Here is a 57,671-nt window from a genome sequence, read left to right as displayed (position 1 = left end):
CGTTCATGAGAAAAATGAAGACATGTATTTCTTAAACGCTGATAAAGTGGATCTTGTGGAATTTGTAATGCGCCCGTACATCATTCAGAAAACAGGAAAATTCCTGATTGACGACAGCTTCGAACTGGGATTTACAAAAGACGACCTGAAGGAAGCTTTGGACTATGTGGCTAAATTATACACAGAAGGAGTTGTCCTCCCTGCATCAGAAGGAAATACGTTCTTAAACGCTGTATGGACCAATCCGGACTGGATTAACGGCAACCTGACATCTGAATTATCCTGGACCTCTTTAATGGCAGGAGCAATTTCCGATTCTCAGGATACCTATGTGACAACCACTCTTCCTGTAAGGGAAGGCGCTGCGGACACATCCATCGTGGTGAAACCGTCTCAGCTGTATGCGGTTGTGAAAACCAGCGAACATCCGGCGGAAGCAGCTGATTTCCTGAACTTCCTCTTAACGGACGAAGAAGCCGGCAAAGTGCTGGGCGACTGCCGTGGAGTGCCGCCTTACAAGGCTGTACAGGACATCTGCATGAGCGAAGGAATTTTGGATGAAAATATCATCATCGCAACACAGTATGCTCAGGAAAATGCCGGTTTATATGAGAATACGGCTTCTACCAATGCGGAAATCACAGCCGTGCTTCAGGATGCCGTGGAAACGGTTTCCTATGATGCGTCCAAAGTAGACCAGGCTACAGATCAGGCGATGCTTTTGATCGAGGATATTTTATCAACCTTAAAATAATGGAATGGATGAAAAGAGCCGTTTGTATGCGGCTCTTTTCGCTTTTCAACACGGAATGCAAATGTATGAAACGGAGGTAAATTTAAATATGAAATATGCATGGTATAAAAAAGGAACGGAACTGTTAAACGATTTAAAAGAAACAGTGGTGCCGGAACACATGATGGCATTCTGGTATATCGGGCAGATGGGAATGGCGGTGAAAGGGGCGGGAATTACCCTTTGCTTTGATCCCGTGTTAAATGATCTCTGCAGCCCGGACGGAACCAGCCGGAGAAATTATGAGCCGCCTTTTAGCGGGGAGGAATGGACGGGATTGGATTATGTGATCTGCTCTCATAATCATGCGGATCACATTAATCTAAAGACCCTTCTGCCGCTGCAGCAGGCCAATCCGTCGCTTCAGTTCATCGTTCCTGCGCCGGAAAAAGAGGTTTTGACTGACGGTGGAATCAGGCCGGAAGCGGTGATTGGAGCCAAAGCGGGGGAAGTGATTTTCCTTAAAAACGGTGTCTCTGTTCATCCGGTGGCAGCAGCCCATGAAACTTATGTGACGGACGAAAATGGAGATCAAAAGAATCTGGGTTATGTGCTGGAGGCGGACGGGATCACCATGTATCATGCGGGGGACACCATGGTTACGGATCGGCTGATCCGCGATCTGGAACCATTTTCCCGGATTGATTTGGCCTGCATTCCGGTGAATGGAGTGGATACGGAACGCCATGGGCGGGGGATTATTGGCAACATGGACTGCCGGGATGCGGCTTATTTTGCATGGAGGATCGGAGCGGATCTGACGGTGCCCATGCATTACGATATGGTTGTGGGGAACGGAGAAGATCCTCTGATATTTGCACGGTATATGCAGGAGATGTATACGGGGAAGAAGTACAGGATTATGCAGCTGGGGGAGATGGGATTAGTCCGGGCCCGCCTTCTATGAAAGATGCATTAATTACTGGTGATTTCACGGACAGAAATTGTGAAATGTTTTTGCCGGTAAAAGGACTGGACACAGCTTTTCAGGCTTTTTCAGTGTAATATTTTGTGTTTACAGATAAACAATTCAGGGGAAAACGTTTCGTTGAAATGCGGATGAAACTAAAAAGATGAGATTTTGTTTCATAAAATGAAACGTTATCTATTTCGCTTAAAAATATAAAGTCAGTTTGTAAAAACCGCCGATTGCATTTCCGGATTCTGCAATCTATAATCAGGACATGAGATGAAGCTTGGGGTTGCCGGACGGCGGTTTCGGGCCTCATCATGGAAACTAAACAACCAGTTATTCGAACGATTGAAAGGAAGAGGTATTAAAATGAAAGTTGGATTTATCGGTTTAGGAATCATGGGCAAACCTATGAGCAAAAATTTAATTAAAGCAGGATATGATTTAGTAGTATGTGATTTTAATAAAGACGCAGTTGCAGACGTAGTTGCATGTGGAGCAGCATCCGCAGAGAATGGTAAAGAAGTTGCAGAGCAGTGTGATGTAGTTATCACTATGGTTCCAAACTCCCCACACGTTAGAGCAGCAGTTTTAGGCGAGAACGGCGTAGCTGACGGAGCAAAACCTGGCACAGTAGTTATCGATATGAGCTCAATCGACCCAACCGAAAGCAAAGCAATCGGCGCTGAATTAGCTAAAAAAGGCATTGAAATGATGGACGCTCCTGTATCAGGCGGAGAGCCAAAGGCAATCGACGGAACTTTATCCGTTATGGTTGGCGGTAAGAAAGAATTATTTGACAAATACTATGATTTATTAATGGTTATGGCTGGTTCCGTAGTTTATGTTGGTGAATTAGGTTCCGGTAACGTAGCTAAATTGGCAAACCAGATCGTAGTTGCTGTTAACATCGCAGCTGTATCTGAAGCATTAACATTTGCTAAAAAAGCCGGCACAGACCCGGAATTAGTATATCAGGCAATCAGAGGCGGTTTAGCAGGATCTACAGTTATGGATGCAAAAGCTCCTATGATGTTAAGCAGAAACTTCAAACCTGGATTCCGTATCGAACTTCATATTAAAGATCTTAACAACGCATTAAATGCAGCTCATGCGATCAGCTCTCCAGTGCCGTTAACAGGACAGTTAATGGAAATCATGCAGGGATTAAAGGCTGACGGTTATGAGAAAGAAGATCATTCCAGCATCGTTAAATATTACGAGAAGATCGCTAATACAACCGTTGAATCATAATTGATTTAAATGCCGCTAAGGCGGCGGAATGAGAGGAAAAGGGAAAGAAAAAAAGCTTCTTTCCCCCAGAGTTTGAGCATCTGCTTAAACTCCCTTTCATATTTAAGTGCCGCTAAAGCGGCGGAATGAGAGGAAGATATGAATACAGATTTCATAAAGGGTGTTGTCGTTCCGATTCTTACTCCAATTGATGAGAACGAAATGATCGATGAAGTGAAGTTAAGAGAACAGGTTGACTATGTAATCGAGGGCGGTGTGCTGGGAATTCTGGCATTTGGCAGCAATGGTGAGTTCTATGTGATCGAGGACGACGAGATGGAACGCGGCCTGAAGATCATGGTGGACCAGGCGGCTGGAAGAGTTCCGGTATACTTCGGTATCGGCGCCATCAGCACAAAGAAATGCTGCCGTCTTGCCAAGATGGCCGTTGCCAACGGTGCAGCAGGCATTTCCGTATTGCAGCCAATGTTCCTGAAACCAACGGAAAAAGAATTATATGAGCATTTTAAGACAATTGCTGAAGCAGTTCCGGAAACACCGATGCTGTTATACAATAACCCTGGAAGAGTTAACTATACATTGTCCGGAAACCTGGTTGAGCGCCTTGCTCATGAAGTGCCTAATATTGTGGGAATGAAGGATACCAGCGGCGATATTACTCAGACATCTGAATTTATCCGCAGAACCAGAGACGTTGGATTTAAGGTATTTGGCGGCAAGGATACACTGTTATACGCTTCTATGTGCCATGGCGCAGTGGGCGGTGTATGTACAGCGGCTAACTTTATGCCTGAACTGATTACAGATGTATATAACAAATACGTTGCAGGAGATCTGGAAGGATCTTTGGAAGCACAGTTTAAACTGAATCCGGTAAGACTTTCCATGGACCCGGCAAGTTTCCCTGTTGCAGCAAAAGATATGGCTAATTTAAGAGGAAGGGATATCGGAGTTCCGTACAGACCAAACCTGGCGACTCCGGAAGGTCCTGTGCTTGAAAATATCAAAACAGCCATGAAAAATGCAGGATTGATCTAATTTTATAAAACAAGCTGAAATACATAACAGACCGGTGACCTTGATTTTGCAGTTGCCGGTCTATTGTTTTAAAGCAGGCGAGGCATTGGTAACCGTTCAGCCTTCCGATACCTGCGCCTGCTCCGACAGTTTCCATGGCCGTTCCTATTCCGGTTTCGGGCATAAGCGATACTAAATGTGCAGGATTTTTCTAAAAACCAAGGAAAATGTCCAAACTCGTTTCACTCAAACATGTGGACATTTTCCTTGAACGAAAAATTCTGCGCATTAAGAATCGCTAATACCCTGCAAAGTCATAGGAACAGCCATGGAAACTGCCGGAGCAGGCGCAGGTATCAGAAGGCTGAACGGTTACCGGCTTTGCCACAGAATGCAAAACCCGGTTGAATAATTGGGTCCGCAGGGCTATAATCTCAATAAGACAAAAAAACGGAGGGTCTCAGGTATGAAGTTTTTATTTGCATCAGATTCATTTAAGGGTACATTATCTTCAGAAAGAATAATTGATTTGCTGACACAGTCTGCAGAAAAGGTCTTTCCGGGCTGCGAAACATTTGGCGTGCCCATCGCAGACGGCGGAGAGGGAACTGTGGATGCGGTTATATCCGTGACAAAAGGCGAGATGGTTACTGTAAACGTGAAGGGACCGTTATGGGAAGATGCAAAGGCTTCTTACGGTGTATTTAATGGAGATTCCGCTATTATTGAGATGGCGGCGGCATCCGGACTTCCGATGGTTCCGACTGAAAAGAGAAATCCTCTGAATACCACGACCTATGGAACGGGCCAGATGATCAAAGACGCGCTGGACAAAGGCTACCGCAAACTGTCTATCGCTATCGGCGGAAGCGCTACCAATGACGGCGGAATGGGAGCGATGAAGGCCCTTGGAGTGCGCTTTTTAGACGCAGACGGCAAAGAACTTTCCGGCATCGGCGCTGATCTTGGCAAAGTGGCTGATATTGATATCAGCGGCATTCATCCGGCTGTGGCTGAGTCCACATTTACCGTAATGTGTGATGTGAACAATCCTCTGACAGGTCCTGACGGGGCGACTTATACATTTGGCAAGCAAAAGGGCGGTACGCCTGAGATTCTGGATCAGATGGAAGGATATATGAAACAGTATGCCAAAGTAATTGAGGACAAACTGGGCATGGATGTGGATAAGATTCCCGGCGCAGGAGCGGCCGGTGGATTGGGAGCGGCACTCTGTGTATTTTTGCATGCGACGTTGAAATCAGGGATTGAAACCGTGCTGGATCTGATCGAATTTGATGAACTTTTAAATGGTGTGGATGTGGTTGTAACCGGAGAAGGCCGTATTGACTGGCAGTCCGCATTCGGCAAAGTTCCAAGCGGCGTGGGAATGCGCTGTAAAGCCAAAGGAGTTCCGGCTGTCGCTTTAGTCGGCGGTATGGGTGACGGAGCTGAAAAGATCTTTGAGCATGGCGTTGACAGCATCATCCCTACAATCAACGGGGCCATGGATATTGAGGAAGCATTAGACCGGGCGGAAGAATTGTATGCAGGAGCTGCGGACAGAATGTTCCGCATGTTAAAGGTTGGCATGTCCATAAAGAATTAAGCCGTTTCAGGGACGAAGAAGGAGGCGCAGGCTTCCTGCCATGATACAATTTGCTGTAAAGGGTGTTTATGTGTGAAGTTAAGATTCCTTCAATGCGCAGAATTATAAAATGATTTTGCGTATTGGAGGAATTTTTTGTATCATAGGAAAGTACTCCTATGATACAAAAAGCCCTCCGGGCAGGATCGCACTGCGGCGGTGAGGTATAATGTCGCTGAAGCGACCCGCCGCAGGCGGAGAATCCCGCTTGCGGGATTCTTTCTTACAAAATTGAACGATTCTTAAATTGCGGTAATCAACCGCATTCTGAAAGCCATATCGGCGGAAATTCCCTTTTTATTAAAATAGCTGCGGCGGATATTCATACCGGAAGCAGAGACGGTCTCTTATACTGGTTTTGATGTTAGAAGCTGGATGATGGTAAAATATTCCAAAACTAGAAATATTTAGATAACTAATAAATGTTGCGTTAAATATTGCGTAAAAAACGGCTAGTTGCGTAAAAATGTGCGCAATTCATTGTTGCGTGGCGCGAGATCGTTATGATATGCTTTGATTAAATCAAGAAAAAATATTTAGTCAGAGGTGAGTCGGATGCCAACCATAGATGATATTGCTGAAATTGCCAAGGTGAGTAAATCAACCGTTTCCAGGGCGCTGAAGGACAGCTATCAGATCAGCGAAGCCAAGAAGAAGGAGATCAAGGAAATTGCCTTCAAAATCGGGTATACGGACAAAAAGGCGGCGAAGTACCAAAAGAAACGTAAAAATAAGACGGTGGGACTAATTGCCCCTACCTTTGACCGATGCAACTATTACAGGAATATTATCGGTTCCGTGGAGCGGAATTCTAAAAAGGCCGGATATGCCCTGATGGTTGCGCAGACGAATTACTGTTATGAAGACGAAATCTATTTTCTCAAGCTTTTTTCGGACAAGCAGATTGACGGTATGCTGGTATGTCTCTATAACAAGGACCAGTATAAAGCGCATTATGACATCATTAAGAAAATGATCAGTAAGCCGATCATATATATCGACACATCGTTAGACCTTATAGATAAAAGCATGGTTTCCATCGATTACAGCTTAGGCGTTGATCTGGCAATCGGCTATCTGCACCAGCTAAAACACGAGAAAATTATCTATCTGGGGCAGTATATTGCAGATCAGTATAAACTGGATAATTTTAAGAATTCCATGAAGAAATTTGGAATCAGTTATGATGACAACTGCATCTACACGGGCGAAGAAAATTTGGAATACGGCGGTTATGTACGGATGAAGGAGGTGCTGAAGGACCACAAGCCGCCATTTGCCATGTTTGTCTCTCACGACACCATGGCCTGTGGAGCGATGAAAGCCATATTTGAAGAGGGCTATTCCATTCCACGGGATATTTCCATGGTCAGCTATGGCAATAACAGAGAAAGCGAGTACTTCCCGGTTCCCCTGACCACGATTTCACATCCGGTAGAGGAGATGGGACAGATTGCAGTCAATCTTTTGGTGAACGAGATTGAAAATCCACTGGGTAACAGCAAGCAGCATATTTTATTAAAACCTACAATCATCATCAGAGATTCCGCCACGGAATGTAGGGATCAAATCAATTATGATAAGGAAGACCAGGAGGAAAAAGATCAATGAAAAAAACAAGAACGATGGAGAAAACATTAAAGAAGATGCTGGCTGCGGCAGTTTCTGCGGCCATGATGATTTCTGCAGCCGGCTGTCAGACTGCACCGGCCGAAAAGGAAACGTCCGAAACAACAGGGGAAGCGGCAAAAACTGAGACACCGTCGGCAGACGGGGGAGCTGAAAAAACATATACATTTGGTTATATCGCTTTCGATATGAAGGATTTGTGGAACAGCTACAGCGCCAAGGCATTTGAATATGCGGGGGAAAAGCTGGGAGTGGAGACTATCATCCAGGACCCGGGCGGAGATCTGGAAAAATCCATTGCGGCCATGGAGGATTTAATTGCTAAGAAGGTGGACGGCATTTCTCTGTATCCCATCAGTGTGGATCAGGCCAAAACGCTGATCGCCATGGCTAATGACGCCGGAATTCCAATTACCGTGGAGAATATGGCTCCTGATGAAAGCTGGGGAGATATTATCTCCGCCTGCGGCAACCTTTACTATCAGAAAGGTTACGATTTCATCGAGTGGATCGGAAAGAATATGCCTGACGCAAAGACCTATTACTGTGCGGGCTCTCAGGGAATGGGCATCACGGAGGAATACATAAAGGGCATTGAAGAGGCCCAGAAGACTTATAAGGTTAATATCGTCGCCCAGGAATACGGTAATTTCAAGGCAGAACCGGCGATGAACGTCACTCAGAACCTGATTCAGAGAGGGCAGGAGTTTGACCTGGTCATTGCGCAGAACGGGCAGATGGCAAAAGGTGTCCATAACGCGCTGGTGGAAGCCGGAATGGAAGTTCCCATCCTTTCCACAGGCGGCAGCCCCTCTGATATCGAACTTCTTGAATCAGGAGGCATTCATGCGCTGTTCAGCAACTCGGTTGCCATGCAGGGACTGCAGACGTTTAAAAACCTTTACGACTACTGTGTAAAAGGGCAGAAGGATTTTCCGGAGTATACGCCAAACCAGACGATTATTGTTACAAAAGATGAGATCGATCAGCTGGTGCCCTGGGATGCGCCTGAAAAAGCGGCCGAAGTCATGGGCTGGGAGGATCTGATAAAGGCCAGATAATGTGATTAAGGAGGAGGAAAATGTTTGATTATACGGATAAACGTCCGGTAATAGAGATGAAAGACATACGAAAAACATTTTCGGGAGTGGCCGCTTTAAGTCATATCAGTTTTGATTTGTATGAGGGGGAGATTCACTGTCTGGTGGGAGAAAACGGAGCGGGAAAATCGACGCTCATGAAGGTTTTATCCGGAGCCTATGTTCCTGACAGCGGTGAAATAGTGATCGGGGGGAATCATTTTCACGCGCTTTCCCCCCGGCTTTCAGAAGAAAAACGGATTGTAATTATTCCGCAGGAAAATTTTCTGGTAAACTGCATGAGCGTCGCAGAAAATATTTTTGTGGGGCATGAGGTGGTGGGAAGATACGGATTTATCGACAGAACGAAAATGTATGAGCGGGTAGAGGAACTTTTAAGCACATTCAATGTCTCTTTAGATCCGAAAAGAATTGTGGAGACACTGTCCGTATCGGAAAAACAGTATGTAAAGATATTAAAGGCGCTGGCGGTTTCTCCTAAAATCCTCATTATGGACGAACCCACTTCGATGTTTAACAAAAAAGATTCAGGAAAGGTGTTAGAGCTTGTGCGGGAAATCGCCCAAAAGGGAATCAGCGTCATCTATATCTCACATTATCTGGATGAAGTGGTTTCCATCGCGGACCGGATCACGGTGATCAGGGACGGGATGGTTGTAAACAGCTATTATAACGGAAACAGGGATACGAAGCTGGACATTATAACCAAGGATATGGTGGGCAGGCCGGTGGAACAGTTTTTTACCAGGGAACCTGCCGAGATAGGGGATATTGTGCTGGAAGTCAGGGATTTGAAGCTGAAACCGGCTTCTCCGGCGGTCAGCTTTTACCTCAGAAAAGGGGAGATTCTGGGCCTTGCCGGCATGGTGGGATCAGGCAGAACCGAGGTAATCCGGGCGGTTGCCGGTGTAGATCGGTATTCCGGCGGGGAAGTGATCCTAAACGGTGAGAAAACAGTTTTTAAAAATCCTGGTGAGAGCATTGACAAGGGGATTGCCCATATTACGGAGGACCGGCAGCACCAGGGACTGATGCTGGATCACAGTGTGGTGGAAAATGCAGTGATTGTGGGATTCAGGAATAAGATCAGATCCTTTTTTGTACGGCCCAGCCAGTTCCCGCCTATGGTTAAGGATATTTTAGATAACCTGAAAGTGAAAATGAGCGGGTATGACCAGGAGGTTAAATACCTTTCCGGGGGCAATCAGCAAAAGGTGGTTCTGGCTAAGTGGATTTTCTCAGAGGCGTCCCTGTATATTTTTGACGAACCGACCAGAGGGATTGATATCAATGCAAAGGCGCAGTTTTACAGGATTATGAACAATCTGGTGAAGCAGGGAAAGAGCATTATCATGATTTCATCGGAAATGCCGGAATTGATCTCCATGAGCGACCGGGTCCTGGTTATGAGGGAAGGTCAGATGATACAGGAATTTTGCGGAGAGGATATTACCGAAGAAAAAATCGTGAAAGCAGCTTTAGGGGTGGGATAAATGACTGAAAAAATAAATAAAGTAAACTGGACGAATCACAAACTTTTATTGGTATTTGCAATCCTTTTGCTCACGGTCTGTGTGACGGCAATCAATCCCGCATTTATTGCCGTCAATAATCTGATTACGATTATCCAGCAGGTGACGGTGCTGGGGATCATCACGATGGGAGCTGTTTTCGTTATTCTTACGGGCTGCGTGGACCTGTCGCTGGGCAATATGATGGCATTCTGTGCCGCAGTTATGGCCCGGCTGATCCAAGGAGGTCATGGAGTGGTGGCGGCTGTCGCCGCAGGAGCTGCCATAGCTTTAACCTGCGGGCTTCTGAACGGGTTTATCGTCAGCAAGAGCAAGTGTATTCCGATGATCATCACGCTGGGACTGTCCCAGGTCTATTTCGGCATGGCACTCATCCTCACGGAAGGAAGTTATATCGGACTGCAGGGCTCCTTTACCGTGCTAAGCAGGACGAGGATTTTCGGGATTATACCGATCATGGTATTTGTGCTGCTGATTATGATTATATTGGCATCGGTTCTTTTAAACAGAACCAGAATCGGAAGAAAGATTGTAGCGGTGGGCGGAAATGAGTACAATGCCTTTTTATCAGGAATCAACGTGGACCGGGTTAAGATTTTTGCTTATACGTTTGCCAGTTTTGCAGTGTTTATAAGCGCTATCGTTTTCGCGGCCAGGCTGGACACCGTATCGGCGACGGCCGGAAGCGATTATTCGTTAAATGCCATGACGGCGGCGATTTTGGGTGGAATCACACTTTCCGGCGGAAAGGGCAGTGTTGGCGGAGCGATCCTGGGCGTCATATTCCTTGGTATGATCAATAACGCCATGAATATTTTGAATGTGTGGTCCTATGCGCAGACTGCAATTTCCGGGGTGATTATCGTTGCCGCAATTATATTAAGCGATTCGGAAAAAAGAAGGAAAAGCTGATGAATGATAAATTTGGTTTTTATACATCCTGTTTTTCTGATTTGACATTGATTGAAAAGATCAGGCTGGCGGGCGAGGAAGGGTTCGGCTATATAGAGATCGGGGCGTGGCCGGCGGGAGACGAGACCAGGAATTTTGCCGTTCATGACATCGATTTTCTTCAGCTGGACCGACAGGTTTTGGAGATCAGAAAGGCATTGAAGGAAAATGGTGTAAAGATTTCAGCCATCGGATATTATGAAAATACTTTGGATGAGAACCCGGAGCGGAGAAAAAAGGTATTGGATCATCTGTTTCGATGTGTGGACGCCGCTCAAAAACTGGACTGCCCGTTGGTATCCACGTTTATCGGACGGGATATTAACAAAAATGTGGGGGAGAATTTTGAAGAGCTGAAAACAGCATTTTCCCCCATTTTAAATTATGCAGGAGAAAAAGGGGTAAAAATAGCATTTGAGAATTGTGTGATGGAAGGGTGGCAGATACAGGGAGTTCCCGGCACTTTATGCTATCAGCCGGAGCTTTGGGAAGCGATTTTTAAGGTGCTTCCCCAGGACAATTTCGGCATCAATTTTGATCCGTCACATCTGGTAAAACAGATGATCGATTATGAATCCGTTTTAAAAAAATTCAGAGACAGGATTTTTCATTTCCATATCAAGGATACGGTGATCTTCAGCCGCCTCTTAAACTGGTACGGAATCTATAACCGCCAGTTTTCCAATGCCCACAAGGACGGGTTCTGGAATAGTGCGATTGCGGGAAACGGTGTGATTGACTGGAAAAAGATTATGACTGTTCTGGATGAAATCGGGTATGACGGCGTTCTGAGCATCGAAAATGAGGACCCCGCTTTTCAGGGAAGCACAGAACAGACCAAAAGAGGGATTGTCATGTCGAGGGAATACATCAGGGGAATTCAGAATTCTTTAAAACAAGGGGAACAGGCATGGGAAAAGAAGAATTGCGCGCAGGGATCATCGGCTGTGGAGACATAGCATTTCAAAAGCATATGAGCGGTTTAAAGAAAACCGGAAAGGTTCAAATAGCAGGCTTCTGCGATTTTGATGAAAACCGGGCGGAACTTGCCAGAACACAGTTTGGAACCGGGGACAGCAAAATCTATAAGGATTACCGGGACCTTTTAGAGGATCCGGCGATCGATATGGTACATATCTGCACGACGCATAAAACGCATGCGGAGATCACCATAGCGGCTCTTTTGGCGGGAAAGCATGTGATCTGTGAAAAACCCATTTCCTCTGATTTAGAATCTGCCGGACGGGTTATGGAAGTTTACGAAAAGTCGGGGAAAAAGCTGACCTATGGCCTTCAGCACCGATTTAAAAATGAATGCGTCAGGCTGAAAGAACTTTGTGAGGCAGGGTATTTGGGAGAAATTTATATGGCAAAGGCGCATGCTGTCAGGCGGAGAAGGGCGCCTACCACTGGAGTATTTCTGCAGAAAGAAAAGAGCGGCGGCGGATGCCTTTTGGATTACGGAAGTCATGTGCTGGACCAGACCTTATGGCTGATGGATAATTTCAAACCTCATAGTGTGACCGGAAGTGTATTTTACAAATTAGGTAAGAATAAAAATAGCTACAATGGCGAATTTGCACCATGGAATCCGGAGACATTTACTGTGGAGGACAGCGCCTTCGCTTATATCGTCATGGAAAATGGAGCTGCCATCTACCTGGAAACCAGCTATGCGGTCAATATGCCGAAAGATAATTATGCAAAATCCACTCTCTGCGGAACGCTTGGAGGGGCGGATATGGAGGACGGACTGCGGATAAACTGTGAGTCCATCGGCTGTCTGCAAAGCTATCAGATGGATGTGGGCAGTATTTACGGGGATACCAAAGAAAATTATGCGCTGGCCCGGTACCGGCAGATTGAACAGTGGGTGGATTGTGTTCTGAATGATACGGCTCCGTTAGTGCTGCCGCAGGAGGCATTTGTGTCGATGCAGATTCTGGATGCGGTTTACCGTTCGGCGGAAACGGGAAAGACTGTTTATTTTTGAAGATTTTAATGAAACGTCAAGGCTTTTTCGGAAATGACTTGAAGATTAAAGTAAAACGTGAAGGCATTTTTGAAAATGCCTTGAGGGTTGATGTAAAAAAATGCTTTTGTACTTAATTCAGAGAAAAACGTTGTAAGATCGGGGGATGAGGAAGGGGACAGGCTTGTCCTTTTCCTTGGCCCCCGATTTTGGGTGATCCTTTTTCCATAAGTTCAACGTCCTGATGCCTGGGCCGGCCCGGAAGGATGATCTGTTACTTCTATAGGGGTTACATAGGGGTTACTTCCATAAAATTACAATTTAAAATAAGATAGTTCTTTTTATTGTGATGTATGATATAATCTAAATATTCTTTTATTGCGGTATCCAACCGCATTCTTATGGCCATTTCGGCCGCAATTTCCATTTTGATTAAAAGAGCAGGGAGGTGATTGCTGTAACTTGATTCTGTAAAAAAAAGATAATATAATAAAGGAGAGATAAATGAAAACAGAATTTTTGCAGTGGCATCCCGCCTTTTATGCAGCGGCTCAGATTGAATTCTGCGAAGAACAAGAAATGCTTCATTTTGAAAATGAGCATCAGCTCAGTAAAAAGCCGTTGATGATCGATGTTCTGGTCATAAAAGTCAGGGAAGGCGGCCGGATACAGAAAAATATCGGGAAAATATTCAGAGAGTATAATATTATTGAGTATAAGAGCCCGGAAGACTATTTAAGCATTAATGATTATTATAAAGTGCTGGGATATGCATGTTTTTATCAGTCGGATACGGAACGGGTCTGTCAGATTTTGCCGGAGGAAATTACGGTAAGTTTTGTGTGCACCCATTTCCCGAGAAAATTGATGGGATATCTGGCTAGGAAGAAATTGATGGAAATTACCTGCGAAGAGAGTGGAATTTACTACATTAAGGGAGACGTGTTTCCCGTGCAGATTGTAGTGATCGACCAGCTATCAGCGGAAAATAATTTTTGGCTCAGCAGACTGAGGAAGAATTTGACAATAACCGGCGATATTGAAAAGTTGGCGGAGGAATACAGGATGCGGCGGAATAGCCCGTTGTATTCTGCCGTTATGGATGTAATAATGAGAGCAAATCATGATGTGGCAGAGGAGGCGAAGAAAATGTGTGATGCGATTAGAGAGTTGTTTGCGGATGAGTTGAAAGAAGGATATGAGAATGGGCGCAAAGCAGGATGCGAGGAAGGTCGTGAGGAAGGTCGTGCGGAAGGACGTGAAGAAGGTCGTGAGCAGGGGCTCAAGCAGGGAATTGCTCTGGCTAAAACTGTAATTCGCATGAAAATGGAAGGTAAAACTATGGGTGAAATAGCCCGCTTATGTGAAATAACAGTCGATGAAGTGAAGGAGATATTGAGGGATTAGTTTGTATTTTTTATTGGTGAACAGACTAACAATCGCCGCCGATTTAAAAAGATTGGCAAAGGAAATACGAGACATATTATAATAGCCCTAAGTATTCTATCGTTATGGGATGTAATAATGAGAGCAAATCATGATGTGGCGGAGGAGGCGAAGAAAATGTGTGATGCGATTAGAGAGTTGTTTGCGGATGAGTTGAAAGAAGGATATGAGAATGGGCGCAAAGCAGGATGCGAGGAAGGCCGTGAGCAGGGGCTCAAGCAGGGGATTGTTCTGGCTAAAACTGTAATCCACATGGAAATGAAAGGCAAAACTATAGATGAAATAGCCCGTTTATGTCAAATCACAACCGATGAGGTAAAAGAGATATTAGAGGATTAATCCATCACAATACCATGTTCAACAACATTATAAAATAGTATAAACGTATGAAAACTGCGGCAGAAAATCATATTCCTGGCTGATTTTTCTGCCGCAGCCTTAATATCCAGACTTCATTGAGCCTATCTATTAGTTAAACTACATAAAAACAAGACCTCCAAAATGTAGAAAATGCTCAAAAAGTAAATTACCGCCAAGATTCCGTTGACAAAGTGTTATAACAGTTATACAATAATGACAGATCAAGAAAAGGGGAGATGAAGATGGCAGAAGAAAACTTTCAGACCGCATCAGACGTGGCTTACCGTATTATCTCTCAGAAGATTTTAGACGGGGAATTTCCGCCGGGGATGAAACTGTCCAGGCGTAAGATGGCAGAGGCAACCGGCGTCAGCGTGATACCGGTAATCGAAGCGCTGAAGCGCCTTGAAGAAGACCGTTTGGTAGAATCCAAGCCACAGTGGGGGTCATTTGTTACCATTCCCACACTGGAGAAGATAAAGCAGAGCTATCAGTTAAGAGAAGCGATTGAGTGCCAGTCGGCCCGCATTCTGTCCCAGTCCATGACTGCGGAGCAGAAAAATATCCTGGTGGAGATTGCAACAGAGCTGGACACCGTTCCTTATAAAGAGGATACGGCTATTGACAGCCGCAATTCCCATGTGCTGTTTCATACGAAGCTGACTGATTTTACGAATAATCATCTGCTGGTTGATACACTGCGGAAGATTAATTTATTTTGGGTTTTATGCAAAGCGATTGGAACCAACGCGCCTAAGACCGCATATCCGAGATATTGGCACCGCTACCTGGTAGACGAGATTTCCAAAGGAGATCCGGATACAGCGGAACGTGCCATGAGACAACATGTTAATGATTCTTTAATTACAATTATTGCCGCAGAGGAACAGATCTAGTTACAATGTTCCCGGACGGCAATAAAAAATGCTTACTAGTGTTATAACAGTTATTAAATAAATAACATAAATAATAGTTATAAAAATTAAAAGTAATTTAACAAAAAAACTATATAAAACAACCAACTATTAAAAAGCGGAGGGAAACAAAATGAGGAAAAGTATTAAAAGAATGGTAAGTTTTATGGCAGCAGCATGTTTGGCAGTAACGGCAGCAGGATGCGGAAGTTCAGGCACAACGGCAGCAACCAGCGGAGCAGCGTCCGGTGAAACGAAAAAAGAAGCGTCAGGCGGAACGAAGTACATATCAATTGCAACATCCAGCTCAGGCGGAGCATTTTCCATTATAGGAACTGCCATGTCGGATATTATCAATAAGAATGTACCGGGAGTTTCAGCCAACATTGAGATTACCGGAGGGTCCTCTGAGAATATCCTGCTGGCGGAAAACGGAAATGTGGAATTAGCTATGACGGCATCCGATGTGCTGGCTCTGGCATTGGAGGGAAAAGGAAGTTTTGAGGGCAAACAGGTTCCGAAAGAGGACATCCTGGGAGTTATGGGCGGCCATCTGACAACCATGCAGGTATATGTGTTAAAAGACGGAAATATTAAGAGCTTTGCTGATTTAAAAGATAAAAAGATTGCAGTAGGACCTGCCGGAAGCGTTGCAGGCGACGCGATGAAAACAGTTATGGATGCTTACGGATATGAGATTAACAAAGACTGGACTCCTGAGTATCTGGCACATGGAGACGGGGCGGAAGCGCTGACAGACGGTAATGTGGATGCAGTTTGCATTATGAGCACCCTTCCTGCTTCACCGGTAGCGACTGCGGCGGCATCGAAAGAGATCACACTTCTGGATATGGATCAGGAACAGTTTGACAAAATTATGGCGGAATGTCCTTACTATATTCCTGCAAAGATCGAAGCCAACGTCTATAACGGCCAGGATAAGCCGGTTGAAAATACTTTCGGCAGCGTAAGCGTTATGGTGGCTCACAAAGATGTGCCGGAAGAAGAGATCTATCAGATGGTAAAATCATTATTTGAAAATAACGATGTTTTAGTTGCTGCATATCCTCAATGCGACGAATGGTCTGTGGAAAATGCCACAAGAGGTCTGGAAGGGCTTCTGGATATGCATCCTGGAACAATCAAATATTTAAAAGAAATCGGAGTTATGAAATAAAACAATTTTTTGCGACAGGAAATTTGATTTGAGAAAGTAAAAGGAGAAAAGGATATGGGAAATGAGACCGGAAAAGAAGATATTAAGGTGAAGATTCAAAAAGCGGCAATCCTTGTTATCGGTCTGACATTAGCGTTATTTCATATTTATACATCATTTTTCGGGGCATTGCCTTCTTATCAGCACAGGATCATCCATCTTGTGATGAGCATGATGTTGGTTCCACTGTGTTATGACCTGTTCAAATTTAAAAATAATACGGGCAAATTGATTTATCAGATTATTTTTATCGGAATCCTGGCGGTAATCGGAATATATTCCTATTCCATAGCCAATGATATGTGGAAACAAAGCGGTACCATGTCGAATATTGACATGGTGCTGGGAACACTTTTAGTAATTATGCTTTTATATTTTACATGGAAAGTGGTTGGAGCGGCAATGCCAATCATTGCGATTCTCTGTATTCTGTATGCACTGTTAGGGCCTAAGCTTCCGCAGGGAATCGCGCATCGGGGATATAATTGGAGCCGTATCACAGAACTGCTGTTTAAGGGAACGAATGGTATCTTCGGAACTCCCCTGGGAGTTTCGTCCATCTACGTATCCGTATTCGTAATTTTTGCCGGCGTTCTGGAAGCGTCCGGGGCCGGAGACGTGTTCATCCGTCTGACCCAGTCTCTTCTTGGCGGATTCAGAGGCGGACCTGCGAAAGTGGCGGTTGTAGCCAGCAGCTTGTTTGGTACGATCTCGGGAAGCGCGGTAGCCAATGTAGTCGGTACGGGATCATTTACCATTCCGCTAATGAAAAAGAGCGGATTTAAACCGGAATTTGCCGGAGCTGTTGAGACGGCGGCTTCCAGCGGCGGCCAGCTGATGCCTCCCGTCATGGGCGCGGCGGCTTTCATCATGGCTGATTATATCGGGTCTTATCAGCAGGTTTTGGTAGCGGCAATCATACCGGCCATCCTGTTCTATATCGCATTGTTCATGATGATTGATTTAGAGGCGCTTAAAAATGACCTGCGGGGCCAGTCGAAAGAAGAGCTTCCTAATTTTAAGGAAGAACTGAAAAATGGATGGTTCCTTCTGCTTCCTCTGGTACTGCTTGTATTCCTGCTTGTAGGCGTCCGTTATTCCGCACAGAAATCGGCGTTCTTTTCCATCGTTTTCCTGGTTCTGATCATGCTTTTATATCCTGGAAAAAGAAGAAAATTCTGGGATGTTGTGAAACTGATTGCAGGTTCGTCCAAAGGCATGGTAAGCGTGGCACTGACAACCGGTACGGCAGGCATTATCGTTGGAATTCTGATGCTGACAGGTATTGGCTATAAACTTTCTTCGCTGTTAATCGCATTATCAGGAGGTCATGTGTTCCTGCTTCTCTTCTTAACCATGCTGACAAGCGTGATTTTGGGAATGGGAATGCCTACATCGGCGGCATATGTGCTTTTGGCAACGTTGATCGTACCTGCTTTGGAGGAACTTGGAGTAGTTAAAATTGCGGCTCATTTCTTCGTATTCTACTTTGGAATTATGGCAAATGTGACTCCTCCGGTTGCGGTGGCGGCTTATACCGCCGCGGGTATCGCCAAAGCGGATTCCATGAAGACGGGGCTGACTGCATGGCGGCTCAGTCTGGCCGGCTTCCTGATGCCGTTTATGTTCTGCATTAACCCTGCATTAATCGGGCAGGGCACCACACTTGAGATCATCATGGCTATCGCAACGGCTCTGATCGGTTCTTACGGGCTGGCAACTGCAGTTCAGAGATATTTCAAAGGCAATTTATCATGGCTGCAGACGATTCTGGTGCTGGCCGGCAGTATCTGCATGATGGTACCCGGCACCATGACCGATGTGATAGGTATTGTATTTATCGGTTTTGTATATTCCGTACAGATCGGAAAGGAAAAGAAAGCGAAAACGGCGGTAACAACCCAGATGTTGTAAAATGAAAAGGATAGGATGAGAAAATATGGCTTATAAAGTGTTAATTCCCCAGGACATCGCAATAGAAGGAAAAGAGTTCCTGCTGAAACAAGGATATGAGATAAAGATGGGCACAGGAGCGGCAGAAGAAGATCTGATCCGCGATGTGGAGGACTGCGACGCGATCCTCCTGCGCACCGCCCCGGTGACGAAAGCCGTGCTGGAAGCCGGAAAAAAGTTGAAAATTGTTGCAAGACATGGAGCAGGATACAACAATGTGGATCTGGATACTGCCAATGAATTGGGCATATGGGTGACCAATGCCCCGGATTCCACCACGAATTCAGTGGCAGAGTTCACATTAGGCGCCATTCTTGCGGCTTCTAAAAGAACATTTCTTTTGAACAAGGCGTTAAAGGAGAACAATTTCTTCTATAAAAACAACCATAAAGGCGTGGATTTGATCGGAAAGACCCTGGCGGTGATCGGATTCGGGAGGATCGGAAGAGCGGTTGCGAAAAAAGCGCGTCTCGGATTTGAGATGAACATTATCGCATATGATCCCTATGCGAAACAGGAAAATGTTCCCGATTATGTGAAGCTGGTGGATTGGGAAACTGCGTTTAAAACTGCTGATTTCGTTACGTTACATATGCCCCTTACAAAGGAAAATCATGGATTTATCGGAGCAAAGGAGTTTGGCATGATGAAGCCTACGGCATATTTTATCAACTGTGCCCGCGGCGAAGTGGTCAATGAACCGGAGCTGATCCGCGCTATGGAAGAAAAACAGATTGCAGGGGTGTTTACGGATGTATTTAACCAGGAACCGCCTGCCATGGATAACCCGTTATTGTCCTTTGAAGATGTTAGCGTAACGCCGCACATGGCATCCAACACAGAAGAATGCATGATGCTCATGGCAACTCAGGCCGCTTCACAGATTGACCTGGTTTTGTCAGGCAAAGAGCCAACATGGCCCGTTAACAAGCCGGTATTTATTAAGACTGTTGCTTGCTAATCATATTCAAGAAGGCATCTGCTTATCTTGAAAAGAAATACTTTTCCCCGGCGAAGCATGTCCCTAATACATGTTTCGCCCTTTCTCTTTTCCTCAGAATGAAAAAGCCTGTGCGATGACATCCTCTGATATTCTGCAAAGCCATAGATACGTCTGTATGGGAAAACGGAGAAAGAGGGGATGTCAGACATCGGTAAACACAGTGTCTTTCCGTAAGAAATCGCCTTAAAAAGGAGAGGGAGTATGATTGATTTCACGAATCTTTTAAATTTACAATGTATGTTATTTCTGTTCATGGGCTTGGGGCTTATTGTGACCAAGGCCGGGATTCTGACGCCGGAAGGCAGAAAGAGCATGACGGATCTGATTATTAATGTGATCCTGCCGTGTAATATTATCATTTCCTTTTATGTGGAAATGTCGTTCGACCTGCTCATCTCCACGGGCAAGATATTTGTGCTGGCGTTTGTGATTCAGATGATGCAGCTGGGGCTAAGTAAAGTGCTGTATCCCCACGTTAAGGGCAAACGGAAAAAGGTGATGGAATACGGAACGATCTGTTCCAATGCCGGGTATCTGGGAAATCCGGTGGTGGAGGGAATCTATGGTTCGGAAGGACTTTTGTATGCGTCGGTCTATCTGATTCCGGCCCGGCTGTTCTTATGGTCTGCCGGACTGGCCTGCTTTACGTCATCCAGCAGAAAAGATGTGATTAAAAATCTGGCGTCCCATCCCTGTATCATTGCGGTTGAGATCGGATTTTTACTGATGCTGTCCCAGATCACTCTGCCTGTTATTTTGGAAAAATCGCTGAGAAGCGTGGGCGGATGCACAACCGTGCTGTCCATGATAACCATCGGAGCTGTGATTGCAGAAGCGGATCTGAAAACAGTTTTCAGTAAGGACAATGCCTATTATTGTTTTGTGCGCCTGATTTTGGTTCCGGGTCTGGTGCTGGCCGGCGGTCTGGCTCTTCATGTGAACGCGCTGATATTGGGAATTTCGGTGGTTTTGGCTGGAATGCCTGCGGGAGCGACGACCACGCTTTTGGCATCAAAATATGACGGGGATGCAGATTTCGCATCGAAATGTACGGTTTTAAGCACCTTGCTTTCCATGGTGACGATTCCTGCATTCTGTATTCTTTTGCAGAAACTGGGGCTGGGCTGACATGTATGCAGCCTGCAAATAAGGTATTGTAACTGTTCAGAGTGAGCATATTCTTGCATGGCCTGCGGCCATACAAAAGCCGGGAGGTTCCTCCGATGTGAATATTGATACAAGGTATTAATAAATGTGATTGCGGCATTATTATAATGAATTGGTAAATAATCGGCTGATTTATTATAATATAAGGGAACAATTAATTATAGATCATAATTGTTCTGGGAAAATTCGTGTATGAGCTTTAGAATTGTCTGTTCTGCCGAATGGAGAATCATCTGGTTACGGTAGATAATTGCCTGATAACGGCGGGCGTTGGAGGACAGGGACAGATAGATAACCGGCAGTTCCTGATTGATGCAGGACTGAGGGACAAATCCAATTCCCATTCCTTTGGCAACCAGCTTAACGGTCATTGGCATGCTGTTGATCTCGCATACGGTGGCGGCGTTTAAGTGATGTTGTGAGCAGATTTCATCCGAAATTTCACGGAGAGCGGTTCTTTTTTGCGAAAGAATCAGGCCGGTATCGGTGAGTTTTGAAAGCGCTTCTTCGCCCGACATATCTTCCGATATCTGACGGGAAGCTGCATAAGAAGCGGGGAGTGCAAGAAATACGGCCTCCTCCTTTAAAACTTCTAAATGGTTCAGCGGATCGCTGCATTTATGGGTGGAGATCAAGGCAAAATCCAGAAGTCCTTCATTGAGCTGAGGGATGAGTTTTTGAGTTGGGCCTTCAGAAACATCCAGCAAAATTCCCGGCATCATGGTACGAAAACGCGGAAGAACATCGGATAAAAGGTTCATTCCCCACTGAGAAGAAACGCCCAGCGTGATATGCCTGTTTTTCGAGGCCTCGGCAATTTTAGCATAGAGATTCTCTTTGATCCGGATCACTTCTTTGGCGGCTTCTACGTATTCCATGCCGGCATCGGTGAGAACCAGTTCATTTCTGTGGCGGATAAAAAGCGGAACGTCCAGTTCATTTTCCAATTTCGCCAGGTATTGACTTAAATTGGACTGGGATATAAACAGATTTTTAGCGGCACGTGTGATATTTTTTTCTTTGGCGATCTCTATAATGTATTCCAACTGCTGAACATTCATGGCGTCTCCTATCATACGTTGCAAATTGATTATAAAAGCTATTCCATCATTATACTAAAATATAAATGGATAGGCAATTACTTTTCCTCTGGCGGAGCGTGCCCCCCTAATGCATGCTTCGCCATTTCTCTGTAAGATTCGGGTGTCAAAAGGTCTTGCCCCTGCAAATTGTCTGAATTGTTTGCATGTGCAGGAATTTAGGAATCCTTAGACTGCCGGATTTTGCGTTGAGACGAAAATGACAGCATGTCTGAGCGTAGCGAGTTCTGCATTTTCGTCTCGCTTTTAGCAAAATCCGACAGTCTTAGGATTCCTTAATTCCGAACCCTGACAAACAATTCAGACAATTTGCAGGGGCAAGACTTTTTGACACCCGAATCTCTGTAAAAAAGAAAATATGATTTACTATTGGTTCAGGCATGTATATAATATAGAATTAGCGAATGCAAAAGACAGGTGGAGGGATTATTAAATGGAAATGAGAAGTTTGCTGAACCTGCAGGGCACCATGTTCCTGCTGGTGGCGGTTGGGGTGATAATGAGAAAAAGAGGGGCGCTGCCGGAACAGGGGAAGAATATACTGACGGATCTGGTTCTGGGACTGGTGCTTCCGTGCAATATTATTAATTCCTTCCGGATGCAGTTCAGCCTGAGCGTGCTGAAACGGTTTCTCGTTATCATTTTGGTGGCGTGCAGCATTCAGGTGGTCTGCATGATTATGGCAAACACTCTTTATAACGGATATCATGGGAAAATGAAAAAGGTGCTGCAGTATGCAACGGTTGTTTCCAATGCCGGTTTCATGGGTAATCCCATAACGGAAGGTGTGTTCGGAGCGGAAGGGCTGATGTTCGCCTCCGTGTACCTGATTCCCCAGAGAATTGTTATGTGGTCGGCAGGGCTTTCCTATTTCACCGAAAGCGGCAGCAAAAAGGCTTTGGTGAAAAAGGTGGCGACGCATCCGTGTATTGTGGCAGTCTATATCGGTTTAATTCTTCTGGTGACCCAGCTGCCTCTTCCTGAGTTTTTGGGAAGCACCATAAAGTCTGTGGGAAACTGCACCACACCGCTTTCCATGATCCTGATCGGCACCATTCTCGCCGAAGTGGATGTGAAGTCCATACTCAGTAAAACGGTCTTCGCTTATACGGCTATCCGTCTTGTGGTCATTCCGCTGCTGACTCTGATCGGATGCAGGCTGTGCCACGTGGACCCGCTGATTACAGGGGTATCGGTGCTTTTAGCCGGAATGCCGGCAGGAAGCAGTACTGCAATTTTGGCGGCGAAATATGACGGAGATTATAAATTTGCCACCAAGTGCGTGGTGGTGTCAACCATATTGTCTTTGGTGACAATTCCGATTTGGTGTTTGGTGTTGTAAAAAATGTTAAAATAGTTGCGAAAACTTTTGTTTCACTAACAGAATAATAAAAAATATATACACAAAGCCCACACTGCCGAAAAAAAACGGAAATGTAGGCTTTTTCACAACTTACAATTCAAATATCAGCTCATACAGGGCAATTACTTCGGTTTCAAAAATGTTTTTCAAATTCTTTGAGGTAACTGTTTTTTTACTTCAAACTTTCCATAGTCCCTCAATGTAAAGATTATAGTTTTGGATCTGCTCAATGACCCAGTCTTGCGGTTTTACATATGTTGCAGATTTTTGTGGATGGTTTTCTGCAACGGATCGTTCTTCTGCAAGGAGATCAAAACGTCATCTGCTAATACACTATCCGATGAATCAGCTTAGGCAGAAATACCAGTACCATTTTGCGTGAAATTGGTGCATTTACCTTTATTCTGAATTCGGAAACTTCTTAACCAAATAGCGTAGAAAACCCTGTTGTTCCATGATATAATAATATAAACTTTTGTGCTTTTCTATAAAAAGATTACACAATTGGATTGAAAAAATAAGGGGGCAATACTATGGCGAAAATTGCCAACATTATCAAATATGAGGGTGATAACAATACTTTTATATGGAAGCATCCATGCGAAGATTTTAATACAACAACACAGTTAATCGTGCACGAATCACAAGAAGCTATTTTCTTTCTGAATGGTAAAGCTTTGGATTTGTTTGGCCCAGGTAGGCACACCTTGGAAACACAGAACATCCCTTTGTTATGTAGATTGATCAACATTCCAACGGAGGGGGAAAGTGCCTTTCACTGCGAAGTTTACTTCATCAATAAAACGGAGCAGATGGCGATCCGCTGGGGAACGGACAGTAAAGTTCAGTATGTAGAACCCACATACAAGTTCCCTTTGTCCATTGGTGCAAGCGGAGAAATGACTCTCTGTGTGGATGATTCCAGAAAATTGCTTGTTAAGCTGGTTGGTACAGAGCGAGTATTGGATCGACAGCAGCTCATGATCTATTTTCGCAGTATTTTAATGACGAAAGTCAAGACCTACATCGCACAGACTATGCGGATCAATGCCATTAATATTTTTGAGATAGATGAAAACCTTGACTTGTTCTCTGAGGACATTCATACTCGTTTGGTACCGGATTTTCTTGATTATGGTGTGAAACTAAAACGCTTTTATGTTACTACGATTGTTAAGCCGGATGGGGATCCCCAATATGAAAGATTCAAAGAACTGCATTTTCGTCAGTATGCAGATATTTCTGAAGCGAAACTGCGACAGCAAACTGATGTAATCTATGCCCAGACCGAAGCACAAAAAGTGGTTATTGATTCTCAGGCGCAGGCAACAAAGCGTATGCAGGAAGGTTACACTTATCAGCAGGAGCGTGGTTTTGATGTGGCACAGGACGCTGCCCAAAATGAAGCAGTAGGACAGTTTGCAAATATGGGAATTGGACTGGGTATGATGGCAGGTGTTGGAGGTACTGTAGGTGGAATCGTCGGTGGAGTAGTTTCAGAAGCTTTTACTGGAATAGAGGGTGTCCAGTTTAAGTCTGCAACTAATAAATTTTGCGATCAATGCGGTGCAGAGCTGACGCCGGGAGCAGCGTTTTGTGATGAATGCGGAGCTCCCCAAGCTCTGCCTGAAATCTGTTATAAATGTGGTTTTAAATTCATCAAGCCTGGGAAGTTTTGCCCCAAATGTGGTACGAAAAGGGAGGGCTGCTAATGGATAAGAATATAACAAAAGGATGTATAATACTTGGTATTTTGTTTGTTATGGTTAGTATTATCGTATTCGCTGTTCCAAACTTAAAAACGGGAACAGTTTGGATTACATATGCATTCACTGCTGTAGCCTTTGTCGTACAAATTGGAATTTGGAAATCAGTCCTTGGAAAAAAGAAAACGCTAAAAAGTAAATTTCGCGGTTTCACAATTGTTCATATCGGTATCATATATCTTTTCATTCAGACCGCTGTGTTCGCCATATTCATGTTTGTTCCTACGCTCCCTATTTGGAGTGCAATCGTAGTATGTACAATTGTTCTCGGCATTTCTGCTGTGTGTATGATTGCCGCCGATGTAGGGGGGAAGGAAAGTGAGCGAGTGGAAGCAAAGGTAGAGAAAAAGGTACTTTATATCAAAATGCTTCAAGTCGATATTGAATTGCTTACAGATAGTGAAAATGATGTTGATGTAAAAAATGCACTTATGCAGCTTGCAGAAAAAATCCATTTTTCTGATCCAATGAGCAATGAGGCGTTGATGGATTTGGAGGATAAAATTTTGGCTAAGGTTGAAGAACTGAAAAGTGCAGTAAACAAATTAGCAATTATCCTAGAACTTAATATGCTTTTAGATGAGCGAAACGAAAAATGTAAGATTTTTAAGTAATACCGTGGAGGTGGAGAACTATGGCAGCATTAGTGTGTGACATTTGTGGTGGAAAACTCGTAATGGGCGTTGGGGGTATTGCTGTGTGTGATAGTTGTGGCTTGGAGCACAGCGCAGATCGATTGAAGGAAAAAGTCCAGGAAATTAAGGGCATAGTTCGTGTTGATAATTCTCACATGATTGAAAATTATATGGAAATAGCTAAAAGTGCAAAAGACGCTGGTAATGAGGCGGAGGCAGAGGCTTATTGCAACAAGGTTATTGAAATAGAACCAACAAATTATAGAGCATGGATGTTGAAAGGTGAAGCGGCTGCGTGGCAGTCTTCTTTGCAGAACTCAAGGTTGGATGAAGGCGTTTCTGCATTTATTAAGGCTATTAATAATGCACCTGACGAAGTGAAGGAAGATCTTATAGAAGAAGCAAAGGAGCAGATTAAAAATTTAGCTGTTGCGATGATTTCACTGAGAGCGGATCATTTTGCAAAGTGGCCCGACGAGGAAGAAACAAATGGATTAATCTCTGAAATAGTATCCTTACTAGATACGATAGTTCTATTCATTTCTCAAACAAAAGCCCTTATTCCCATGGAGGAACTTATGGCTCCTATTGCAAACAAGATTAATCAGTCAGTTGTGGAAGCTTGGCAGAATGTTATTTGGCCAGAATATAATGGAGATCCAGATGACTCGGATGATAGAGCAGGAAAATATGAATGGCAAACTTTTATAGAAAGAGTAGGCTATTGCACCTTACTTGTTGAAAAGGCAATTTCTCTCTGTGATAGAGATGATGAAGATGATATTCAGCGTTATGAAAATTTAATTTTTCTTCATAACGCAGCGATTGATTCTTGCTCTTGGGATTATAATATTACCAGCTGGGGCAAAAGCTGGAATAAAGAATGGAGTTTAACAGATGAAGCTAAAAATGCTCGTAGACAGTTAATACGAGATTATGAAGAGAAAATAGAAGCTATTAAAAGTGTAAAAGCGATGGAGAAGGCCGCAAAAAAAGCTGAAAAGAACCGTATCAAAAGAGAAAAGGCGCAGAAGCGCTTTGATGCCTACTGGGCAGAACACGCATCTGAAAAGGTTTCCCTTGAGGCAGAAAGAAAATCTTTGGCTGAACAAATTGTTACATTGGAAAAAGAAATGGAAAATATTCCTGGCGAAACAGAAAAAGCAAATATTCAGGAGCATATTAATTCTTTGATAGCAAAGCAAGGCACACTGGGGTGGTTTAAGGGTAAAGAAAAAAGAGCCGTTCAAGAAAAACTTGATGCAGCCAATGCCCAACTGAATGTAGTTTCAGAAAGAATGGAAGCTACAAAGCAAGAAATTGAAAAAAGAATTCATATATTACGGACAAGATCTGCTGAAATTACATCCGAACTTAAAAAGGCAAGATAACTGTTTTGATAGGTTGGGGGGCATTTGCACCTGAGTATTGTGCAAGAGAGATATTATGGCAACATTTGCATGCCAAAATCCAGATTGGATAAAGGGATACAGTATTAGAAAAAGCAGCATTAGTAAACTGCGAAGGCGTAGTTTTATGGTATTAAGACCGCTTACCTCATCGGTAGGCGGTCTTAATCTATTAAAAAACTTTAGTGTCAATGACATTAAGAATTTTTGATCTTCTATCTACGTTGGCATTAGATTCATCTAAATCAGAAAACTTATTATTTAAAATAATCTTTTATCATCCCATAAAATACCTGTTCCGGTTCCGACATTACCCAGTTCTTCCTCCTTACCACCGCATTATATCTGGTCAACTTAGGCTCTAAGGAATAGTATGCCACATGCTCCCGGTCGACGGCGCAGGATTCGGCGATAAACGTGACGCCCACCCCGCTTGCAACCATGCTTCTGGTAGTCAGTATGCTGTTGGTTTCGCACATGCCGCTGGGCTTAAAATGACATGCTTCAAAGACCTGGTCTGCCAGATAGCCGATGCTGGACCCCTTTTTAGCCAGCAGGAAATTATCGTTGTGAAAATGCGTAAAAAAATCGTCCGGGGTAATCGGGCCGTCAGGATGTTCTCTGTGGAACGGATGGTCCACCGGAATGGCAAAATAGACTTCTTCCGTGCGGAGAATATCCATCTGGTCATCGAAAGGAGCCTTGGAAATGGCGGCCATAATGCCCAGATCCAGATTTTCCTCCACCAGCATTTTGGTTAAATTTGGCGGATTGGTTTCCGAGATTTCTATGGTTACTTCCGGATATTGTTTTTTAAATTTTGGAATAATATCGGACAGCATGCGCAGGGCGAACTGGGAAGTGACTCCCACCATAATGTGACCTTTTTGATCCAGACTGGAAATCTCTTTATAGAGATCCTTTTGTATATGAATGACCTGTTCCGCCGCTTTTACATAGAGTTCACCGGCCGGAGTCAGGGTCAGTTCACCCTTTGCCCGGTAGAACAGGGGGGTACCCAGTTCCTGTTCCAGTTTTGTCAGATATTGGCTGAGGGATGACTGGGAAACGTAGAGTTCTTCCGCCGCTTTTGTCATATTTCGCTTTTTTGCTATGGCTATGATGTATTTTAAATATTTGACATCCAATGCAGTGTCCTCCTGTATATAATTTTTTCCCTATAGGCGTTATTAGAAAATGCGATTGGAGCAATCAGAATTATTAATTGGTAAAAATGCATAAAATACATTACAATAAACCTATAGTTCCTAGAGAGAATTCATTAGTAACTATTATAGCAGAATAGTGAGTGAATGTAAAAAGCTTTAATGATTATATTAATAGGGAGGGAAATATGGAAAAAGGTACACCCGTAGTAGTTGATATGCAAGTGATTCCTGTTGCAGGACATGACAGCATGCTTATGACATTGAGCGGAGCTCACGGACCATTTTTTACAAGAAACCTGGTAATCCTGAAAGACAGTGCAGGACATACGGGAATCGGTGAAATTCATGGCGGAGATTATACCTGTGATGCTCTGACAAGCTGCATTCCTTTGGTAGTTGGGAAACAGATTGGTACATACCGCAAGATTTTGGACAGCATCCATAAAGCATCTTCCAGATCAGCTGAAGATGATGGAGAGGGAATTCAGAGCCTTGATATCAGTAAATTAAAATTCGTGGTAAAAGCAGAATGGGCAATTGAATGTGCGCTGCTGGATCTGTTAGGACAGTATCTGGATCTGCCTGTGTGTGAACTTTTAGGCGACGGAAAACAGAGAGACAAGGTTGAAACGCTTGGATATTTATTCTATGTAAGCGATAAAAAGAAAGCGGATCTCCCTTATCTGGATGAGTGCTACAGCGTTGACCCATGGTTTAAACTCCGCCGTGAAGAGATGCTCACACCGGAACGGATCGTTGAGCAGGCATGCACATTGAACGATAAATATGGTTTTAAAAATTTCAAATTAAAAGGCGGCGTTTTAGCCGGTGCTGAAGAGATGGAAGCCATCAAGGCCCTGAAAAAACAGTTCCCGGAAGGACGGATTAATATTGATCCTAACGGGGCCTGGAGCCTGGAAGAGGCAGTCCGTATCTGCAAACCGATGGAAGGGGTTCTCACTTATATCGAAGATCCCTGCGGACCGGAAGCGGGATTCAGCAGCCGTGAGATCATGGCAGAATTTAAAAATGCAGTTAACCTTCCTGTGGCAACCAATATGATTGCAACCGACTGGAGACAGTTTTACCATGCTGCGGCATTAAAATCTGTGGATATCGTGCTGGCAGATCCTCATTTCTGGGGATTCGGAGGCAGCGTCCGCATGGCTCAGATCTTAAATGACTGGGGTCTCACATGGGGAAGCCATTCCAATAACCATTTCGACATTACGCTGACGGCATTTGCCCATGTGGCAGCTGCTGCGCCGGGTAATCCGACGGCTCTGGATACTCATTGGATCTGGCAGGACGGACAGAACCTGTTGGATGATACCCCTCAGATCAAAGACGGATATCTGGAGGTTCCGACGAAGCCGGGACTTGGCGTTACCATCAACATGGACAAGGTTATGGAAGCGAACAAACTGTACAACCAACTTCCATACCACGATAGAAATGATGCGGAAGCCATGCAGTATCTGATTCCAAACTGGAAGTTTGATTCCAAAAAACCGTGTTTGGTTCGATGAGAACACACTTAGAATTTCTTAGTAAAATATAAAATTAATTAATTTTACTTACTGAACAGATTACGTTATAATTGGACTTGCGGGAATCATTAGGGGGTTCCCGTAAGAGAAAAATTAGGGGGAAAAGTAAATGTTTATTAAAAAATATGGTGATTTGACAGTTGGTATCTTTTTTGTCTTACTGTCAGTGGCTATGATTGCAGCTTCATATGCCCTGCCGGCCTCCAAAGTTATGGAGATCGGACCTGATTTTATGCCGCTTTGTATCGGCTGGCTGACCCTTGTACTCGGTGCGGCTCTTACCGTGCTGAGCGTCAAAGAATTAGCCCGTAATAAGGGTAAGGTGTATGAAGAAGATGAGAACAAACCGGATTACCGAAGAGTTCTTATCAGTTTCGCATTGATCCTTGTCTATGTGTTTGTGATGAAACCAGTTGGATTTATTATTTCCACTATTGTATATCTTCCGTTGCAGATGTACACGCTGGCGCCGGATGACGGCAGAAAACCTGTGTTTTTAACAGTGATTTCAATTGTATTCACATTTGCTGTTTTCTTCTTATTCCGTTATGGATTTAAGATCGTTCTGCCTGCAGGTTTATTCACAATCAATTTATAGGAGGGATATTATGAGCGCATTAAGTCATTTGGGTTCTGCTTTTATAGCGATCAGCACCCCACAGTCATTGCTTCTTATGGCAGCCGGCGTTGCTGTTGGTATCATTTTTGGTTCCATTCCGGGACTTTCGGCAGCTATGGCCGTAGCCTTGTTTTTACCGCTGACATTTACACTGGATGCTTCACTGGGGTTAAATCTGCTTGTAGCAGTATATATCGGAGGTATTTCCGGTGGTTTGATTTCAGCAATTCTTTTGAATATGCCTGGTACGGCATCTTCCATTGCAACAACATTTGACGGTTATCCTATGGCTCAGAAGGGCGAGGCGGGAAGAGCGCTTGGATACGGAATTGTATTCTCCTTTATCGGATGTATCTTTTCCTTTATCGTTCTGACATTTTTAGCGCCGCCTATCGCTAAAGTAGCATTGAAATTTACACCTGCCGAGAACTTCGGAATCTCCGTATTCGCGCTTACCATGGTGGCAGTTCTGGCATCCGGTTCCATGTTAAAGGGTATTTTGTCCGGTATGATGGGACTTATGGTAGCTATGGTTGGTATGGCTCCTATCGATGGTATTCCGCGTTTTACCTTCGGCAGCAAGGCTTTGCTGGCAGGTTTTGATACACTTCCTACTCTGATCGGTATTTTTGCAATTTCTGAGATTTTGTTGACCGCAGAGAAGATGGGAAGCGGAAAAGCTCTTGAAACAGTTAAGATCAATAAGATCAAAGGTTTTGGTTTCAGCTGGAAAGAATTCATTTACCAGATACCAAATGCATTTCGTTCCGCATTAATCGGTACAGGTATCGGTATCCTTCCTGGTATCGGCGGAAGTACATCCGGTATGATGTCATATGTTACAGCTAAGAACATGTCCAAGCATCCGGAAGAGTTTGGTAAAGGATGTCCGGACGGTATCGTCGCAACAGAGACGGCTAATAACGCCACCATCGGAGGCGCTATGATTCCTCTTTTAGTATTGGGTATTCCCGGAGACGGCGTTACGGCTATGATGTTAGGCGGATTCCTGATTCACGGCTTGTCAACCGGCCCTCTTCTGTTTACAAAGAGTGCAGATATCGTATATGGTATTTTTGCAGCTTGTATCGTTTGCAGTTTCTTCATGCTGCTTATCGAATTCTTTGGTATTAAAGGATTTGTACAGTTACTTAGAATTCCGAAACACATTTTGATGCCGTTTATCCTGGTGCTGTGTGCGGTAGGCGCTTATGCAACAAACAACAAGATTTTTGATGTTCAGTCCATCATTCTGTTCGGTGTAATCGGTTATCTGATTACCAAATTCAAGATGTCCGTATCGCCGTTTGTACTTTGCTTCCTGATCGGCGAGATGGTTGAAACCTATTTAAGACGTGGCCTGATGCAGTATAAGAGTTTCGGCGCGTTCTTTAAGAGACCGATCTTCGACGTATTCTTTGCACTGGCAATCGGTATTCTTGTATGGTCTATTTATAAAGAGTGGAAAGCCTATCGGGCAAAAAGCAGTTTAGCGAAATAAGAGGTGTCAGCCGGGTCAAATGGCATCCGGTTCACATAAAAACAAGTTAAAGGAGAAAGAGAGATTATGAGGAAAAGAATTTTAGCAACAGTATTGGCAGCGGGTATGGTAGCCAGCTTAGCAGCATGCGGCGGCGGATCTAAGACCACCGAAGCAACACAGGCAGCGAAAACAGAAGCAGCTAAGACAGAGGCAGCAGCTGAAACAAAGGCAGAAGAAACAAAAGCAGAAGGCGAAACAAAGGCTGAGGCAGAAGCTCCTGCATCTGATTGGAAACCTGGCACAACCATCTCTATCGTAGTTCCTGCTTCCGCAGGCGGTACAACAGACCTTTCCGCACGTGTTTGGGCTCAGTACGCAAAAGATCTTGGATTTGATGCAGTCGTAGTGAATGCAGGCGGAGCATCAGGTTCCGTAGCAGCTAACCAGGTACTTGACGCAGCCGCAGACGGATGCACCGTATTATACGGACATAACCTTGTTAACGTTGCGAACATCGCAGGCGTTACAGACTATAACTATACAGCATTTAAATTAGGACCTACATTCTGTCTGGAACCTGCACAGCAGTTATATGTATCTGCTGATAAATACAAAGATTGGAACGACTTTGTAGAGCAGGCAAAAGCAAATCCTGGAAAATTAATGGCTTGTACAGAAGTTGGCGCTTATACATATTATGAATTATTAGGTCTTGAAGTAGCCGCTGGTATCGACCTTGATTTAGTAGACGTTGGATCTAACTCTGAAAAGATCGCAGCTTTATTAGGCGGACAGGTTGACTTAATGCCAGGCGCATACGGCAATGCAAAAGATTATGTGGAATCAGGCGATTTCATCTGCTTAGGCGTTCCTACAGCTGAAAGATATGAAACTGTTAAAGACCTTCCTACATTAAAAGAACAGGGCGTAGATTATGTATATCCTGACTGCGAATTCTCATTCTACTTCCCTAAAGATACACCAGACGAAGTAATTGCAGCATATGAAGCAGTTACAAAACAGTTAACAGAGAACACAGATGTTGTTGAAGCTTTAAACAACCTGGCTATGGTTCCTAAGTATTTAAATGCAGCTGATTCTGAAGCAAATGATGCTAAGATCTTCTCACAGCTTGAAGAAATTGCAGCTACAGTTGAATAATTAATAATCCTAAAGAAAAACGGCTCTTCCGGTGAAAACCGGAAGGGCCGTTTTTATTGGCTATAGGAGCGCGATGCCGCATCCCGCATGAGAAAGAAAACAGCCGGTATTTTGATAAGAACGGCTTATTATCCTGATCTGTATTAAATATTAGATATTTGGCAGTTAAGCTGATATTATGATCGTAACAGGCTGGTTTAGCGTTACTGTTCACGGCTCCCGGAACCACACCAGACGGCAGAGGCCCCAGGAGCCGTGAACAGTAACGGTTTATCAGCTGATAATACACAATAAAAGGAGAATGGCAAATGAGTAAAATGAGATTGATTCTGCGCTGGCACGGCGAAAAAGACCCTGTTTCATTAAAGCAGTATTCGCAGGTTCCAAATATCTATGGGATTGTGACATCTCTTTATCACCTTCCGCTGGGCGTGGAATGGAAAGAATCCGTAATCCGGGGTTTAGTAAAACAGGTGGAGAGCTATGGGTTAAAGCTGGAGCTTGTAGACAGCTTCCGCGTCCACGAAGACATCAAAAGAGGATATGATACCAGAGATGCGCTGATTGAAAATTATAAGAAAAACATCCGCATGCTGGCCCAATGCGGCATTAAGGTCATTTGCTACAACTTCATGCCCGTATTTGACTGGACCAGAACCGATTTAGAGCATGTGCTTCCGGATGGTTCCGACTGCTTATCCTTTGATATTGAAAAAGTTCAAAAAATAGATCCCGGGAAAGGGATCAGCCTGCCGGGCTGGGGAACCAACTATACGCCCGGGCAGCTGCAGGAACTCTTGAATTCATACAAAAATATCGGAGAACAGGAACTTTGGGAGAATTTTAAATATTTTCTGGACGCGGTTGTGCCTGTGGCAGAAGAAGCGGGAATCATTCTGGCTCTTCATCCCGACGACCCGCCGCGGCCAATATTCGGCCTTCCGCGTGTGGCTAAAAATGTGGAGGATTACCGGAGAATTCTCAGTTACATAGACAGCCCTTCCAATGCAATAACCTTCTGTACCGGCTCATTTGGTTCCGCTTGGGATAATGATCTGCCGGCCATGATCCGTGAATTCGGAAAACAGAAAAAGATACCATTTGTCCATTTCAGAAATATCAAATTGGAAGAAAACGGCGATTTTTATGAATCCGGCCATGTGACGGAATCCGGATCTCAGGATATGGGAGAGATTATGAGAGCCCTTCACGACACGGATTTTGACGGATATCTCCGTCCGGACCATGGCAGAAGGATATGGGATGAGGCATGGACGGAGAAGGAAGTGGTTCTGCCGGACGGCACCATCACAATCGAGAAAAGGCCGGACGGCTGGAACGGCAGAAAACCGGCCGCCGGCTATGGATTATTCGACCGTGCATTAGGCGCCGCTTATGCGGTTGGGCTGTGGGAAGGCATTACAAAGCAAAAAGCGGCGGAGAAAAATCATTAATTACCTGGAAGGGCAGACTTCGGCTTCAGAAGGGCCGTTTATGGCTGAACTGCATTCTCTTTGATTCAGATGGCGGAAGAGATGACCTGATACAAAGAGCACTGCGATCAGGGAAACCACATCGGCCGCCGGCGCGGAATACAGCGCACCGGTCAGTCCCATAAAACGGGGAAGGATCAGCACCAGGGGAACGCTGAGGATAAAATCACGCAAAAGGGAAAGTCCTGTGGATAAGAACGGCTTTCCAAGCGCCTGAAGGAAAATGCTGGTGGATTTCTGGATGCAGCAGAATAAAATTGTGGACAGATACAGACGGAATGCCATAACGGCAAATTCATTATATAAGTCACTTTCACTTCCAAAGATGGAGATGATCTGCTGCGGAAAGGCTTCAAAACAGATGGTGGCGATGATGCCCACGCAGGCTTCTGCAAGGATCATGGTTTTAAAGATCTCCTTCACCCGCGCGTATTTTCCGGCACCATAGTTGTAACCGATAATGGGTTGGGAACCGGCGGCAATGCCCACTACGACGGCAATGACGATCTGAAAGACTTTCATAACGATGCCCACCACCGTAAGGGGAATATCCGCCCCATATTTGGACTGGGCTCCGTATGTCACAAGGGTGTTGTTCATGGCGGCCATGATGATTACAATTGAAATCTGGGTTAAAAAGCTGCTGATTCCTAGCGGAAGGAAATTTTTCATTATATTCAGGTCCGGAAGAAAACTGTTCCGGTTCAAGTGAAATGTTTTCGTATGGAACAGATAGTAAGCGGCCAGGAGTGCGGATACGATCTGGCCTGCTATTGTGGCAAGAGCGGCTCCGGCCATACCCCAGTGAAGCACAAAGATCGCCACCGGATCCAGGATTACGTTGATAATGGCGCCGATTAAAGTGGAAAGCATAGCAAACTGGGGGCTGCCGTCAGCGCGGATAATAGAGTTCATGCTGTTGGCGAACATGAAAAACGGGATTCCCATGATAATATAGAAGAAATATTCCTCTGCATATCCGATATTGCCTTCTGTAGCGCCAAATGCCCAGAGCAGCTGGTTTTGTGAAAATGCCAGCAGGACAGTGAAAATAAGGCTGACGGCAATGATAAATGAGACCGCATTGCCCACGCTTTTTTTCGCTCTTTTTTCATCTTTCATGCCCTGGCAGATGCTGAGATATGCGGCGCATCCGTCGCCTGTCAGCAGAGCCAGTGAAAGCGCGATTATGGTCACCGGAAAGACGATGTTGGTAGCTCCGTTTCCCAGATAGCCGATTCCCCTGCCTATGAAGATCTGATCTACAATATTATACAGGGATGAAACAAGAAGAGACATGATGCAGGGAATTGAGAATTTCATCATCAGTTTTCCGATATGTCCCTCTGCCATGTATTCATTTGCATTTAATGTGTTTTCCATTTATTACCTCCTTTATTCATCCAAAACAGCTGCATAAGCGATGAGAGACCCTCTCATTACTGATGCAGCCGTTCGTAATCTATATCCTAACATATTTGAAAAAAGTCTGTAATTGGTAATGATACACAAAGATTTAAGCCTATATATATGTGAATAATTTACAAAAATACGGTTCTTACGGGGTATTGCAGAATACTTTGGCCAGGCGGATGAATTCGCGGGCGGCCTGGCTTAGATAACCGTCTTTCCGGTAACTGACCGCCATTTCCCAGCCCAGCTTTTTAGGCAGAGAGAAGCAGGCCATGCCTTCTCTGTCGTTCTTCACATAATAGTAAGGAAGCAGGCCGCAGCATAGGTTGGATTTTATCATGGTTACGATGGTCAGGTTATTGGAGGTTTCAAATAATACATTAGGTATAAAACCGGCATCCTGAAATGCGGATTCCACCAGAGGACGGATGGTGGATTCTTTATACATGAGAACAAAGGGTTCGTATTTTAACTGAGCCAGATCGAGGGATGCAAAGGGCTGGCCTTCGGGTGCGGCGAGAGCGCCTAACGGGTGTCCCTTGGGAATCACCAGCATGATCTCTTCCTGCATTAGAGTGATGAAATTATTGCCGTTTTTCTGCTTTTCGCAAAGAGTCTGAAAACCGATATCCAGATCGCCGCGGGAGATCAGCTCCTGCTGTTTTTTTACGCTGAGCTCCATGGGTTCCACGATGATGTGGGGATAAAGCCGGTGAAAATCAGGGTAAACGGCGGAAAACATGGTGATTCCCCGCCCGGAGGTAAAACCTACGGAAAGCCTTCCTTTTTGGGATTCGGCCATATCATTTAAGATGCTGTAGGTTTTTCGTTTGATCCTCAGAATCTCTCTGGCATTTTCCAGATAGACAAGCCCGGCTTCCGTAGGATGCCAGTCCGTTCTGGAACGGTAAAACAGCTGGACGCCCAAATCTTTTTCCAGCTTGAGCAGCTGTTGGTTTAAGGCGGACTGGGTGATGAACAGCTTTTCCGCCGCTCTCGTGATGTTATTTTCATCGGCAATTTTAACAATATATTCTATTTGTTTCAGATCCATTGGAGTTCCCCCGTTTATTGTAAAATCCTTCCGTTGCGGATCGCCGGTTTCATTCGGCAATCCTGCCGGCAGGTAATTGTTATTAAGTCAGTTATATAATAAAAGCAGGGGGGAATCAAGAGAGAAACGGATGAAAACTTAATTTTACTTATTAAAATCTAAATATTATTAATTTTACTTCATAAAAACCTTGCGATATAATGGGTTTAAAGGATAATTTTGCAGGAGGAGGGTCAGCTATGCGGATTGTAAAAGGAGGAAATGTCTCCCGTATGCTTCAGGATGTAACAATTCCTAAGATGTTTCATGCAACCCAGACATTTAACGAGGAAAGAATTGATCCGTCTGAGATACCAGGGGTGGTTTACGGACAGCTTTCCAAACCGGAGATATCAGCTAAGATTCAGCTGGGGATGAGCATTGCCATTACGGCAGGAAGCCGCGGAGTTGCCAATGTGGATATTATTACTAAGGCGATTGTGGATTACTGTAAGGAAAAGGGAGCCCATCCATTCATCGTGCCGGCCATGGGCAGCCATGGAGGCGCCGACGCAGAAGGTCAGAAGGAACTTTTGGCGGGGTATCATATCACAGAGGAGAACATGGGATGTCCGGTCAAATCATCCATGGAAACTGTGATGTTAGGATACTCTGAGTACGGAAAGGCAGTATATCAGGATAAGAACGCCAATGAGGCGGACGGAATCATCATATCCTGCCGGGTTAAGCCTCATAATGCGTTCAGGGGACCATATGAAAGCGGTATCTGTAAGATGATGGTCGTAGGTCTTGGAAAACAAAAGGGGGCGGAAAGCGTCCACAGCGACGGTCTGGGCAATATGGCCCGCAACCTTCCTGCCAATGCAAAAGTGGTTGCTGAAAAATCCAACATTCTGTTTGCAATTCCATGCGTGGAGAACGCCTATGACGAAACTGCACTGATCGAAGCGGTTCCTAAAGACCGGATATTCGAACGTGAACCGGAACTGTTGAAGATGGCATTTGCCAACATGCCGAGCATTCTGGTAGGGGAAGCGGACGTTTTAGTGGTAAATGAAATGGGAAAGAACTACAGCGGAACGGGCGTAGACCCCAACATCTCAGGTACCTGGTCTACAGAATTTGGTAAAGGCGGCCTGAAGGTAAAGAGAACCTGTTTTCTGGATCTGACGGATTGCTCCCACGGCAATGCCAACGGTATGGGGCTGGCGGATATTATCACCGCCAGAATGTACGAGAAGCTGGATTCAGAAGTGATCTATCCCAACTGTTTTACCAGCACAGTGCTCCGTTCCGGCATGATGCCGCCTGTAGTCGCTACGGATAAAGAGGCCATTCAGGCATGCATCCGCACGGCCAACGGAGTGGAAGACCGGGAAAAATGCCGCATGGTACGGATTAAGAACACCCTTCACGTGGGCAGCATCATGCTGTCGGAAGCCTATTATGAGGATGTGAAAAACGGCAGGTATCCGGGCGTGACCGCTGTTTCCGAACCGGCGGCCTTGGAATTTGATGAGGATGAGAACCTGATCACACCGATGTAAATGGAAATACAATGTTTAAATAATTAGGAGGTAATGAATTGAGCGCACCGTTATATATTAAAATCAAAGAAGAAGATAATGTGGCCATTGCGGTCAACGAAATCAAAGCCGGCACCGAAGTGATGCCGGGAATCACAGCCACCCAGGATATTCCTCAGGCTCATAAGATCGCCCTTTGCGACATTCCTAAGGACGGCAAAATCGTCCGCTACGGAGTAGTGCTTGGTTATGCCATCGACCCGATAAAAAAAGGCGATTGGATCAATGAAAAGATGCTGGTTCTGCCCACTCCTCCGTCTGTAGATGAGATGGTATTCGGCACAAACCTGGTGACCGATCTTCCAAAACCGCCGGTTGACACTTGGGAAGGCTACCGCAATCCAAACGGCGGCTACGCCGGAACCCGCAACATCCTGGGAATCAGCACCACCGTTCAGTGCGTAACCGGAGTGTTAAATGTAGCTGTGGCCCGGATGAAGGCGGAACTTCTTCCTAAATACCCCAATGTAGACGATATCGTGCCGATTAACCACGCATACGGATGCGGCGTTGCGATCAATGCTCCGGAAGCCAAGGTTCCGATCCGCGCGCTGAGAAACCTGTCCAAACACCCGAATTTTGGCGGACAGCTGATGGTTGTAGGCCTTGGATGCGAGAAATTTACCGTTGAAATGCTGTGCGACGAAGCCGACATCACTCCGGAAAATGTGATCATTCTTCAGGAGAAAAAAGGCTTTGACGCGATGATCGACGCTTTGATGGAGATGGCGGACAAGAAGTTAGCCATTTTAAATGAGCGAAAGAGAGAGACCCTTCCGTTATCCGATCTTTTAATCGGTTTGCAGTGCGGAGGCAGCGACGCATTTTCAGGCGTTACTGCCAACCCGTCTGCCGGCTATGCGGCCGATATGCTGGTAAAAGGCGGAGCAACCGTATTGTTTTCCGAGGTTACGGAAGTGAGAGACGGCGTTTATCTGATCGGAGAGCGGTGCGTGAACGAAGAAGTGGGCAAAAAGCTGGCGGCTGAGATGAAATGGTATGATCATTATTTGGAAGAGGGACAGGTAGACCGAAGCGCCAACCCAACCCCGGGCAATAAAAAAGGCGGACTTTCCAATATCGTGGAAAAAGCCATGGGTTCCATTGCAAAATCCGGAACCTCGCCGGTTGTAGAAGTGCTGTCCCCAGCGGAAAAACCATCTAAAAAAGGTTTGATCTATGCGGCGACCCCTGCAAGCGATATCGTGTGCGGACCCTGTCAGCTGGCATCCGGAATCGGCCTTCAGGTATTTATGACAGGCCGCGGCACCCCATATGGTCTGGCAATCGCCCCGGTTATTAAAGTCTGCTCCAGAAACGATATGAAAGAACAGTGGCCGGACCTGATCGACGTAAACGCCGGACCGATTGCTACGGGCGACGCTTCCATCGAAGATATCGGCACCCTGCTGTTCCGGGAGATCGTGGATGTAGCCAGCGGAAGAAAGCAGAGCTTTGCCGAGAAATATAAATTACATAACGATCTGTGCATCTTTAACCCGGCGCCTATTACCTGATCGAACCTTTGCTGAGTTATCGAAATCTTATGCGTCCCAGCCTTACAGTCAGGATATTTTATAATGACTGTAAGGCTGGGACGTTTTTTATATGGTTTAATATTGTCGCGACAGGAAGAACGGATTGTAAGCAGCGATAAAAGCATTGTGAAATAGCTCAATCATTGATATAATAGCACTGTAATTGATTTACATTCTTGTATTGCGGAATTCATCCGCATTCTACAGGCCGGTTCGGCCGCAGTTTTCCAATATGAATTGAAAATAGGGCAGCGGGAGGTGATGCAGGCAAATCTTGATTCTGCGAAAGAAAGATAATATAATAAAGGAGAGACAAATGAAGACAGAATTACTGCAGTGGCATCCGGCTTTTTATGCGGTAGCTCAGATTGAGTTTGGTGAGGAATTGAGTAAACTTCACTTTGAAAATGAGCATCAGCTTAGTAAAAAGCCGCTGCTTATCGACGTGCTGATTATAAAGGTCAGAAAAGGCGATAAGATTCATAAAAACATTGGAAAAATTTTCAGAGAACACAACATCATAGAGTATAAAAGCCCGGATGATTACCTGAGCATTAATGATTATTACAAGGTGCTGGGATATGCCTGCTTGTACCAGGCGGATACGGAAACGGTCTGCCAGATATTACCGGCTGAAATTACAATAACATTTGTATGCACCCATTTTCCCAAGAAACTTTTGACCTACCTGACGGATCAAAAGAAAAAGACGGTAGTCCGCAGAGAAGATGGGATTTACTATGTGGAAGAAGGCGTATTCCCTACGCAAATTATAGTGATTGACCAGCTTACGGCTGATAACAATTTTTGGCTCAGCCGTTTGAGGAAAAATTTAACGGCTTCCAACGATATCGAAAAATTGGCGGAAGAGTACAGAAAAAAGAGAAACAGCCCGCTATATTCGGCAGCCATGGATCTGCTGATGAGGGCAAATCATGAGGCGGCAGAGGAGGCGAAAGACATGTGTGATGCAATAAGAGAATTATTTGCGGATGAGTTGAAGGAAGTCGAAAAGAAAGTCGAAAAAGGTATTGAACAGGAACGGAAAAGGGGGATTGATATTTTAACGAAAACCTGCAGAAAATTGGGGCGGTCCAGAGAAGAAACCCGGATGGAATTGGAAGACAGCTATGGATTAAGCCGGGAAGAGGCGGAGCGCTATTTAGATCAGTGCTGGTAAATTAAAGGTTCGGGAACATGCTTAATGGAGGTCGTCGGAGAGGATGGAGCGGTGCTGCTTTTGTACCCATACTTTCCGGCGTCTCTTACTCCTATAAATCTTTTACCGGAACATGAATTCTCCGGGATTTTCCCCATTGACCGTATATTCCCTGGCAAGTTCGATCAGATCCAGTTCCGGTTTGCTTAGATAGGCCCCTTTCCTGGTGGCCACCGATCTCATCCAGGAAGCTCTGGAATCAAAGGAAAAGTACACGATGGGGGCGTCCGGCTCCACATAGGACTGAGGAAAAAATGCCGGACACACCTGGTTCTTTACCATGTTAAACGTGGTATAGGTGCTGGTGGATTCGAATAATACTTTTGGTTTATAACCCGCTTTTGCGAATGCTTCATCAATCTTATCGCGAAAGCGGGTTTCGTGCGTCATGAGAACGAAATAATCGTCTTTCAGGCGTTTCAGATCGAAGAGGGGAAATGTCTTATAACTCTCCTCTCCGGCCAGATAGGCCAGGGGATGAGAAGCGGGGAGGGCGAGAACCATGAGTTCAGGCTGAAGCTGATAGTAGTCAAATTCCGGTTTTTCCTCCATATGGGCTACAAATCCTAAACTCACATCCCCCTGCAGCACCAGCTGTTCGGTTTTCTTAACCCTGGCTTCGTAGATCTTGAAGGTGATGTCGGGGTAGAGCTGATGGAAACTGGGATAGATGTTGGAGAACATCACAGAGCCGCGTTCCGGTGTATAGGCGATGGAGATCTCACCACGTTTCATATCGGCGATATCGTGCAGAATCTTATAGGTTTCTTCTTTCATGTTCAGCATTTTCTTAGCTGTATCCAGATAGATTCTTCCGGCATAGGTAGGGATCATGGAATGACGGACCCGGTTGAATAAGGGAAGTCCCAATTCCCGTTCCAGGCGAAGCAGCTGCTGGTTCAGCGCGGACTGGGTCATGAACAGTTTTTCAGCTGCTTTTGAGATGCTTTGCTCATTCGAAATGGCCACTATGTATTCTAATTGCTTTAATTCCATAGAGAATCCCCCTTTAGAGAAGTGAACTTAAAAATATTAAGTAAAAATATAAAAATCAATAAGTTGATCTTTGAGTATTGTTATATTATAATAAAAACATCTTGATAAATCAATAAAATTTATCAAAAATCACAATATGTTTGCCCATGCAATGTAAGCGGGCAGAAGGAGAAGAGGAAATGAAGAAGACAGGAAAGGTATTGGCAGCAGGTTTATTAGCAGTATCATTAGCGGCGTCATTGACTGCATGTTCAGGGGGAGCAAAAGCAGGACAGTGGGCTAAGAATGTTGAGGTTCAGGTACCGGCAAAAGCGGGCGGCGGTACGGATGTTATGGCAAGAACTTTGGCAACCCAGGTTGCAAAGGATGCGAAAAACACATTGACAATTGTTAACAATACGGACGGCGGCGGCGTGGTTGCCATGGAAAAAGTCAGAACAGCGAAGACAGACGGAAGCACGATTCTGCAGTTCCATACAACGATGCTGATTAAAACGGCTACCGGAGTATATGATAAATCAGTAGCGGATGATTTTACCGTTATTGCAGTCAGCCAGGGTACAGAAGTGGGCGGTTATGTGCTGGTAGTTCCGGCAGATTCCCCATATAAGACAGTGGATGATTTCGTTGCAGCTGCAAAGGCGGCTCCGGGAACTTTGCTGTTCGGTGTTGAAACAGGCGGTTCTTCCCATATCCAGGCAGGCTTATTTGCAAAAGCGGCGGATATTGACTTTAAATATGTAGAAGCAGGTTCGGATACAGAGAAATTAACTGCTTTAGTAGGAAAGAGCATTGACGCATGTCTCGTTAATCCAAATCAGGCAAAACAGTACGTGGAATCCGGTAAAGTGGTTGGATTGGCTTGCGTATCCAGAGATAAAGAAGGCGGCAGAAGTTCCGTGCTTCCGGATATCCCAAGTTTTATCGAGCAGGGACTTGATGTTTCATTTGCTTCCATCAACCTGTTCTTAGGGCCGAAAGGCATGGATCAGGAGCTGGTACAGAAGATCCATGATTATTATGCGGCAGCAGCTGATAATGCTGAAGTAAAAGCGATTCTGGAACCGGCGGGATTTGCTATGGAATTCTTCAGCGTTGAAGACGGCTTAGCTAAGGTGAAAGAGCAGCAGGAACAGCTGAATGTAGTAGTAAAAGAACTTGGACTGGAGCAGAAATAAGCAGTAAAAATCCAGCGGAACATCATAATCTATGGGGTTGCGCTGGATTTTTTATACCATAAGAAAGGGGTTTTTATAGTGGTTAAGGTAAAAAGAGATCAAATTACAGGTGCTGTTTTAGTATTGCTGGGCCTGATTGTGGCTGTGCTGGTGAGCCAGTTCAGAATGCCTATGACGCCGTCTTATCCGGGACCTAAGATGCTGCCCAGCATTGCGGTTGTGGGATTTATCGCATGCGGCGCCGGTATATTTGTTGAGAGCACATTGAGCAAAAAAGAGGAAAAGCCATTCATGTTAAAGGCCGGATGGGTGCGCATGGGGATTACGGTGATCGTGCTGGCTGCGTATGTGCTGGCGATGACTTTTGTAGGGTATCTGATTGCCACTCCGGTGGCCGCTTATGTGATGACGACCTTATTTGCAAAGGGACAGAAGTCCACTGTGAAGGGGAGAATCATCTTTTCCGTTCTTTTGACTGTGATTATCTATGGAATCTATGTATTTGCATTCGGGCTTGGTCTTCCGGATGGAATGCTGTTTTATTAGGGGGTGGAGTGTATGATTGAATTTCTTCCATATATTGTTTCTCAGATTGTACAGCCGTTTAACCTTCTCCTCCTTTTGGCAGGAACGGTGATCGGCATCATTTTCGGAGCCATACCGGGGCTTTCCGGCACGCTGGCCGTTATGCTTTTTATGCCGTTAACTTATACCATGCCGGCAGGAACTGCGGTTATATTCCTGATCAGCTTATGGGTTGGCGGATGTTCGGGAGCCTTCATCGGTTCCGTTCTTTTGGGAATTCCCGGATCTGCTTCGGCGGTTGCCACCTGTTTTGACGGATATCCTATGAGCCAGAACGGCAAGGCCGGTAAGGCGCTTGCAATCGGTATGGTTGCTTCCTTTGTCGGAACATTTTTCAGCGCAATTCTGGGCGCGCTTCTCAGCCAGTCGGTAGCTGAAGTGGCGTTTATGCTGGGGCCGTGGGAATATTTTTCTCTGTGTTTTGTGGCGATCACCATGGTTCTGGCCATCTCAAAGGGCAATATGTTCAAGGGGCTGGCTTCCGCAACCATAGGACTGCTTTTTGCGTCTGTAGGTTTTTCGCCAATCGACGCAGAACCCAGATTTGTATTTGACAATATGTATTTGATGAGCGGACTTTCCATGACGGTTGTTCTGATCGGTATCTTCGGTGTGAGCAGGATTATTGTGGAATATGGAAAAGGCTTTGATCCGCTTCCTGAAGTGGATACAAAGAGCATTAAAGGGCTTGGAATCACGTTTAAAGAGATCAAAGCCCAGACGGTTAATATTCTCCGTTCATTCGGAATTGGCCTTGGAATCGGCTTTCTTCCCGGCATGGGAGCGGGGCTTTCCAACCTGGTCGCTTATTCTTCCGCTAAAAATGCATCTAAAACGCCGGAATTATTCGGAAAAGGAAATCCGGAAGGAATCTGGGCTTCCGAGGTATCCAACAATGCGGCCATCGGCGGTTCCATGATCCCAATGGCGGCGCTCGGTATTCCGGGAGACTCCACCACAGCGCTATTGATCGGCGCGCTGACCATTCACGGGTTAGAGATGGGGCCTATGGTATTTAAAAACAGCGGTAATGTGGTTTATCTGATGTTTGCGGTTGTGGCGCTGTGCGCATTTGTGACACTGGTGCTGCAGGCTCTTGGAATGAGACTGTTTCCGCAGATTTTGAAGGTTCCTTATCATTACATGTATCCGGCTCTGCTGGTAATTTCTTTAGTCAGCGCATATGTGGATTCCAGCAGCCTTTATAAATGCGGAATGATGATTGTGTTTGCACTTGTCGGAATCCTGATGACATACGGCGGCCTGCCTACGGCTCCCCTCATTCTGGCTTTTATTCTGGGTCCTACGCTGGAAAGCAATATGCTGAAGGCGTTCCAGTATTCGGGAACTGCGGCTTCATTTTTCACAAGACCGATTTCAGGCGTGCTGATGGTAATCGGAATCTGCTGTGTATTTTCACCGATTATACGTACTGTATTTGCAAAAGTAAGAAAAACAAAAGCTTAAATGTGTGGAAAGGGGTAAATGTTCAGTAGGTCTGCGCATTTACTGCGCTGACCGTAATAAAACTTGGAAAAGCAGGCAAAAATCCCATCGCCACAGGCGATTTCGCATGGATTTTTGCTCGTAATTGTGAGGGTAGTGAACAATTATGGAGAGGGTATTAAAAACCCTCTCCAAAAAAATGATGCCGTTTAGCTGCGGCGGAAATGGAGGAAATGATGGAAAGAGGAGAAAACAGATATAGGGCAAAAGAGTGGGAGCAGGTCTGCGAACCGTTTCAGATGGCCCCGGGCGTATATTATGTGGGCACCACCTATGTGGGAAGTTATCTGCTGGATACAGGAGACGGATTGATCCTGATCGACCAGGCGTTTGCGGAATCGGTTTACCTGATTCTGGAGAGCGTGAGAAAATTAGGGTTTGATCCGATGGATATAAAAATGCTTCTGGTAAGCCATGGACATCTGGATCACTGCGGCGGAACCAGGCTTCTTCAGGAATACACGAAAGCGAAAGTTTATATGTCCAAAGAGGACTATCAGATGATGAAAGAACATCCGGAATGGGTCTATTTCGACTATGAAAACCGGATTGATTTTGAACCGGATGCATTTTATGACGATGAACACCCGATTAAACTTGGCAGCATGGAGATCCGCACGGTTTTAACCCCGGGTCATACGCCGGGAACCACTTCATTTTTCTTTGATGTGAAGGATGGGACAGGAAAATCCTTTCACTGCGGGCTTCACGGGGGAGTTGGACTGAATACGCTGGTTCCTGAGTTTTATGAGAAATGGCCGGGCTGGCCGGAGGACCTCCTTGAAAAATTCAAAAATTCCCTGAATATGCTGATGGGGGAAACTGTGGATATTACGCTGCCTTCCCATCCGAATCAGGTGCCGGTCTTAGATAAAGCGGGAACTTACAAAGAAGGTCAAAACCCATTTGTGAACCCGGAAGCATGGCCTGAATTATTAAAGGCCAGATTAGATATGGCCGACAAACTGGCATAAAGAACTGAGTTGGCGGAAAGGAGAAAAAATATGCCATTAAACAGTACATCAAAAACAAGCCCGCCTGCAATGGTGCTTATGGAACGCTGCTGCAGGAGACCGTGGGAGGCATACGTGGAGCCCATAAAGATGGCTCCCGGAGTTTATTACATTTCAGGAAACGACTGGGTGGCCTGTTATCTGATCGATACGGGAGACGGCCTGATCCTGATTGATACGGCAATGCATGAAACCGCATATCTGATGATTGAAAACATCCGCAAACTGGGATATGAACTGACGGATATTAAAAAAATCCTGCTGACCCATGCCCACATCGATCACATCGGAGGGGCCAGAACCATGAAGGAACTGACCGGCGCGAAGATCTATCTGGGAGAGCGTGATCTGATGTTCCTTCATGAAAGAAGGGATTTAATCAGAATCGGGGATTACACCTGCGGCGAATTTGAGCCGGATGAGATTTATTCGGATGATAAACCCATCACCCAGGGTAATATCACCATCCATACGGTTTCCACCCCGGGACATACGCCGGGCTGCACATCCATGTTCTTCGACGTGACAGACGGTGACGGACAGGTGCTTCACTGCGGAATCCACGGCGGATTGGGGCTGAACCTGACGAAAAAGAACTTTGAAGAGGACGGCCTGCCGCCAACTTTGAGGGATGAATTCATCGAAGGGCTGAAAAAGCTGGACCAGATGGATGTGGACATCTGCCTTCCTTCCCATACGAACCAGGTGGGAATACTGCTTTTGAAGGATCAGGTGACGGAAGATTTTAACCCGTATTTAGACCCGTCGATTTGGCATGAACTCATGCAGGAGAGATTGGAGCGGGTAATGCAGATTGTTGAGGCGGAGAAATAATTTAGAGATACACGGAGCGCAAAAACAAAAAGAGACAGGTACAAACTGATTTTGAATTCAGTTTGTACCTGTCTCTTTTTGCTTTCACCGGCTTTAGTATTACTTAGGGGGGGATCCCGAATCCCAGCTGTTTTTACCGTCGTTCTCCGGCTCGGATGCCTGTTTAGGCCTTTGCTTATCTGCCCCGCCTCCCGATTCCGTGCATACCCATCTACAAACAAGAAGCTACATAATTTTTGCAATGTTCAATAAATTCCAGCATGAGGGGGGACAGGATTTTCTTTTTATTATAGACAATGTTAATAAAACGCAGCACTTCAAAATCCTCTATATTCAGCACCACGGTATGATCGGAAGGGAACATAGTAACATGGTCCAAGGGGAGCAGAGCCACGCCCAATCCTTCCTGTACCGCTTCGATCAGGGCCTGGGCGCTGATGCTTTCCCATCTTGGGTCAGCGGTGAAGTTATGGCTTTCAAAATAGAGGTCCACGGCATTCCGGGTGGGGCTGTATTTTTCGCGGAGAAGCAGGGGAACGCCTTTAAAATCGTTGATTGTGATGGAGTGTTTGGAAGCCAAAGGATGACCGGCATTGCAGATGGCGACTAAAGGCGAGGAAAGCAGTTTTATCAGCTTTAAGTCCCGGGTATGGGTCGTGCCCTCCATGATGCTCAAATCCAGCTGGTTGTCAAGGAGCATGGGCTCTGTGATTTCCGAGCTGTTAACAATAACTTTCAGACGGCAGTTGGGGTGGGTGGAAGAAAACTGTTTGACGATTCTGGCGATCATCAGCTTGCCGAAATCGATTCCGCAGCCGATCCGCAGTTCGTTCTGAGCATAAAGGGATTTGCTGGAAGTATCCATTTCGTCATATAGGCCCAGAATCTGCTGGGAATAGTTTAGGATATTCTTGCCAACAGGGGTGAGGTACATCTTGCGGGATGTGCGCTCGAATAAATTGGAACCGTAATGTTCTTCCAGCTCTTTGATGGCGATACTGATGGATGGCTGTGTAATATAGAGTTTTTTTGCAGCGCCGGTCATGGAACCTTCCTGGCAGACGGCTACGAATATTCTGAGATGGCGTAAAGTCACTGGAATCTCCTTTCCATTTTATCTATAGGTAAAAAGCTATGAAATATATTAAATTATAATATTTTACAATACATTATGCAAGATATATAATGAAAACAGATAAAAAGTAACAAAAAAACAAAATGCATCAGAAACAAAATGTACAATTAAAACAAAAGGAGAAGACTATGAAAAAAAGAATGAATTCTGGTTGGGGTAAAGGAATCGCATTGCTGATGGCAGCTGTTATGACGGTCACATCTATTGGCGGATGTTCATCAGGCAAAGAAGAACCTAAGAACACGACGGCAGCCTCTTCTGCCGCTGAAAAAAAAGAGACGTCTCAGGAGACGAAAGAAACAGCTGCTGCGGCTGAAAACGACGATAACGGGCTGATGGCGGTCTATGATGCTATCGAACCGCTGGAAACGCCTACGACTTTAAGATATGCGGGAGGCGTGGGAAATCAGCTGGTTATGCCTCTTTACATAGCTTGGGCCAGCGGCGGCTTGGAAAAAGCGGGAATTACGCTGGATTTCTATCCCAGCCCTACAGGTCCTTTATCAGTGGAAGCCTTGACTGCCGGAGAAGTTGATTTTGCGGGAAGCGGCATCGGCGGAATTGCAGTCGGATGTGCCACGGGAAATGCCAGAATGCTCTGCTGGCTTTCGGACGACTCGGTAGCTCAAAAATTTTATGTGCAGAAGGATCATCCGCTGGCATCAAAAGAGATCAGCAGTGAGACGGGATTTCGGGGAACGGCAGAAGACTGGAAAGGAAAAGAGGTTTACATGCCGTCAGGCTCCACCCTTCAGTACGTCATGTCTGTAGGATTGAATAAAATCGGTTTGAATCTTCAGGATATCACTCCGGTCTATATGAATGCGGAGAATATCAATACGGCTCTGTATGCAAAAAAAGGAGAGATCTGGGGGCTTTGGAATTTCCTCTGTTATGCGGAAGAACTGGACAAGAATTATGAAGTGGTTATGGACGGACATTCCATCGGCGTCAATCTGGTAACCGCATATTTTACCAATGATAAGGCATGGGAAGATCCTCAGATAAGAAGCGCTTTGGAAAAGATGCTGGAAATCCATTTTGCAACGTTGGAATGGATGCAGGCGGACGATGCCAATATGGAAAAAGCGGCTCATATGATGACCGAGTGGTGTGAGGCTGAAGGAACCGCAGTATCATATGAAGAAAACCTGGCTTATCTGAAAGATACCTATTATTACAGCCAAAATGAGAATATGGATTATTTCTCAAATAAGGTGTCCAATGACAACGGAGAGATGGTAAAAGCTCTCGATATGCTGATGGGAATTATGGATTTCTATATCGAACAAGGCAACTATACGGAAGAAGACCGCCAGAATATGATTAAAAATCAGGAGTATCTGTTTATCAAGGAAGGGCTGCAGTCTTTGGACGGAAAATAAAATCGGCATTGGAATGGGGTTATAGATATGGGAAAACAAAATCTGAAATATTCTTTGATAACAGTGGCAACGTTGGTCGTATTTCTGGTGATCTGGGAGGCTTTGGCCTCCCGGGATCTTCTGGTGGGGAGATATACGCCGTCGCCGTTAGAAGTATATGATGCATTTATATTTAAACTGGGCAGTATTGGGCCGGACGGGGCGCTTCTTTCCACCAACATTATCGCCAGCCTAAAAATATCCCTTCTCGGCTTTTCTCTGGCGGTGATAATCGGAGTTCCGCTGGGGCTTTTAATGGGGTGGTACCGTTTGTTTGACCGCTTTATCAGGCCATTGTTTGAACTTGTCCGTCCGATCCCGGCTGTTTCCTGGATTCCGCTGATGATCGTTTGGATCGGCGTGGGGCTGAGGGCTAAGGCGACCATCATATTCATGTCCTCTTTTATTCCCTGCGTGCTGAACTCTTATACGGGAATACGGCAGACTAATAAGGCGCTGGTGAATGTGGCGAAAACTTATGGCGCGTCTAATTTTTATACATTTTTACATGTTGGGGTTCCTTCCTCCATTCCGCTTATCTTTGCAGGCATGAGAGTGGCACTGTCAAATTCCTGGGGAACTCTGGTGGCGGCTGAGATGCTGGCGGCTTCTGCGGGACTGGGATACATGATCAGCATGGCCCGTACATTTGGCAGAGCGGATATTGTGGTGCTGGGGATGGTGGTGATCGGCGCAATCGGCTATATCTTTACGGCTATATTTTCTTTCGTTGAGAAAAAGGTCAACAAAGGAGGCGTGGTATGAAGGTTGAAAATCAGATTGAACATGGAAGCGATACCGCGAAGGAAAGCGTTTGGATAAAACTGATTTATCTGGTGATTCCGTTTGTGGGTTTGGGGATCATGCTGTGCATGTGGTTTGCGGCTTCAAATATTAATACGGAAGCATTTCCCACACCTGCGGAAGTGCTCAGACAGCTGGCGGATCTTATGGTTCATCCGTTAAGCGGCTATACGCTGCTGGGACATGTGGCCATAAGCCTGCGCAGGGTTTGTATTGCCTTGTTTTTCGCTATGCTGGCAGGAATTCCTCTGGGGATTTTGATCGGGTGGAATCCTATGGTGCGGGCCACTTTGGGCACTCTGTTTGAATGTATCCGTCCGATCCCCGTTCTGGCCTGGATTCCTCTGATGATCATGTGGTTCGGAATCGGTGAAAAAGCCAAGATTATCATGATATTTATCGGCGCGCTGATGCCGATTGTGGTAAATTCTTATACGGGGATTAAACTGGTGTCGCCGCTTTATCTGGATGTTGGGAGAATGTTTAACGCATCGTCCCAAAGCCAGCTTTTGTGGAAAATCGTGCTTCCAGCCGCCCTGCCCACCATATTTGCGGGAATCCGCAACGCTACCAGCATGTCTTTAATGGTAGTTCTGGCGGCTGAAATGCTGGCGGCTAAATCGGGTCTGGGATTTATGATAAACAGGGGGATGGAAGCTTATAACATGAAACTGGTCATGTCCGGTATGGTGGCAATCGGCGTCACCGGAGCCATGCTCTCTGTTCTTACCAATTTGATTGAAAGGAGAATCTGCCCATGGAACAGTCACATAAAGTCCGAGTAAATCTGGAACATATCAGCAAGACATTTGTCAGCGCAAAAGGGAAGAAACGGGAGGTTGTGGAGGACGTTTCATTTGAGGTGTATGACAATGAATTTCTCGTATTGCTGGGGCCGGGCCGGTGCGGAAAAACTGTGCTTTTGAATATTATGGCAGGGATTTTAGACGCAGATGAAGGAAAGGTTACTTTAGACGGAGAAGAGGTAAAAGGGCCCAATCCTCAGATGGGCATGGTGTTCCAGAAAACAGGCCTTCTTCCGTGGCTGACGGTGATGGAAAATACAGAATTCGGGCCTAAGATGAGAGGGATATCCAAGGAAAAGAGGCGGCAGACCGCCCAGCATTTTATTGATCTGGTGGGACTTAACAAGTATGAAAATCATTATCCCTATCAGCTTTCCGGAGGTATGAAACAGCGGGTGGGAATCGCCAGGGCTTACAGCAATGAACCGAAGCTGCTGATTATGGACGAACCTTTTGGCGCATTGGACGCACAGACCAGGTATAACATGCAGAATGAAGTGCTGGATATCGCGCAGAAGGAAAAAAGAACGATTATATTTGTGACAAATAATATAGAAGAGGCTTTGCTGCTGGGGGACAGGATTATTCTGTTTACCAGCTGCCCGGCCAGAATTAAGGAAATCTACAACGTAAATCTTCCGAAGCCGCGGGATACCATGCAGAAAGAGTTTTTACAGCTCCGGCGTGAGATCTCGGATAACACGGATTTGGCATTGTAGGCGGGAGGCAGGCATATGGGAGAAAGCAAAATCAAGGTGGAGCACTTAACAAAACAGTTCGGTGATATGTTGGTGCTCAATGATCTGAACTTCGAGATTCAAAAAGGGGAATTTGTCTGCGTGGTGGGACCTACGGGCTGTGGAAAAACCACATTTTTAAACCTGCTGACCCGTATCTATACGCCTTCTTCAGGAGAGCTGTATATCGACGGGGAACCGGCCGATCCGAAAAAACATAACATTTCATTTGCATTTCAGGAACCCTCGGCTATGCCTTGGCTGAATGTGAGAAAAAATCTGGAATTCGGCCTGAAAATCAAGAGGATTCCGAAAAAAGAGATGAATTTAAGGGTGAACCGGATCTTAAAACTGCTGGGACTTACGGAATTTGAGAACGCCTATCCCAGGGAGCTGTCCGTGAGCAGCGAGCAGCGGGTGATCATAGGGCGGGCCTTCAGCACCTATCCGGACCTGCTGTTGATGGACGAGCCTTATGGGCAGATGGATATTAAGATGCGTTTCTATCTGGAGGATGAGATTCTGAAGCTGTGGAAGGAGTTTGACAGCACGGTTTTATTCATTACCCATAACATAGAAGAGGCGGTGTATTTGGCGGAAAAAGTGATTATTCTGAGCAATAAGCCCACCGTGATTAAGGAAGTGGTGAATATCGATCTGCCCCATCCGCGGGATGTGACCTCGGAGGAATTTATAAAACTGAGAAAATATATTACCGACCAGATTAAATGGTGGTAGCAGAATGGAGGAAGTATGGCTAATTTAGATAAAAGCCGTCCGAATATTGTATTTGTGATGACGGATGACCAGGGGTATTGGGCGCTGGGCGCCAACGGGAATCAGGACATTATAACCCCGAACCTGGATCAGCTGGCTGCAGATGGGGCCAGATTCGAAAACTTCTTTTGCGCCTCACCGGTCTGTTCGCCGGCCCGCGCTTCTTTGTTAACAGGACGGATTCCGTCCCAGCATGGAGTACATGACTGGATCAGAAAAGGGAATACGGGTGATGAGGCCATCGAATATCTGAAAGGTATGAGAGGGTATACGGAGGACTTGAAAGACGCCGGCTACAAGCTGGCTCTCAGCGGGAAATGGCATCTCGGAGACAGCATCAATCCTCAGAAAGGATTCTCCATGTGGTATACACACCAGCGTGGCGGGGGCAATTATTATAATGCCCCGATGATTAAAAATGGACAGCTGATAGAGGAAAAGGGATATGTGACGGACGCGATTACGGACAACGCCATTGAGTTTATGGACCAGCTGGTTCAAACGGATGATCCGTTCTATCTGGCCGTTCATTATACAGCCCCTCACAGCCCATGGACCAATCACAACCACCCGGACGAGCTGGTGAAGCTTTATGACGGCTGTGAGTTTCATTCCTGCCCGGTGAGGGAACTGCATCCATGGGCCATCTTTTCCACGGCGCCGGATGCGCTGACCCGGGAAAATGCCATGAATCCCAAGGAGAGCCTGGCCGGTTATTATGCGGCAGTTACGGGCGTGGACAGAGGCGTTGGCAGGATCATGGAACATCTAAAAGAAGCCGGGATTTATGAAAATACCCTTGTTATTTTTACAGCCGATAATGGCTTTAACTGCGGGCATCACGGAATATGGGGAAAGGGCAACGGAACATTTCCCGCCAATATGTATGATACCTCCATCCGTGTGCCGTTTATCGCATGGCATCCGGACCGGATTCCCGGAGGTATGACAGTGGATCATATGGTGAGCGCCTATGATTTTATGCCGACCATTCTGGAATATCTGAAGCTGGATGTACCAAAACGTCCGGAGCTTCCGGGAAAGAGCTTTTCCAAACTGCTGACCGGTCAAGGCGGATCAGTGGACAAGGATGACAGCATTGTGATATTTGACGAGTATGGACCGGTGCGGATGATCCGTACCTATACGGATAAACTGGTTTACCGGTATCCCTATGGCATGGACGAATATTATGATTTGGTATCGGACCCGGACGAAGAACATAACCGGATCGGCGAGGATCGGTGTGCGGCCAGGATTTTGGAGCTTAAAAACCGTCTGGAAACCTGGTTTGAACGGTATGTCAATCCCGATCTGGACGGGAGACTGGAACGGGTGACAGGAAACGGGCAGTTAGACCGGGCGGGAAAATATTCAAAACATTATTCCAGCTATGAGCCTCTCGGCTACACCAGCCATGTGGACGTATAAAAACGGGAAAGGCGGAGAAATCCGGAGCGGAAGGGCCGTATGAAGCGGCGGAACGGAGGAAATGAGAATGGGATTGGTTACATCGCATCAAATGCTTTTGGATGCTCAGGCAAAGGGCTATGCCGTGGGGGCGTTCAACGTGGAAAATATGGAGATGGTGAAGGCGGTGATTCGGGGTGCGGAAGAGATGAATGCGCCGGTTATACTCCAGACGACTCCGTCAACGGTTACATACGGCACCCTGTCCACATTTGTGGCAATGGTGAGAGCAGAAGCGGCCGGGGCAAGGATTCCGATCGCCCTTCATCTGGACCACGGGGACAGTTTTGGCCTGGCGGTTCAGGCTTTGGTGGCAGGATACACTTCCGTTATGATAGACGGATCGAAACTGCCCTTTGAAGAAAACATCGCCCTTACGAAACGGGTGGTGGAGGCAGCCGGACCTAACGGGATTCCGGTGGAAGCGGAGCTGGGCAAAGTGGGCGGAAAAGAAGATGATCTGGAAGCCGAAAATGATTATAATACGGACCCGGCGCAGGCCGCGGAATTTGCGGAGCGGACGAAGATTCAGTCTTTAGCGGTGGCTATCGGAACTGCCCATGGATTTTACGTGGGAACTCCTGTGCTGGATAAGGAACGTCTTTCACAGATCCGCCGGACAGTTTCGGTGCCTCTGGTCCTTCACGGAGCATCCGGGCTTGAAGACGATGAGGTGAGGGAATGCATAAGCAGAGGGATTTGTAAGGTCAATTTTGCCACAGAACTGAGAGTGGCTTATACGGGTGCGGTCAGGGAACTTTTAAAGGGAAGTCCGGATACGTATGATCCCAAGAAGCTGGGGCTTACAGGAATCGGGCATGTGAAAGAACAGGTGAAGAGAAGAATCCAGGTGTGCGGATCGATGGACAGAGCCTGACGGAAAAGGGGATGTGACTGATGAAACAGTATTTGCTGGGAATTGATATAGGAACCAGTTCCTGTAAGGCCGCAGTTTTTGACAGGGCGGGCAGTGCTCTGGCTTTTTCGACAAAATCTTACCCAACTGAACGTCCATTGCCGGGGTATGCGCAGCAAAATCCGGAAGAATGGTGGAAGGCGGCCTGCGAGGCGGTGCGGGAGTGTCTGGACAATGGTAAAGTCAGCCCCGGGCAGATTGCGGGGATCGGAGTCGACGGTCAGAGCTGGAGCGCAGTTCCCATAGGGCGAAGCGGAGAGGTGCTGGCGGATTCCCCGATCTGGCTGGATACCAGGTCGGAAGAGATCTGCGCCTTCTATAACAGGAAGATCGGAGAGAAACGGATATTTGCGGCGGCGGGAAATCTTTTGCAGCCGTTTTATTCCACGGGCAAGGTTCTGTGGTTCAGGGAATACAGGCCCGAGATCTATAAAAAGACGGAACAGTTTCTCCAGTCCAACAGCTATCTGGTATTGAAACTGACAGGGTTCTGTTCCCAGGATCTGTCTCAGGCCTATGGATATCATTGGTTTCATATGGAAAAAGGAACATGGGATGAAGAGATGTGCAGGGCATTTCAGATCCCCATGAATTTTTTGCCCAAAATCAGCCGCTGCACGGATATTATCGGCACGGTTACGGAAAAAGCGGCGGCCGAATGCGGACTGATTCCGGGGATTCCGGTGGCAGCCGGAGGGCTGGATGCGGCCTGCGGGGCGCTGGGCGCGGGGGTAATCCATCATGGAGAGACTCAGGAACAGGGCGGCCAGGCCGGAGGGATGAGTATTCTCAGCGACCGGTACTGTGCGGAGCCGTCCCTGATTCTGAGCCGCCACGTGACGGGAAACCAGTGGCTTCTACAGGGGGGAACCACTGGAGGCGGAGGCTTGATGAGATGGGTGGAACAGGAGTTTGCGGAAGAGGAACGGCAGAAAGGACGGAACGTGGGAAAAAGTTCCCTGGATCTTCTGAATGAAGAAGCGGGCGGGATTCCACCGGGCAGTGCAGGCGTGGTATTCCTGCCTTACATGGCGGGGGAGCGGACTCCAATCTGGAATCCGGGAGCCAAGGGAGTGATTTACGGGCTGGACTATTCAAAGACCAAAGCTCATCTGGTGAGAGCGGCGATGGAGGGGGTGGCATTTTCACTGAGACACAACCTGGAAGCCGCCCGGAAAGCGGGGGCGGAGGCAGGGGTATTGAGATCCGTTGGAGGCGCGGCCAATTCTCCTCTCTGGATGCAGATTAAAGCCGATGTTACGGGAAATGAGATTCAGGTGCCGGGGTCCGACATGGCAGCAACCCTGGGCGCCGCCATGCTGGCCGGAGTGGGCACAGGGTATTATAAAAATTTTGAAGAGGCGGTAAAACAGACCTGCAGCGTGAAGCGCAGTTACCGTCCGGATAAATCGAATAAGGAGATTTATGACAGTAACTATAAGATCTATCTGGATCTGTACAGGCAGCTGAAGCCTGTGATGAATGGAGGTAAAGATGAAAGCAGCTGTAGTATGTGCCAATGAAGACGTCAGGTATCAGGAGGTCGAAGAGCCCGGAGTTTTGCCTGGAACGGTTAAGGTGAAAGTCAGGGTTTCGGGAATCTGCGGTTCCGATGTGCCGAGAGTTCTCCATAACGGGGTCCATTTTTATCCCATCGTGCTGGGACATGAATTTTCCGGCGACGTGGTGGAAGTGGGGGAAGGTGTTAAGCGCGTCAGGGAGGGAGACCGGGTGTCGGGCGCTCCGCTTTTGCCCTGCATGCGGTGTGAGGAATGCCAAAGAGGTGATTTTTCCCTGTGCAGAAATTACAGTTTTATCGGTTCCAGGCAGCAGGGCAGTAATGCGGAATATGTGGTGATACCGGAACAGAATGCTGTGGTATTTGACGAGAGCATTTCCTACGAGCAGGGGGCGATGTTTGAACCTGCGGCGGTGGCGCTTCATGGGGTGTTGCAGAATGATTATAAGGGCGGCGGATGTGTCGCCGTGCTGGGAGGCGGTACCATCGGAGCATTTACGATGCAGTGGGCCGGGATATTCGGGGCCCGGAAAACCGTGGTATTC

General features: G+C 45.9%; 50 protein-coding genes (2 of these 50 cut by a window edge). 44 read left to right on the top strand and 6 right to left on the bottom strand.

Translation table 11 applies throughout. The features are described 5' to 3' along the window. The 18 genes from C0033_RS20465 to C0033_RS20380 form a co-directional block, all read left to right on the top strand. On the top strand, nt 1–754 hold the 3' portion of the coding sequence (locus tag C0033_RS20465) for an ABC transporter substrate-binding protein (RefSeq protein ID WP_103229766.1). The gene continues 632 nt to the left of window position 1, outside the view; only the last 754 of its 1,386 coding nucleotides appear in the window; the start codon falls outside the window, past its left edge; it ends in the stop codon at nt 752–754. Nucleotides 755–842: 88 nt separating this feature from the next. Then, nucleotides 843–1,700 (top strand): MBL fold metallo-hydrolase, encoded by an 858-nt coding sequence (locus C0033_RS20460; RefSeq protein ID WP_180994834.1) that lies wholly within the window; start codon nt 843–845, stop codon nt 1,698–1,700. Nucleotides 1,701–1,982: 282 nt separating this feature from the next. After that, nucleotides 1,983–2,960, top strand: coding sequence for a 2-hydroxy-3-oxopropionate reductase (gene garR / locus C0033_RS20455; RefSeq protein WP_146043802.1), 978 nt, complete (start codon nt 1,983–1,985; stop codon nt 2,958–2,960). A gap of 138 nt (nt 2,961–3,098) precedes the next feature. After that, complete coding sequence (locus tag C0033_RS20450) at nt 3,099–3,998, top strand: dihydrodipicolinate synthase family protein (RefSeq protein ID WP_103229763.1); 900 nt, start codon at nt 3,099–3,101, stop codon at nt 3,996–3,998. A 445-nt stretch (nt 3,999–4,443) separates the two neighbouring features. Continuing rightward, nucleotides 4,444–5,586: a glycerate kinase gene (locus tag C0033_RS20445; RefSeq protein ID WP_103229762.1), complete on the top strand. Its 1,143-nt coding sequence runs from the start codon at nt 4,444–4,446 to the stop codon at nt 5,584–5,586. A gap of 594 nt (nt 5,587–6,180) precedes the next feature. Then, a complete protein-coding gene (locus tag C0033_RS20440) occupies nt 6,181–7,236 on the top strand; it encodes a LacI family DNA-binding transcriptional regulator (protein ID WP_103229761.1) in 1,056 nt (351 codons plus the stop codon). Then, complete coding sequence (locus tag C0033_RS20435) at nt 7,233–8,315, top strand: sugar ABC transporter substrate-binding protein (protein WP_103229760.1); 1,083 nt, start codon at nt 7,233–7,235, stop codon at nt 8,313–8,315. Before C0033_RS20440 ends, C0033_RS20435 begins: the two co-directional genes overlap by 4 nt. A gap of 20 nt (nt 8,316–8,335) precedes the next feature. After that, on the top strand, nt 8,336–9,847 hold the full coding sequence (locus C0033_RS20430) for a sugar ABC transporter ATP-binding protein (RefSeq protein ID WP_103229759.1): 1,512 nt from the start codon (nt 8,336–8,338) through the stop codon (nt 9,845–9,847). Then, the gene (locus tag C0033_RS20425; protein WP_103229758.1) at nt 9,848–10,798 is read left to right on the top strand and encodes an ABC transporter permease; all 951 of its coding nucleotides are present in this window, start codon (nt 9,848–9,850) and stop codon (nt 10,796–10,798) included. It begins immediately after the preceding gene. Next, nucleotides 10,798–11,796 (top strand): sugar phosphate isomerase/epimerase, encoded by a 999-nt coding sequence (locus C0033_RS20420; RefSeq protein ID WP_103229757.1) that lies wholly within the window; start codon nt 10,798–10,800, stop codon nt 11,794–11,796. The genes C0033_RS20425 and C0033_RS20420 overlap by 1 nt, the downstream gene beginning before the upstream one ends. Then, the gene (locus C0033_RS20415; RefSeq protein WP_103229756.1) at nt 11,748–12,830 is read left to right on the top strand and encodes a Gfo/Idh/MocA family oxidoreductase; all 1,083 of its coding nucleotides are present in this window, start codon (nt 11,748–11,750) and stop codon (nt 12,828–12,830) included. Before C0033_RS20420 ends, C0033_RS20415 begins: the two co-directional genes overlap by 49 nt. 483 nt (nt 12,831–13,313) lie before the next feature. Continuing rightward, the gene (locus C0033_RS20410) at nt 13,314–14,216 is read left to right on the top strand and encodes a 3-isopropylmalate dehydrogenase (protein WP_103229755.1); all 903 of its coding nucleotides are present in this window, start codon (nt 13,314–13,316) and stop codon (nt 14,214–14,216) included. Nucleotides 14,217–14,333: 117 nt separating this feature from the next. Then, nucleotides 14,334–14,594 carry a hypothetical protein gene (locus C0033_RS20405; RefSeq protein ID WP_146043801.1) on the top strand — a complete coding sequence of 87 codons (261 nt, stop codon included), beginning with the start codon at nt 14,334–14,336 and terminating at the stop codon, nt 14,592–14,594. A gap of 263 nt (nt 14,595–14,857) precedes the next feature. Continuing rightward, nucleotides 14,858–15,511: a GntR family transcriptional regulator gene (locus tag C0033_RS20400; protein WP_103229753.1), complete on the top strand. Its 654-nt coding sequence runs from the start codon at nt 14,858–14,860 to the stop codon at nt 15,509–15,511. A 151-nt stretch (nt 15,512–15,662) separates the two neighbouring features. Further along, a complete protein-coding gene (locus tag C0033_RS20395; RefSeq protein ID WP_207656885.1) occupies nt 15,663–16,706 on the top strand; it encodes a TAXI family TRAP transporter solute-binding subunit in 1,044 nt (347 codons plus the stop codon). A 54-nt stretch (nt 16,707–16,760) separates the two neighbouring features. After that, nucleotides 16,761–18,659 (top strand): TRAP transporter permease, encoded by a 1,899-nt coding sequence (locus tag C0033_RS20390; RefSeq protein WP_103229752.1) that lies wholly within the window; start codon nt 16,761–16,763, stop codon nt 18,657–18,659. Between the two features lie 25 nt (nt 18,660–18,684). After that, the gene (locus C0033_RS20385; protein ID WP_103229751.1) at nt 18,685–19,659 is read left to right on the top strand and encodes a hydroxyacid dehydrogenase; all 975 of its coding nucleotides are present in this window, start codon (nt 18,685–18,687) and stop codon (nt 19,657–19,659) included. A gap of 243 nt (nt 19,660–19,902) precedes the next feature. Beyond that, nucleotides 19,903–20,829, top strand: a complete 927-nt coding sequence (locus C0033_RS20380; RefSeq protein WP_103229750.1) for an AEC family transporter — start codon at nt 19,903–19,905, stop codon at nt 20,827–20,829. Nucleotides 20,830–21,026: 197 nt separating this feature from the next. Here C0033_RS20380 and C0033_RS20375 read toward each other — a convergent pair whose 3' ends face one another. After that, nucleotides 21,027–21,944, bottom strand: coding sequence for a LysR family transcriptional regulator (locus tag C0033_RS20375; RefSeq protein WP_103229749.1), 918 nt, complete (start codon nt 21,942–21,944; stop codon nt 21,027–21,029). A 457-nt stretch (nt 21,945–22,401) separates the two neighbouring features. Here C0033_RS20375 and C0033_RS20370 point away from each other — a divergent pair, with 457 nt between their 5' ends. The 4 genes from C0033_RS20370 to C0033_RS20355 all read left to right on the top strand — a co-directional run bounded on the left by C0033_RS20370 (nt 22,402) and on the right by C0033_RS20355 (nt 27,123). Beyond that, a complete protein-coding gene (locus tag C0033_RS20370) occupies nt 22,402–23,310 on the top strand; it encodes an AEC family transporter (protein WP_103229748.1) in 909 nt (302 codons plus the stop codon). 554 nt (nt 23,311–23,864) lie between these two features. After that, a complete protein-coding gene (locus C0033_RS20365) occupies nt 23,865–25,043 on the top strand; it encodes an SPFH domain-containing protein (protein ID WP_103229747.1) in 1,179 nt (392 codons plus the stop codon). Beyond that, a complete protein-coding gene (locus C0033_RS20360; protein WP_103229746.1) occupies nt 25,043–25,711 on the top strand; it encodes a hypothetical protein in 669 nt (222 codons plus the stop codon). Before C0033_RS20365 ends, C0033_RS20360 begins: the two co-directional genes overlap by 1 nt. 20 nt (nt 25,712–25,731) lie before the next feature. Continuing rightward, nucleotides 25,732–27,123 (top strand): hypothetical protein, encoded by a 1,392-nt coding sequence (locus C0033_RS20355; RefSeq protein WP_103229745.1) that lies wholly within the window; start codon nt 25,732–25,734, stop codon nt 27,121–27,123. A gap of 275 nt (nt 27,124–27,398) precedes the next feature. On the opposite strand, the gene C0033_RS20350 is transcribed toward C0033_RS20355, so the two are convergent. Next, the gene (locus C0033_RS20350; RefSeq protein ID WP_103229744.1) at nt 27,399–28,289 is read right to left on the bottom strand and encodes a LysR family transcriptional regulator; all 891 of its coding nucleotides are present in this window, start codon (nt 28,287–28,289) and stop codon (nt 27,399–27,401) included. Between the two features lie 206 nt (nt 28,290–28,495). Here C0033_RS20350 and C0033_RS20345 point away from each other — a divergent pair, with 206 nt between their 5' ends. The 5 genes from C0033_RS20345 (at nt 28,496) to C0033_RS20325 (ending at nt 34,577) form a co-directional block, all read left to right on the top strand. Next, nucleotides 28,496–29,839, top strand: a complete 1,344-nt coding sequence (locus C0033_RS20345; RefSeq protein ID WP_103229743.1) for an enolase C-terminal domain-like protein — start codon at nt 28,496–28,498, stop codon at nt 29,837–29,839. A gap of 130 nt (nt 29,840–29,969) precedes the next feature. Beyond that, nucleotides 29,970–30,458: a tripartite tricarboxylate transporter TctB family protein gene (locus C0033_RS20340; protein WP_103229742.1), complete on the top strand. Its 489-nt coding sequence runs from the start codon at nt 29,970–29,972 to the stop codon at nt 30,456–30,458. Between the two features lie 10 nt (nt 30,459–30,468). Next, on the top strand, nt 30,469–31,980 hold the full coding sequence (locus C0033_RS20335; protein ID WP_103229741.1) for a tripartite tricarboxylate transporter permease: 1,512 nt from the start codon (nt 30,469–30,471) through the stop codon (nt 31,978–31,980). A gap of 66 nt (nt 31,981–32,046) precedes the next feature. Continuing rightward, nucleotides 32,047–33,123 carry a tripartite tricarboxylate transporter substrate binding protein gene (locus tag C0033_RS20330; RefSeq protein WP_103229740.1) on the top strand — a complete coding sequence of 359 codons (1,077 nt, stop codon included), beginning with the start codon at nt 32,047–32,049 and terminating at the stop codon, nt 33,121–33,123. Nucleotides 33,124–33,440: 317 nt separating this feature from the next. Then, nucleotides 33,441–34,577, top strand: coding sequence for a mannonate dehydratase (locus C0033_RS20325; RefSeq protein WP_180994835.1), 1,137 nt, complete (start codon nt 33,441–33,443; stop codon nt 34,575–34,577). Here the strand turns inward: C0033_RS20325 and C0033_RS20320 are convergent, their stop codons facing one another. Both C0033_RS20320 and C0033_RS20315 read right to left on the bottom strand, forming a co-directional pair. Beyond that, a complete protein-coding gene (locus tag C0033_RS20320) occupies nt 34,578–35,999 on the bottom strand; it encodes an MATE family efflux transporter (RefSeq protein WP_103229738.1) in 1,422 nt (473 codons plus the stop codon). It abuts the gene before it with no gap. Between the two features lie 175 nt (nt 36,000–36,174). Continuing rightward, nucleotides 36,175–37,083: a LysR family transcriptional regulator gene (locus C0033_RS20315; protein ID WP_103229737.1), complete on the bottom strand. Its 909-nt coding sequence runs from the start codon at nt 37,081–37,083 to the stop codon at nt 36,175–36,177. A 239-nt stretch (nt 37,084–37,322) separates the two neighbouring features. Here C0033_RS20315 and C0033_RS20310 point away from each other — a divergent pair, with 239 nt between their 5' ends. The 3 genes from C0033_RS20310 to C0033_RS20300 all read left to right on the top strand — a co-directional run bounded on the left by C0033_RS20310 (nt 37,323) and on the right by C0033_RS20300 (nt 41,387). Continuing rightward, a complete protein-coding gene (locus C0033_RS20310) occupies nt 37,323–38,630 on the top strand; it encodes a lactate racemase domain-containing protein (RefSeq protein WP_103229736.1) in 1,308 nt (435 codons plus the stop codon). Between the two features lie 38 nt (nt 38,631–38,668). Continuing rightward, nucleotides 38,669–40,186, top strand: coding sequence for a galactarate dehydratase (gene garD, locus C0033_RS20305; protein ID WP_103229735.1), 1,518 nt, complete (start codon nt 38,669–38,671; stop codon nt 40,184–40,186). Between the two features lie 337 nt (nt 40,187–40,523). Next, nucleotides 40,524–41,387 (top strand): 3-isopropylmalate dehydrogenase, encoded by an 864-nt coding sequence (locus C0033_RS20300; protein WP_103229734.1) that lies wholly within the window; start codon nt 40,524–40,526, stop codon nt 41,385–41,387. 102 nt (nt 41,388–41,489) lie between these two features. Here C0033_RS20300 and C0033_RS20295 read toward each other — a convergent pair whose 3' ends face one another. Next, on the bottom strand, nt 41,490–42,422 hold the full coding sequence (locus tag C0033_RS20295; RefSeq protein WP_103229733.1) for a LysR family transcriptional regulator: 933 nt from the start codon (nt 42,420–42,422) through the stop codon (nt 41,490–41,492). 179 nt (nt 42,423–42,601) lie between these two features. Here C0033_RS20295 and C0033_RS20290 point away from each other — a divergent pair, with 179 nt between their 5' ends. The 5 genes from C0033_RS20290 (at nt 42,602) to C0033_RS20270 (ending at nt 47,538) form a co-directional block, all read left to right on the top strand. Continuing rightward, a complete protein-coding gene (locus C0033_RS20290) occupies nt 42,602–43,600 on the top strand; it encodes a tripartite tricarboxylate transporter substrate binding protein (protein WP_103229732.1) in 999 nt (332 codons plus the stop codon). A gap of 78 nt (nt 43,601–43,678) precedes the next feature. After that, nucleotides 43,679–44,146 carry a tripartite tricarboxylate transporter TctB family protein gene (locus C0033_RS20285; RefSeq protein ID WP_242984564.1) on the top strand — a complete coding sequence of 156 codons (468 nt, stop codon included), beginning with the start codon at nt 43,679–43,681 and terminating at the stop codon, nt 44,144–44,146. Between the two features lie 12 nt (nt 44,147–44,158). Next, complete coding sequence (locus C0033_RS20280; protein ID WP_103229731.1) at nt 44,159–45,652, top strand: tripartite tricarboxylate transporter permease; 1,494 nt, start codon at nt 44,159–44,161, stop codon at nt 45,650–45,652. A gap of 215 nt (nt 45,653–45,867) precedes the next feature. Next, nucleotides 45,868–46,665 (top strand): MBL fold metallo-hydrolase, encoded by a 798-nt coding sequence (locus C0033_RS20275; protein ID WP_180994832.1) that lies wholly within the window; start codon nt 45,868–45,870, stop codon nt 46,663–46,665. 30 nt (nt 46,666–46,695) lie between these two features. Then, nucleotides 46,696–47,538: an MBL fold metallo-hydrolase gene (locus C0033_RS20270; protein ID WP_103229729.1), complete on the top strand. Its 843-nt coding sequence runs from the start codon at nt 46,696–46,698 to the stop codon at nt 47,536–47,538. A gap of 211 nt (nt 47,539–47,749) precedes the next feature. Here C0033_RS20270 and C0033_RS20265 read toward each other — a convergent pair whose 3' ends face one another. Then, nucleotides 47,750–48,634 (bottom strand): LysR family transcriptional regulator, encoded by an 885-nt coding sequence (locus C0033_RS20265; protein WP_146043800.1) that lies wholly within the window; start codon nt 48,632–48,634, stop codon nt 47,750–47,752. A gap of 167 nt (nt 48,635–48,801) precedes the next feature. Between C0033_RS20265 and C0033_RS20260 the strand changes: the two genes are divergently transcribed. The 9 genes from C0033_RS20260 to C0033_RS20220 form a co-directional block, all read left to right on the top strand. Then, nucleotides 48,802–50,058, top strand: coding sequence for an ABC transporter substrate-binding protein (locus tag C0033_RS20260; protein WP_103229727.1), 1,257 nt, complete (start codon nt 48,802–48,804; stop codon nt 50,056–50,058). 27 nt (nt 50,059–50,085) lie between these two features. Continuing rightward, a complete protein-coding gene (locus tag C0033_RS20255; RefSeq protein WP_103229726.1) occupies nt 50,086–50,862 on the top strand; it encodes an ABC transporter permease in 777 nt (258 codons plus the stop codon). Then, a complete protein-coding gene (locus C0033_RS20250) occupies nt 50,859–51,686 on the top strand; it encodes an ABC transporter permease (RefSeq protein WP_103229725.1) in 828 nt (275 codons plus the stop codon). Before C0033_RS20255 ends, C0033_RS20250 begins: the two co-directional genes overlap by 4 nt. Then, a complete protein-coding gene (locus C0033_RS20245) occupies nt 51,659–52,426 on the top strand; it encodes an ABC transporter ATP-binding protein (RefSeq protein WP_103229724.1) in 768 nt (255 codons plus the stop codon). The genes C0033_RS20250 and C0033_RS20245 overlap by 28 nt, the downstream gene beginning before the upstream one ends. 15 nt (nt 52,427–52,441) lie before the next feature. Continuing rightward, nucleotides 52,442–53,182 (top strand): ABC transporter ATP-binding protein, encoded by a 741-nt coding sequence (locus C0033_RS20240; RefSeq protein WP_103229723.1) that lies wholly within the window; start codon nt 52,442–52,444, stop codon nt 53,180–53,182. 15 nt (nt 53,183–53,197) lie between these two features. Then, nucleotides 53,198–54,652, top strand: a complete 1,455-nt coding sequence (locus C0033_RS20235; RefSeq protein WP_103229722.1) for a sulfatase-like hydrolase/transferase — start codon at nt 53,198–53,200, stop codon at nt 54,650–54,652. Between the two features lie 67 nt (nt 54,653–54,719). Further along, nucleotides 54,720–55,568, top strand: coding sequence for a class II fructose-bisphosphate aldolase (locus C0033_RS20230; protein ID WP_103229721.1), 849 nt, complete (start codon nt 54,720–54,722; stop codon nt 55,566–55,568). A gap of 20 nt (nt 55,569–55,588) precedes the next feature. Beyond that, nucleotides 55,589–57,130, top strand: a complete 1,542-nt coding sequence (locus C0033_RS20225) for an FGGY-family carbohydrate kinase (RefSeq protein WP_103229720.1) — start codon at nt 55,589–55,591, stop codon at nt 57,128–57,130. Further along, nucleotides 57,102–57,671: the 5' portion of a galactitol-1-phosphate 5-dehydrogenase gene (locus C0033_RS20220; protein WP_103229719.1), read on the top strand. 489 nt of this gene lie beyond the right edge of the window; the window shows 570 of its 1,059 coding nt (coding positions 1–570); its start codon is at nt 57,102–57,104; its stop codon lies beyond the right edge, outside the window. The genes C0033_RS20225 and C0033_RS20220 overlap by 29 nt, the downstream gene beginning before the upstream one ends.

The organism is Clostridium sp. chh4-2 (assembly GCF_002899675.1).
In the GTDB taxonomy this organism is placed as follows: Bacteria; Bacillota; Clostridia; order Lachnospirales; family Lachnospiraceae; genus CHH4-2.
The sequence above is the reverse complement of the archived record's forward strand: the minus strand, read 5'-3'. Positions and strand labels throughout refer to the sequence as shown.

What these genes read in the sequence shown, in the direction of transcription:
- C0033_RS20235 (WP_103229722.1), top strand. Translation starts at nt 53,198, where the DNA reads ATGGCTAATTTAGATAAAAGCCGTCCGAATATTGTATTTGTGATGACG.
- C0033_RS20410 (WP_103229755.1), top strand. Translation starts at nt 13,314, where the DNA reads ATGAAAACAGAATTTTTGCAGTGGCATCCCGCCTTTTATGCAGCGGCT.
- C0033_RS20365 (WP_103229747.1), top strand. Translation starts at nt 23,865, where the DNA reads ATGGCGAAAATTGCCAACATTATCAAATATGAGGGTGATAACAATACT.
- C0033_RS20240 (WP_103229723.1), top strand. Translation starts at nt 52,442, where the DNA reads ATGGGAGAAAGCAAAATCAAGGTGGAGCACTTAACAAAACAGTTCGGT.
- C0033_RS20415 (WP_103229756.1), top strand. Translation starts at nt 11,748, where the DNA reads ATGGGAAAAGAAGAATTGCGCGCAGGGATCATCGGCTGTGGAGACATA.
- C0033_RS20390 (WP_103229752.1), top strand. Translation starts at nt 16,761, where the DNA reads ATGGGAAATGAGACCGGAAAAGAAGATATTAAGGTGAAGATTCAAAAA.
- C0033_RS20355 (WP_103229745.1), top strand. Translation starts at nt 25,732, where the DNA reads ATGGCAGCATTAGTGTGTGACATTTGTGGTGGAAAACTCGTAATGGGC.
- C0033_RS20345 (WP_103229743.1), top strand. Translation starts at nt 28,496, where the DNA reads ATGGAAAAAGGTACACCCGTAGTAGTTGATATGCAAGTGATTCCTGTT.
- C0033_RS20230 (WP_103229721.1), top strand. Translation starts at nt 54,720, where the DNA reads ATGGGATTGGTTACATCGCATCAAATGCTTTTGGATGCTCAGGCAAAG.
- C0033_RS20460 (WP_180994834.1), top strand. Translation starts at nt 843, where the DNA reads ATGAAATATGCATGGTATAAAAAAGGAACGGAACTGTTAAACGATTTA.
- garR (WP_146043802.1), top strand. Translation starts at nt 1,983, where the DNA reads ATGAAGCTTGGGGTTGCCGGACGGCGGTTTCGGGCCTCATCATGGAAA.
- C0033_RS20335 (WP_103229741.1), top strand. Translation starts at nt 30,469, where the DNA reads ATGAGCGCATTAAGTCATTTGGGTTCTGCTTTTATAGCGATCAGCACC.
- C0033_RS20225 (WP_103229720.1), top strand. Translation starts at nt 55,589, where the DNA reads ATGAAACAGTATTTGCTGGGAATTGATATAGGAACCAGTTCCTGTAAG.
- C0033_RS20270 (WP_103229729.1), top strand. Translation starts at nt 46,696, where the DNA reads ATGCCATTAAACAGTACATCAAAAACAAGCCCGCCTGCAATGGTGCTT.
- C0033_RS20445 (WP_103229762.1), top strand. Translation starts at nt 4,444, where the DNA reads ATGAAGTTTTTATTTGCATCAGATTCATTTAAGGGTACATTATCTTCA.
- C0033_RS20340 (WP_103229742.1), top strand. Translation starts at nt 29,970, where the DNA reads ATGTTTATTAAAAAATATGGTGATTTGACAGTTGGTATCTTTTTTGTC.
- C0033_RS20395 (WP_207656885.1), top strand. Translation starts at nt 15,663, where the DNA reads ATGAGGAAAAGTATTAAAAGAATGGTAAGTTTTATGGCAGCAGCATGT.
- C0033_RS20405 (WP_146043801.1), top strand. Translation starts at nt 14,334, where the DNA reads ATGAGAGCAAATCATGATGTGGCGGAGGAGGCGAAGAAAATGTGTGAT.
- C0033_RS20420 (WP_103229757.1), top strand. Translation starts at nt 10,798, where the DNA reads ATGAATGATAAATTTGGTTTTTATACATCCTGTTTTTCTGATTTGACA.
- C0033_RS20380 (WP_103229750.1), top strand. Translation starts at nt 19,903, where the DNA reads ATGATTGATTTCACGAATCTTTTAAATTTACAATGTATGTTATTTCTG.
- C0033_RS20260 (WP_103229727.1), top strand. Translation starts at nt 48,802, where the DNA reads ATGAAAAAAAGAATGAATTCTGGTTGGGGTAAAGGAATCGCATTGCTG.
- C0033_RS20385 (WP_103229751.1), top strand. Translation starts at nt 18,685, where the DNA reads ATGGCTTATAAAGTGTTAATTCCCCAGGACATCGCAATAGAAGGAAAA.
- C0033_RS20360 (WP_103229746.1), top strand. Translation starts at nt 25,043, where the DNA reads ATGGATAAGAATATAACAAAAGGATGTATAATACTTGGTATTTTGTTT.
- C0033_RS20245 (WP_103229724.1), top strand. Translation starts at nt 51,659, where the DNA reads ATGGAACAGTCACATAAAGTCCGAGTAAATCTGGAACATATCAGCAAG.
- C0033_RS20280 (WP_103229731.1), top strand. Translation starts at nt 44,159, where the DNA reads ATGATTGAATTTCTTCCATATATTGTTTCTCAGATTGTACAGCCGTTT.
- C0033_RS20310 (WP_103229736.1), top strand. Translation starts at nt 37,323, where the DNA reads ATGCGGATTGTAAAAGGAGGAAATGTCTCCCGTATGCTTCAGGATGTA.
- C0033_RS20250 (WP_103229725.1), top strand. Translation starts at nt 50,859, where the DNA reads ATGAAGGTTGAAAATCAGATTGAACATGGAAGCGATACCGCGAAGGAA.
- C0033_RS20290 (WP_103229732.1), top strand. Translation starts at nt 42,602, where the DNA reads ATGAAGAAGACAGGAAAGGTATTGGCAGCAGGTTTATTAGCAGTATCA.
- C0033_RS20370 (WP_103229748.1), top strand. Translation starts at nt 22,402, where the DNA reads ATGGAAATGAGAAGTTTGCTGAACCTGCAGGGCACCATGTTCCTGCTG.
- C0033_RS20320 (WP_103229738.1), bottom strand. Translation starts at nt 35,999, where the DNA reads ATGGAAAACACATTAAATGCAAATGAATACATGGCAGAGGGACATATC.
- C0033_RS20375 (WP_103229749.1), bottom strand. Translation starts at nt 21,944, where the DNA reads ATGATAGGAGACGCCATGAATGTTCAGCAGTTGGAATACATTATAGAG.
- C0033_RS20400 (WP_103229753.1), top strand. Translation starts at nt 14,858, where the DNA reads ATGGCAGAAGAAAACTTTCAGACCGCATCAGACGTGGCTTACCGTATT.
- C0033_RS20440 (WP_103229761.1), top strand. Translation starts at nt 6,181, where the DNA reads ATGCCAACCATAGATGATATTGCTGAAATTGCCAAGGTGAGTAAATCA.
- C0033_RS20275 (WP_180994832.1), top strand. Translation starts at nt 45,868, where the DNA reads ATGGAAAGAGGAGAAAACAGATATAGGGCAAAAGAGTGGGAGCAGGTC.
- C0033_RS20330 (WP_103229740.1), top strand. Translation starts at nt 32,047, where the DNA reads ATGAGGAAAAGAATTTTAGCAACAGTATTGGCAGCGGGTATGGTAGCC.
- C0033_RS20450 (WP_103229763.1), top strand. Translation starts at nt 3,099, where the DNA reads ATGAATACAGATTTCATAAAGGGTGTTGTCGTTCCGATTCTTACTCCA.
- C0033_RS20325 (WP_180994835.1), top strand. Translation starts at nt 33,441, where the DNA reads ATGAGATTGATTCTGCGCTGGCACGGCGAAAAAGACCCTGTTTCATTA.
- C0033_RS20255 (WP_103229726.1), top strand. Translation starts at nt 50,086, where the DNA reads ATGGGAAAACAAAATCTGAAATATTCTTTGATAACAGTGGCAACGTTG.
- C0033_RS20315 (WP_103229737.1), bottom strand. Translation starts at nt 37,083, where the DNA reads ATGGATCTGAAACAAATAGAATATATTGTTAAAATTGCCGATGAAAAT.
- C0033_RS20425 (WP_103229758.1), top strand. Translation starts at nt 9,848, where the DNA reads ATGACTGAAAAAATAAATAAAGTAAACTGGACGAATCACAAACTTTTA.
- C0033_RS20300 (WP_103229734.1), top strand. Translation starts at nt 40,524, where the DNA reads ATGAAGACAGAATTACTGCAGTGGCATCCGGCTTTTTATGCGGTAGCT.
- C0033_RS20295 (WP_103229733.1), bottom strand. Translation starts at nt 42,422, where the DNA reads ATGGAATTAAAGCAATTAGAATACATAGTGGCCATTTCGAATGAGCAA.
- C0033_RS20430 (WP_103229759.1), top strand. Translation starts at nt 8,336, where the DNA reads ATGTTTGATTATACGGATAAACGTCCGGTAATAGAGATGAAAGACATA.
- C0033_RS20435 (WP_103229760.1), top strand. Translation starts at nt 7,233, where the DNA reads ATGAAAAAAACAAGAACGATGGAGAAAACATTAAAGAAGATGCTGGCT.